This is a genomic window from Croceitalea sp. MTPC5, from assembly GCF_036985505.1.
Taxonomy (GTDB): Bacteria; Bacteroidota; Bacteroidia; order Flavobacteriales; family Flavobacteriaceae; genus Croceitalea.
In genome coordinates this window covers 461,372-519,042 of the sequence record NZ_BTGQ01000004.1, presented here as the reverse complement: position 1 = coordinate 519,042, position 57,671 = coordinate 461,372, and the positions used below count along the sequence as shown (strand labels likewise).

The 57,671-nt window shown below is 39.9% G+C and carries 57 protein-coding genes (2 of these 57 running past the window's edge); 30 read left to right on the top strand and 27 right to left on the bottom strand.

Features of this window, described 5'->3' with window-relative positions:
- Positions 1-260, bottom strand: partial view of a gliding motility lipoprotein GldJ gene (gene gldJ / locus AACM45_RS15120; protein ID WP_339143740.1) — the 5' end (the start) only. The gene continues 1,399 nt to the left of window position 1, outside the view; only the first 260 of its 1,659 coding nucleotides appear in the window; its start codon is at positions 258-260; its stop codon lies off the left edge, out of view.
- 362 nt (positions 261-622) lie between these two features.
- Here gldJ and porV point away from each other — a divergent pair, with 362 nt between their 5' ends.
- The 6 genes from porV (at position 623) to AACM45_RS15090 (ending at position 7,014) form a co-directional block, all read left to right on the top strand.
- Positions 623-1,765 carry a type IX secretion system outer membrane channel protein PorV gene (porV, locus tag AACM45_RS15115; protein WP_339143738.1) on the top strand — a complete coding sequence of 381 codons (1,143 nt, stop codon included), beginning with the start codon at positions 623-625 and terminating at the stop codon, positions 1,763-1,765.
- A gap of 143 nt (positions 1,766-1,908) precedes the next feature.
- Positions 1,909-2,415 (top strand): cytidine deaminase, encoded by a 507-nt coding sequence (gene cdd, locus AACM45_RS15110; protein ID WP_339143782.1) that lies wholly within the window; start codon positions 1,909-1,911, stop codon positions 2,413-2,415.
- Positions 2,416-2,495: 80 nt separating this feature from the next.
- Entirely contained in the window at positions 2,496-3,494 is a 999-nt protein-coding gene (gene pdhA / locus AACM45_RS15105) for a pyruvate dehydrogenase (acetyl-transferring) E1 component subunit alpha (RefSeq protein ID WP_339143736.1), read from the top strand.
- A 4-nt stretch (positions 3,495-3,498) separates the two neighbouring features.
- The gene (locus tag AACM45_RS15100) at positions 3,499-5,148 is read left to right on the top strand and encodes a pyruvate dehydrogenase complex dihydrolipoamide acetyltransferase (RefSeq protein WP_339143735.1); all 1,650 of its coding nucleotides are present in this window, start codon (positions 3,499-3,501) and stop codon (positions 5,146-5,148) included.
- 87 nt (positions 5,149-5,235) lie between these two features.
- Positions 5,236-6,252, top strand: a complete 1,017-nt coding sequence (locus tag AACM45_RS15095; protein WP_339143734.1) for a M28 family metallopeptidase — start codon at positions 5,236-5,238, stop codon at positions 6,250-6,252.
- Positions 6,253-6,336: 84 nt separating this feature from the next.
- Positions 6,337-7,014, top strand: a complete 678-nt coding sequence (locus tag AACM45_RS15090; protein ID WP_339143733.1) for an SDR family NAD(P)-dependent oxidoreductase — start codon at positions 6,337-6,339, stop codon at positions 7,012-7,014.
- Positions 7,015-7,059: 45 nt separating this feature from the next.
- Here AACM45_RS15090 and AACM45_RS15085 read toward each other — a convergent pair whose 3' ends face one another.
- From AACM45_RS15085 to AACM45_RS15065, 5 genes are all read right to left on the bottom strand, one after another.
- Positions 7,060-7,842, bottom strand: coding sequence for a hypothetical protein (locus AACM45_RS15085; protein ID WP_339143732.1), 783 nt, complete (start codon positions 7,840-7,842; stop codon positions 7,060-7,062).
- 145 nt (positions 7,843-7,987) lie between these two features.
- Positions 7,988-8,635 (bottom strand): hypothetical protein, encoded by a 648-nt coding sequence (locus tag AACM45_RS15080; RefSeq protein ID WP_339143731.1) that lies wholly within the window; start codon positions 8,633-8,635, stop codon positions 7,988-7,990.
- A 211-nt stretch (positions 8,636-8,846) separates the two neighbouring features.
- Positions 8,847-9,281, bottom strand: coding sequence for a hypothetical protein (locus AACM45_RS15075; protein WP_339143730.1), 435 nt, complete (start codon positions 9,279-9,281; stop codon positions 8,847-8,849).
- A gap of 98 nt (positions 9,282-9,379) precedes the next feature.
- Complete coding sequence (locus AACM45_RS15070; RefSeq protein WP_339143729.1) at positions 9,380-10,012, bottom strand: peptidylprolyl isomerase; 633 nt, start codon at positions 10,010-10,012, stop codon at positions 9,380-9,382.
- 12 nt (positions 10,013-10,024) lie between these two features.
- Entirely contained in the window at positions 10,025-12,403 is a 2,379-nt protein-coding gene (locus AACM45_RS15065) for an amylo-alpha-1,6-glucosidase (protein WP_339143728.1), read from the bottom strand.
- A gap of 66 nt (positions 12,404-12,469) precedes the next feature.
- On the opposite strand from AACM45_RS15065, the gene AACM45_RS15060 reads away from it, so the two are divergent.
- The 3 genes from AACM45_RS15060 to AACM45_RS15050 are packed head-to-tail and all read left to right on the top strand — an operon-like array spanning position 12,470 to position 15,619.
- On the top strand, positions 12,470-13,075 hold the full coding sequence (locus AACM45_RS15060; RefSeq protein WP_339143727.1) for a SprT-like domain-containing protein: 606 nt from the start codon (positions 12,470-12,472) through the stop codon (positions 13,073-13,075).
- A gap of 10 nt (positions 13,076-13,085) precedes the next feature.
- Entirely contained in the window at positions 13,086-14,165 is a 1,080-nt protein-coding gene (locus tag AACM45_RS15055) for a mannose-1-phosphate guanylyltransferase (RefSeq protein WP_339143726.1), read from the top strand.
- Positions 14,166-14,167: 2 nt separating this feature from the next.
- Positions 14,168-15,619, top strand: a complete 1,452-nt coding sequence (locus AACM45_RS15050; RefSeq protein ID WP_339143725.1) for a DUF389 domain-containing protein — start codon at positions 14,168-14,170, stop codon at positions 15,617-15,619.
- Positions 15,620-15,694: 75 nt separating this feature from the next.
- Here AACM45_RS15050 and AACM45_RS15045 read toward each other — a convergent pair whose 3' ends face one another.
- Together AACM45_RS15045 and AACM45_RS15040 are read right to left on the bottom strand one after the other, a co-directional pair.
- Entirely contained in the window at positions 15,695-16,462 is a 768-nt protein-coding gene (locus AACM45_RS15045; protein WP_339143724.1) for an ABC transporter ATP-binding protein, read from the bottom strand.
- Positions 16,459-17,199: an MlaE family ABC transporter permease gene (locus tag AACM45_RS15040; protein WP_339143723.1), complete on the bottom strand. Its 741-nt coding sequence runs from the start codon at positions 17,197-17,199 to the stop codon at positions 16,459-16,461. The genes AACM45_RS15045 and AACM45_RS15040 overlap by 4 nt, the downstream gene beginning before the upstream one ends.
- Before the next feature lie 116 nt (positions 17,200-17,315).
- Between AACM45_RS15040 and pafA the strand changes: the two genes are divergently transcribed.
- Positions 17,316-18,986, top strand: coding sequence for an alkaline phosphatase PafA (gene pafA / locus AACM45_RS15035; protein WP_339143722.1), 1,671 nt, complete (start codon positions 17,316-17,318; stop codon positions 18,984-18,986).
- Here pafA and AACM45_RS15030 read toward each other — a convergent pair.
- The 4 genes from AACM45_RS15030 to gcvP all read right to left on the bottom strand — a co-directional run bounded on the left by AACM45_RS15030 (position 18,983) and on the right by gcvP (position 24,626).
- Positions 18,983-19,831: a glycosyltransferase gene (locus AACM45_RS15030; RefSeq protein WP_339143721.1), complete on the bottom strand. Its 849-nt coding sequence runs from the start codon at positions 19,829-19,831 to the stop codon at positions 18,983-18,985. The genes pafA and AACM45_RS15030 overlap by 4 nt on opposite strands.
- Positions 19,832-19,877: 46 nt before the next feature.
- A complete protein-coding gene (locus AACM45_RS15025; protein ID WP_339143781.1) occupies positions 19,878-20,426 on the bottom strand; it encodes a methyltransferase in 549 nt (182 codons plus the stop codon).
- A gap of 111 nt (positions 20,427-20,537) precedes the next feature.
- Positions 20,538-21,596, bottom strand: coding sequence for a 3-oxoacyl-ACP synthase III family protein (locus tag AACM45_RS15020; RefSeq protein ID WP_339143720.1), 1,059 nt, complete (start codon positions 21,594-21,596; stop codon positions 20,538-20,540).
- Between the two features lie 177 nt (positions 21,597-21,773).
- The gene (gene gcvP / locus AACM45_RS15015; protein ID WP_339143719.1) at positions 21,774-24,626 is read right to left on the bottom strand and encodes an aminomethyl-transferring glycine dehydrogenase; all 2,853 of its coding nucleotides are present in this window, start codon (positions 24,624-24,626) and stop codon (positions 21,774-21,776) included.
- A 126-nt stretch (positions 24,627-24,752) separates the two neighbouring features.
- On the opposite strand from gcvP, the gene AACM45_RS15010 reads away from it, so the two are divergent.
- Complete coding sequence (locus AACM45_RS15010) at positions 24,753-25,577, top strand: hypothetical protein (protein WP_339143718.1); 825 nt, start codon at positions 24,753-24,755, stop codon at positions 25,575-25,577.
- 228 nt (positions 25,578-25,805) lie between these two features.
- Here AACM45_RS15010 and AACM45_RS15005 read toward each other — a convergent pair whose 3' ends face one another.
- Positions 25,806-26,360, bottom strand: a complete 555-nt coding sequence (locus AACM45_RS15005; protein ID WP_339143716.1) for a sigma-70 family RNA polymerase sigma factor — start codon at positions 26,358-26,360, stop codon at positions 25,806-25,808.
- 229 nt (positions 26,361-26,589) lie between these two features.
- Here AACM45_RS15005 and AACM45_RS15000 point away from each other — a divergent pair, with 229 nt between their 5' ends.
- Both AACM45_RS15000 and AACM45_RS14995 read left to right on the top strand, forming a co-directional pair.
- On the top strand, positions 26,590-27,732 hold the full coding sequence (locus tag AACM45_RS15000) for a sterol desaturase family protein (protein ID WP_339143714.1): 1,143 nt from the start codon (positions 26,590-26,592) through the stop codon (positions 27,730-27,732).
- Between the two features lie 185 nt (positions 27,733-27,917).
- The gene (locus tag AACM45_RS14995) at positions 27,918-30,476 is read left to right on the top strand and encodes a toxin-antitoxin system YwqK family antitoxin (RefSeq protein ID WP_339143712.1); all 2,559 of its coding nucleotides are present in this window, start codon (positions 27,918-27,920) and stop codon (positions 30,474-30,476) included.
- A gap of 83 nt (positions 30,477-30,559) precedes the next feature.
- Here AACM45_RS14995 and AACM45_RS14990 read toward each other — a convergent pair whose 3' ends face one another.
- Genes AACM45_RS14990 through AACM45_RS14970 form a run of 5 tightly spaced genes read right to left on the bottom strand, consistent with a single transcriptional unit; the run spans position 30,560 to position 35,213 of the window.
- A complete protein-coding gene (locus tag AACM45_RS14990; RefSeq protein ID WP_339143710.1) occupies positions 30,560-32,587 on the bottom strand; it encodes a M3 family metallopeptidase in 2,028 nt (675 codons plus the stop codon).
- 11 nt (positions 32,588-32,598) lie between these two features.
- A complete protein-coding gene (locus tag AACM45_RS14985; RefSeq protein ID WP_339143708.1) occupies positions 32,599-33,000 on the bottom strand; it encodes a hypothetical protein in 402 nt (133 codons plus the stop codon).
- Positions 32,997-33,482 (bottom strand): 5-(carboxyamino)imidazole ribonucleotide mutase, encoded by a 486-nt coding sequence (gene purE, locus AACM45_RS14980; protein WP_339143705.1) that lies wholly within the window; start codon positions 33,480-33,482, stop codon positions 32,997-32,999. The genes AACM45_RS14985 and purE overlap by 4 nt, the downstream gene beginning before the upstream one ends.
- Positions 33,483-33,492: 10 nt before the next feature.
- Entirely contained in the window at positions 33,493-34,005 is a 513-nt protein-coding gene (locus tag AACM45_RS14975; protein ID WP_339143703.1) for a hypothetical protein, read from the bottom strand.
- Between the two features lie 53 nt (positions 34,006-34,058).
- On the bottom strand, positions 34,059-35,213 hold the full coding sequence (locus AACM45_RS14970; protein ID WP_339143702.1) for a 5-(carboxyamino)imidazole ribonucleotide synthase: 1,155 nt from the start codon (positions 35,211-35,213) through the stop codon (positions 34,059-34,061).
- A 119-nt stretch (positions 35,214-35,332) separates the two neighbouring features.
- Here AACM45_RS14970 and AACM45_RS14965 point away from each other — a divergent pair, with 119 nt between their 5' ends.
- The 8 genes from AACM45_RS14965 (at position 35,333) to AACM45_RS14930 (ending at position 43,271) form a co-directional block, all read left to right on the top strand.
- Positions 35,333-36,442, top strand: a complete 1,110-nt coding sequence (locus tag AACM45_RS14965) for an adenylate kinase (RefSeq protein ID WP_339143700.1) — start codon at positions 35,333-35,335, stop codon at positions 36,440-36,442.
- A 215-nt stretch (positions 36,443-36,657) separates the two neighbouring features.
- Positions 36,658-37,656, top strand: a complete 999-nt coding sequence (obgE, locus tag AACM45_RS14960) for a GTPase ObgE (RefSeq protein WP_339143698.1) — start codon at positions 36,658-36,660, stop codon at positions 37,654-37,656.
- A gap of 57 nt (positions 37,657-37,713) precedes the next feature.
- The gene (locus AACM45_RS14955) at positions 37,714-38,235 is read left to right on the top strand and encodes a DUF4136 domain-containing protein (RefSeq protein ID WP_339143697.1); all 522 of its coding nucleotides are present in this window, start codon (positions 37,714-37,716) and stop codon (positions 38,233-38,235) included.
- Positions 38,236-38,398: 163 nt separating this feature from the next.
- Entirely contained in the window at positions 38,399-40,708 is a 2,310-nt protein-coding gene (locus AACM45_RS14950; RefSeq protein WP_445227731.1) for a prolyl oligopeptidase family serine peptidase, read from the top strand.
- 269 nt (positions 40,709-40,977) lie between these two features.
- Complete coding sequence (locus AACM45_RS14945) at positions 40,978-41,175, top strand: hypothetical protein (protein WP_339143696.1); 198 nt, start codon at positions 40,978-40,980, stop codon at positions 41,173-41,175.
- 12 nt (positions 41,176-41,187) lie between these two features.
- Positions 41,188-41,472, top strand: a complete 285-nt coding sequence (locus tag AACM45_RS14940) for a hypothetical protein (protein WP_339143695.1) — start codon at positions 41,188-41,190, stop codon at positions 41,470-41,472.
- Positions 41,473-41,490: 18 nt separating this feature from the next.
- A complete protein-coding gene (locus AACM45_RS14935; protein WP_339143693.1) occupies positions 41,491-42,549 on the top strand; it encodes a sensor histidine kinase in 1,059 nt (352 codons plus the stop codon).
- Positions 42,546-43,271 carry a LytR/AlgR family response regulator transcription factor gene (locus tag AACM45_RS14930; RefSeq protein WP_339143692.1) on the top strand — a complete coding sequence of 242 codons (726 nt, stop codon included), beginning with the start codon at positions 42,546-42,548 and terminating at the stop codon, positions 43,269-43,271. Before AACM45_RS14935 ends, AACM45_RS14930 begins: the two co-directional genes overlap by 4 nt.
- A gap of 48 nt (positions 43,272-43,319) precedes the next feature.
- Here the strand turns inward: AACM45_RS14930 and AACM45_RS14925 are convergent, their stop codons facing one another.
- The 4 genes from AACM45_RS14925 to AACM45_RS14910 all read right to left on the bottom strand — a co-directional run bounded on the left by AACM45_RS14925 (position 43,320) and on the right by AACM45_RS14910 (position 45,388).
- Positions 43,320-43,694 carry a DoxX family membrane protein gene (locus AACM45_RS14925; protein ID WP_339143691.1) on the bottom strand — a complete coding sequence of 125 codons (375 nt, stop codon included), beginning with the start codon at positions 43,692-43,694 and terminating at the stop codon, positions 43,320-43,322.
- A 73-nt stretch (positions 43,695-43,767) separates the two neighbouring features.
- Positions 43,768-44,553, bottom strand: a complete 786-nt coding sequence (locus tag AACM45_RS14920; protein ID WP_339143690.1) for an SDR family oxidoreductase — start codon at positions 44,551-44,553, stop codon at positions 43,768-43,770.
- Positions 44,554-44,576: 23 nt separating this feature from the next.
- On the bottom strand, positions 44,577-44,888 hold the full coding sequence (locus tag AACM45_RS14915; RefSeq protein WP_339143689.1) for a cupin domain-containing protein: 312 nt from the start codon (positions 44,886-44,888) through the stop codon (positions 44,577-44,579).
- A gap of 26 nt (positions 44,889-44,914) precedes the next feature.
- Positions 44,915-45,388: a cupin domain-containing protein gene (locus AACM45_RS14910; RefSeq protein ID WP_339143688.1), complete on the bottom strand. Its 474-nt coding sequence runs from the start codon at positions 45,386-45,388 to the stop codon at positions 44,915-44,917.
- A gap of 114 nt (positions 45,389-45,502) precedes the next feature.
- Here AACM45_RS14910 and AACM45_RS14905 point away from each other — a divergent pair, with 114 nt between their 5' ends.
- Together AACM45_RS14905 and AACM45_RS14900 are read left to right on the top strand one after the other, a co-directional pair.
- Positions 45,503-46,861: a UDP-N-acetylmuramate--L-alanine ligase gene (locus AACM45_RS14905; protein WP_339143687.1), complete on the top strand. Its 1,359-nt coding sequence runs from the start codon at positions 45,503-45,505 to the stop codon at positions 46,859-46,861.
- 69 nt (positions 46,862-46,930) lie between these two features.
- Complete coding sequence (locus tag AACM45_RS14900) at positions 46,931-47,119, top strand: hypothetical protein (protein ID WP_339143686.1); 189 nt, start codon at positions 46,931-46,933, stop codon at positions 47,117-47,119.
- A gap of 37 nt (positions 47,120-47,156) precedes the next feature.
- On the opposite strand, the gene AACM45_RS14895 is transcribed toward AACM45_RS14900, so the two are convergent.
- Positions 47,157-47,600, bottom strand: coding sequence for a DUF1569 domain-containing protein (locus tag AACM45_RS14895; RefSeq protein ID WP_339143685.1), 444 nt, complete (start codon positions 47,598-47,600; stop codon positions 47,157-47,159).
- A gap of 114 nt (positions 47,601-47,714) precedes the next feature.
- Here AACM45_RS14895 and radC point away from each other — a divergent pair, with 114 nt between their 5' ends.
- The 6 genes from radC to AACM45_RS14865 are packed head-to-tail and all read left to right on the top strand — an operon-like array spanning position 47,715 to position 53,258.
- Positions 47,715-48,413: a RadC family protein gene (gene radC / locus AACM45_RS14890; protein WP_339143684.1), complete on the top strand. Its 699-nt coding sequence runs from the start codon at positions 47,715-47,717 to the stop codon at positions 48,411-48,413.
- A gap of 47 nt (positions 48,414-48,460) precedes the next feature.
- Positions 48,461-49,708 carry a polysaccharide deacetylase family protein gene (locus AACM45_RS14885; RefSeq protein WP_339143683.1) on the top strand — a complete coding sequence of 416 codons (1,248 nt, stop codon included), beginning with the start codon at positions 48,461-48,463 and terminating at the stop codon, positions 49,706-49,708.
- Complete coding sequence (locus AACM45_RS14880; RefSeq protein WP_339143682.1) at positions 49,701-50,390, top strand: YjjG family noncanonical pyrimidine nucleotidase; 690 nt, start codon at positions 49,701-49,703, stop codon at positions 50,388-50,390. Before AACM45_RS14885 ends, AACM45_RS14880 begins: the two co-directional genes overlap by 8 nt.
- A 58-nt stretch (positions 50,391-50,448) precedes the next feature.
- Positions 50,449-50,997, top strand: a complete 549-nt coding sequence (locus AACM45_RS14875; RefSeq protein WP_339143681.1) for a hypothetical protein — start codon at positions 50,449-50,451, stop codon at positions 50,995-50,997.
- Between the two features lie 20 nt (positions 50,998-51,017).
- Complete coding sequence (locus AACM45_RS14870) at positions 51,018-52,445, top strand: DUF5723 family protein (protein ID WP_339143680.1); 1,428 nt, start codon at positions 51,018-51,020, stop codon at positions 52,443-52,445.
- 12 nt (positions 52,446-52,457) lie between these two features.
- Positions 52,458-53,258 (top strand): hypothetical protein, encoded by an 801-nt coding sequence (locus AACM45_RS14865; protein WP_339143679.1) that lies wholly within the window; start codon positions 52,458-52,460, stop codon positions 53,256-53,258.
- Here the strand turns inward: AACM45_RS14865 and AACM45_RS14860 are convergent.
- Positions 53,255-54,532, bottom strand: coding sequence for a replication-associated recombination protein A (locus tag AACM45_RS14860; protein ID WP_339143778.1), 1,278 nt, complete (start codon positions 54,530-54,532; stop codon positions 53,255-53,257). The genes AACM45_RS14865 and AACM45_RS14860 overlap by 4 nt on opposite strands.
- A 79-nt stretch (positions 54,533-54,611) precedes the next feature.
- On the opposite strand from AACM45_RS14860, the gene AACM45_RS14855 reads away from it, so the two are divergent.
- The gene (locus tag AACM45_RS14855) at positions 54,612-55,340 is read left to right on the top strand and encodes a rhomboid family intramembrane serine protease (protein WP_339143678.1); all 729 of its coding nucleotides are present in this window, start codon (positions 54,612-54,614) and stop codon (positions 55,338-55,340) included.
- Here AACM45_RS14855 and rlmB read toward each other — a convergent pair.
- The 3 genes from rlmB to AACM45_RS14840 form a co-directional block, all read right to left on the bottom strand.
- A complete protein-coding gene (gene rlmB, locus AACM45_RS14850) occupies positions 55,337-56,074 on the bottom strand; it encodes a 23S rRNA (guanosine(2251)-2'-O)-methyltransferase RlmB (protein WP_339143677.1) in 738 nt (245 codons plus the stop codon). The two genes, AACM45_RS14855 and rlmB, sit on opposite strands and share 4 nt — an antisense overlap.
- A 136-nt stretch (positions 56,075-56,210) precedes the next feature.
- Complete coding sequence (locus tag AACM45_RS14845; protein ID WP_339143676.1) at positions 56,211-56,948, bottom strand: hypothetical protein; 738 nt, start codon at positions 56,946-56,948, stop codon at positions 56,211-56,213.
- Positions 56,949-57,086: 138 nt separating this feature from the next.
- Positions 57,087-57,671: the 3' portion of a hypothetical protein gene (locus AACM45_RS14840; protein WP_339143674.1), read on the bottom strand. It continues 159 nt past the right edge of the window; only the last 585 of its 744 coding nucleotides appear in the window; the start codon falls outside the window, past its right edge; it ends in the stop codon at positions 57,087-57,089.

Here is a 57,671-nt window from a genome sequence, read left to right as displayed (position 1 = left end):
GGGGAGTTGTTCCAATCGTGCATGATATCATCTTGCACCTGACCTTTGGTAAAGGTACCCCCTTCAATGAATACGGTTCCTGGTGGGGTTTCCTGTTCTTTGAAATTGGAATTGTATTGAAAACCGCCTTCTTTGGCATTTATTTTCCATCCTGTTGCTCTCGAAACATTTTTAGATGACGAGGAAGAATTCTTGCAGCTCGAAAGTGTTCCGGCAACCACAAAACAAGAAAGTACAACTTTAAAAAAGCTTTTTTTCATAATTAGGACTTGAGTTCAATAACCGATATTCTATTACAATCGGTACTTTGGTTTCATTTGATTTAAATCGCTATCGGCATTAAAACGGAAAGAAGCCCATAATATTTTATCGATTAAAAATATTTATGTGCTATTTTTCGATTTGCCACACTATAATAAGGAACGAAACAATTTCGGTTATAGTATAGCTATTTAGGGAGTTTAACATGGTCGGGGTCAAAATAATTTTAACTTTTCATCGAAATAGCGCATTACGTATATAAGAATTCGCCAAAAAGCTCGTTTAATGGTAATACGTCTAAATATTTTGGTTTTTGTAGCCGTATTTTGGACTTTCGACCACTTTAATTTAAATGAAATAGATGAAAAAGTTATTTTCCTTGTTGGCACTCTTCTGTGTCTTCAATGTTTTTGCCCAACAAGAACGGGCAATTACTACTGCAGTTCCTTTTTTGAATATCGCTGCTGATGCCAGGGCTTCTGGTATGGGGGATATGGGAGTTGCAACCCCAGTAGATGCCTTCTCACAACAATGGAACCCTGCGAAGTTCGCATTTGCAGAACAAAAATTGGGAATAGGGGTCAGTTACACCCCCTACCTGGAAAGTATTGTTACTGACATTTCACTTTTAAGCGCGAGCGTATACAACAAATTAGACGACCAAAGTGCCTTTGCATTCAGTATAAGGTATTTTGGCCTCGGGGAGATAGAATTAAGACAGACCATAGATGAGACCCCAACTGTTGTTGAGCCCAATGAGTTTGCAATAGATGGTTCCTATTCCTTAAAATTGAGTCCGACGTTCTCGATGGCCGTAGGGGGTAGGTTCATAAGCTCTAACCTAAGATTTCAAGATGGGCAACAAGATTCACAGGCCGCGAATACTTTTGCGGTTGATATTGCCGGTTTTTATAGGTCACGTGAAATAGCCTACAATTCGTTTGATGGCCGATGGAGGGCAGGATTCAATGTTTCCAATCTTGGAGGAAAAATTCAATATGACGAAGGGGGGCAAGAGAACTTTTTACCTACCAACCTAAGGTTTGGTGGTGGATTTGATTTTATTTTTGACCAAGACAATGTTTTGGGTGTTTATTCAGAGTTCAATAAGTTGTTGGTGCCGACCCCAAGGGATTTTGATGGTGACGGTGATATCGATTCAGAGGATAATGACGAATACCAGAACATTAGTTTCTTTAATGGCGTATTTGAATCTTTTGGCGATGCCCCTGATGGCTTTAGTGAAGAATTACAAGAGGTTACATGGTCGCTTGGTGCCGAATACAGATATCAAGAGGCATTCATGCTGAGAACCGGTTATTTTAATGAGAATGAAGCAAAAGGAGCTAGACAGTTTTTTACCTTGGGTGCTGGATTCAAATTCAAGTCGGCCCAGATTGACTTATCTTATCTGTTCTCAACGTCACAGGTTAGAAACCCTTTGGAAAACACACTACGTTTTTCGCTTACCTTTAACTTTGGGCAAGAGTTTTACAACGATTAATCTAAAAGCTTTGATTTTTATGGAAAACCCCAACAATACGTTGGGGTTTTCTTATTTTTAAACAATGAATTCGTTTGAACTTTCTCAATTGGGTAAAAGATGTCTGATTTTCGCTTCAATCCAAAAAGTCTAAACCGAATTCAATACTTAAAAGTGTTTGTTTGAAAAAGAAAATAAGTTTTGAGTTAAGTATTTACGATGCTATCGACGAATTACCAAGGGAATATCAAAAACTCTTGGATTCGGCAGTCAAATCAAGGAAAAAAGCCTACGCCCCATATTCCAATTTTCAAGTAGGGGCCGCCGTGCTTTTAGGGAACGGAGAAATAATACTTGGCAATAACCAAGAAAATGCCTCGTATCCCTCTGGGCTGTGTGCAGAACGTGTAGCTATCTTCTGTGCTGGTGCCAACCATCCTAATGAAGTCGTCAAGGCCATTGCCATAAGTGCCAATTCAAAAGACTATGAGATGAAAATCCCTGCCGGACCTTGTGGAAATTGCAGGCAGGCGATGATGGAGTATGAGCATAGGCAAAAAAGTCCGATAGCAATTTTAATGAGGGGCAAAAAAGGACCGATTTATAAGTGCGATGCCGTGGTCGATTTATTGCCACTAACATTCAATAATTCTTTTTTAAGGGATTCTTAAGTCAAATTTTCCACAAAACAGATATATACGTATTTTTGTTTTTCCTTTAATCAGGGCATTAGTATTAAACATACCGATTGATGAAAAAAATTACAAAAGAGGTTTACCTTAAATGGTACGAAGACATGTTTTTTTGGCGCAAGTTTGAAGACAAACTGGCGGCTGTTTATATTCAGCAAAAAGTAAGGGGATTCCTCCATTTGTATAACGGTCAAGAGGCAGTGCTTGCCGGTTCTTTGCATGCTATGGACCTCACTAAGGACCGAATGATTACGGCATATCGTAACCATGTTCAGCCGATTGGAATGGGCGTTGACCCCAAAAGGGTAATGGCCGAGTTGTATGGCAAAGTAACCGGTACCTCTCAAGGTATGGGTGGATCTATGCATATATTCTCAAAAGAACATCGATTTTATGGCGGACATGGTATCGTAGGCGGCCAGATTCCCTTAGGTGCCGGATTGGCATTCGCCGATAAGTATTTTAAACGTGACAACGTTACCTTATGTTATATGGGTGATGGTGCCGTACGTCAAGGCTCATTGCATGAAGCATTTAACTTGGCCATGTTGTGGCAATTGCCCGTAGTTTTCATCTGTGAGAATAACGGTTATGCCATGGGTACTTCCGTGGCCAGAACATCATACTCTACGGATATTTACAAATTGGGCCTAGGCTATGAGATGCCCTGTGCTCCCGTAGATGGTATGGACCCCGTAACGGTTGCCAAAGAAGTTGATAAGGCCATAGAACGCGCAAGAACCGGGGGCGGCCCAACCTTTTTGGAAATGAAGACGTATCGCTATCGCGGACATTCCATGTCAGATGCACAGCATTACCGAACCAAGGACGAAGTGGAGGAATACAAAAAGATAGACCCCATAACCCAGGTTAAGGATGTCATTCTAGAAAAGGACTATGCGACCGAAGAAGAACTAAAGGCAATCGACAAGCGTGTCAAAGACTTGGTGGTTGAATGCGAGAAGTTTGCCGAGGAATCTGATTTTCCACCGGTACAGCAACTGTATGATATGGTTTACGAACAAGAAGATTATCCATTTTTAAAACATAAACTCTAGGTACATGGCAGAAGTTATTAATATGCCCCGATTGAGCGATACCATGGAAGAAGGTACCGTTGCAAAATGGCTGAAAAATGTGGGTGATAGAATAGAGGAGGGTGATATTTTGGCCGAAATCGAAACGGACAAGGCGACCATGGAGTTTGAGTCGTTCCATGAAGGTACCTTATTGCATATCGGTATTGCAGAAGGTGATGGGGCACCGGTCGACTCGCTATTGGCCATTATCGGTGAAGAGGGTGAGAATATCTCCAGTCTTTTGGATGGAGGGGGTACGGCTGCCCCTAAAGAAGAGCCTAGTGAGGCACCAACCGAAGATTCCAATTCAAGTGGGAGTGCCGATGATAGCGCCCCGGTTGAGATACCAGAAGGGGTCGAGATTATCAAAATGCCCCGTTTGAGTGATACCATGGAAGAGGGCACCGTTGCAAGCTGGTTAAAAGAGGTTGGTGATGCGGTAGAAGAGGGGGATATCTTGGCAGAAATCGAAACGGATAAGGCCACGATGGAATTCGAGTCCTTTTATTCGGGAACACTTTTGCATATTGGTATTGCTGAAGGTGAGGGAGCACCCGTCGATTCCCTATTGGCCGTTATAGGGCCAGAAGGTACTGATGTGGACGCCGTGCTAAAGGCGAAGCCCGGGTCGGAAGCTCAACAGCCCACTTCTGAAGAAAATACGAAAGTAGCTGCGGAACCTACCGAAAAAGAAACTTCCAATGATGCTACAACATCCTCTTCGGATGGAAATCGAATTTTTGCCTCGCCATTGGCCAAAAAGATAGCTGCCGATAAAGGGGTAAACCTTGCCGATGTTTCGGGCAGTGGTGACGGGGGGCGCATCATTAAGAGGGATATAGAGAATTATAAACCTTCCGCTGCCGCTACATCAGCTCCGGTCAAAGCAAGTTCAGATACTGTTTCTGCTGCTCCCGCAGCTGCCGCACCAATAAACCTTCCTGTGGGGGAAGAAGGTTCTGAAGAGGTCAAGAACTCGCAGATGCGCAAAGTGATCGCGCGACGTTTGAGTGAATCAAAATTCTCCGCACCACATTATTATTTGACCATTGAGGTCGATATGGACAATGCCAAGGCATCTCGTGCACAAATCAACGCACTTCCTGAAACCAAGGTCTCTTTTAATGATATGGTACTCAAAGCATGTGCCATGGCACTGAAAAAGCATCCCCAAGTCAATACGACATGGAATGATGATGTCACGAAGTACAACCATCATATTCATATTGGGGTGGCCGTCGCTGTTGATGATGGTCTTGTGGTGCCTGTCTTGAAATTTACAGATCAAATGAGTTTAACGCAAATAGGGGGCGCCGTAAAAGATATGGCAGGTCGGGCACGAAGCAAAAAACTGACCCCTGCAGAAATGGACGGAAGTACATTTACGGTTTCCAATTTGGGGATGTTCGGAATACTTGAATTTACCTCAATTATCAATCAACCCAACTCCGCAATTCTATCGGTCGGTGCCATTGTCGAAAAACCGGTGGTGAAAAATGGTGAAATAGTCGTGGGCAGCACCATGAAAGTGACATTGGCCTGTGATCATAGAACCGTTGATGGTGCTACCGGAGCACAGTTTTTACAAACCCTACGGGCGTATTTGGAAAACCCGGTAACGATGTTGGCGTAACTATTTTAAAACACGAGGTTTGAATAAAAAAGCATCCTGGATAATAGGATGCTTTTTTATCTTTAACACTAATATAATTTAGAACACATGAGAAATGTACTAGTACTTTGCACCATTGCCCTTATTTATGCTTGCGGAAGTACGCAAACAAAAAAAACAAAAACAAATGGGGCCAGTATTGGAGGTCCGGATGGCTTAAAGGCCAAAATAACCCAAGTTACTTCAAATGGTAATGGCGCATTTACCGATGCAACAAAAGTGGAAGCCATTATGAATTATTTGGCCTCTGATGAGCTTAAGGGGCGGGATTCTGGAAGCGAAGGTATTGAGATGGCCGCGGCATATATAGAAAAACGATTTTCAAATCAAGGGGTAGTACCTTATTTTACCGCTTTTAAGGATACCTTATCCAATTTTGAAAGACCCGCTTATAATATCGTAGGTTTGATTGAGGGTACGGATCCAAACCTAAGAAAAGAATATATCGTAATCGGGGCGCACTATGACCATATCGGTGTCATTAATGCTGAAAATGGTGATGCTATTGCCAATGGTGCCAATGACAATGCCTCAGGTACCACGACCGTTCTTGAGTTTGTACGCTATTTTTCTCAAAATAGGACGAATAAAAGAAGTTTGGTATTTGCCTTGTTCAGTGCTGAGGAGAAAGGATTGTTGGGGTCGAAACATCTTGCCAAAAAACTCAAGGAAGAAGAAATGAACCTGTATACTATGTTGAACTTTGAAATGACAGGTGTGCCTTTAAAGGGAAAGGATTATGAGATTTATATCACGGGCTATAACAAGTCAAATCTGGCAATGGTGAGTAATACATATGCAGAGGAAAAATTGGTAGGGTTTTTACCCACGGCCAAAGAATACAATCTGTTTCAACGGTCTGACAACTATCCGTTTCATCAAGAGTTTGCGGTGCCCTCGCACACCTATTGTACCTTTGATTTCACCAATTTTAACCATTATCATAAAGTGGGCGACGAAGTCGATATTATGGATTTTGACCATATGGCTACCATCATCAATAAAATGATTCCGGTTGTAGAGGGAATCGCCAATGCCGAAACGCAAGAGATTAAATTGAACTAAAAACCATCGGTCACTTTAAACGTAGTCCAAAAGAAAGCTTTTAGGATATGGGCTGCATTTTGGAGAAAGGCCTAACTATTTTTTATGGCTAACATAGTAATTTCAGGGACCAGTAGGGGAATAGGTTTTGAATTGGCGAAGCTATTTGCCGATGATGGACATAAAGTATTGGCGCTTTCAAGAAATCCTAGACCCATTCTCGACCTGAACCATGCGAATATCGCGACCTTCCCCTTTGATTTGGGCGAAGCTGATGACTATAACAAGGTGTCCGATTTTATTGAAGGTTGGAAAACGGTCGATATTTTGATCAATAATGCAGGTCGTCTTCTGAACAAGCCATTCTTAGAGACTGAAATGGATGAATTTGAAGCGGTTTATAAGGTGAATGTCTTTGGTGTTTCAGCATTGACCAAGACAATTTTACCCAAAATGTCAAAAGAAGGCCATGTAGTGACCATAAGTTCTATGGGAGGTGTTCAAGGTAGTCTAAAATTCCCAGGGCTTTCAGCGTATAGTTCCAGTAAAGCTGCGGTGATTACCTTAACGGAACTTTGGGCAGAGGAATTCAAGGAAGCCGGTCCCTCATTTAATGTATTGGCTATTGGTGCGGTACAGACCGAAATGTTGGCAGAAGCTTTTCCCGGTTATGAGGCTCCGGTGACTGCGTTGCAAATGGCCATATACATCAAAGACTTTGCATTGACCGGAAACAAGCTTTATAATGGCAAATTGCTTCAGGTCAGTAATAGTACGCCTTAGCATTGTGAACAAGCAATTGCTTGTAGCCATTGTTGTACATAGTATTTATTTCATTAACTCTATTTGGTATTTCGTAGCATCAAAAGCCACTTGTAAACCTCTTAAGTTTGGTTCTGATTTGTTTTGTTCGAACAATTCAGTCAAGTGTTCAGTTTGTTTGGTAACATTATCATTCTCTTTCTTAAAGATTAGATATTTTAAGAGAATTAAATTCACCGTAATTTTATCTAAAATATTTATGTCACTTTGATTAAGATATTCCGCTATTGTACTTTTTATCTTGGAATCGTTTTCGGATAGTTCATCGAATAAGTAAGCATTGGCCAAGTCAGATTTATTCATAGTTGAGTAATCGTTTTGGTCCGACATATCTTTTCGGTAAGTCATTTTGTTTCCATTTAGAGAATACCATCTAGTGTAGGAATCATTTTCCATTTTAATTTCTTTTTCGAATACTTTTTTCTTTACAGTCCAATTAGTAAAGGCTATTAAAAGTTCCGTTCCGTCATCTTTCTTTAGAATAGCAAAGCGAATCAAATAGTTTCGTTTTCCAGGTTTTTCAATTTCGATGTCCAATTTACTTTCTACTGAAACGTATTTTTTCAGTGCTTTTAGAATAGATGAAACGTCTTCAGGACTTGCTTCTGGAAACAGATTTTCTCTTAAAAACAGGTCTATATACAAGTAATGAGTTAAATAAAAATCATCTATTTTCAGATAATTCGCTTCTATCAAATTTTCGGTTTTGATATTGATTCTGTCAGATTGAGAATATCCAAAATTTGTAAATATTGCTAATAGTAAAAGTGTAATTAGTTTTCTGTTCATTCTTTTGGGTTATATCGTGTACGACGGTTCGTGTATGGCTTGTTGCGGAAAAAGTCCGCTGGACTTTTCCGCCCACAGACCCAAGTTAGCGAATCAGGCTAGATTTTCCAATCGGAAAATCTGCCGCAATGAGCTATACATAATGTTATGTGCCGTAATTTTTATGCTCGTGAATTTCGATACTTGTAGTTTTCCCCTTAGCCTCATTTGTCACTTTCTTTATATTTCCCTTGCCATCTCTTTCGAACTTACTGGTACTGATATAAGTACTTCTGTCTCGATTAAATACCAGTGATTTTACTAAAATCCTAAGATTGTTTTCGTCAAATTCCACCTCGGTTTGTAGCAATTCTGGTTTTTCTTTTATCCGCCATACTCTCGTGGTATTTCCGTTTTCGTCATATTCATATCTAAAGAGTCCATTATCACTAAATTCCTTTAAAGGTTCTTTTTCCCCTGATAGATCATATTCTTGGTCAATTCGTTCTATTTCTTTCCTTCGTTTGTCTAATGAAATCAATATTCTGTTCTTTGGACTGGGATGTTCAAATTTGTAATGAGTTTTTATTTTTCCATTGGGGAAATATCTTTTCGATTCCACAAGCCTACCATTACGATCATAAGAATTCCAGTCCCAAAGCCTTTTTTTACTTGGATTTTCAAGGTCCACTTGATAGATACTGGTTTCTTTGATTTTATTATTTTTTCTAACGTCCGCTAACTTTTTCCAGATACTTTGGGAAAATCCCGAACAAGAGATTAAAAATGTGATAAGTAAAATAACTTTTTTCATTTCGATTTATTGGTATTGTATATAACACAGTATCTATGAACAGTAGAGTAGCAAACTAAAGTTTACCTTCCATCATGCACATAGTGATTTTTTTATTTGTCCAGCTAAAAAGCAAAATCCAAAAGATTTTGCGAACTTCATAAAAATACACAAACCTTGCGACTAAGCCCGAAGCCCGTATTGTTTATAGGTTTTGTTGCACGCAGTTTTTTTATTCACCTTTTATTAAATCCTGTGCTTTTTTAATTCCGCAACCAATCACAAAAATTCTAGTCCGGTAATCATTAATTCCTCCGTATGGAATTTTGTCCGTCCAATATTCAATTCCACGGTTGTTGAGTTCCGATAATATTCGTTCAACGTCTTCGTCAGATTTATGCATTCCGATATAATTCCGATTTGCGTGTTCGTCCTCTTTAATTTTTTTTAGAGCGTATTCCACAGCTTCTTTTTCGGTCGCAAAATGTTTCAAAGTCTCTTTATCTCCACGTTCCGTATAGAACCATTGGAAAAGTCCGCCATTATTTTCCAAACCATGCCCTTCGTAAATAGCATTTCCATTAATGCTATAACTGTTCATTGGATAGCAATTTTCCTTTAGCCATTTTTCCAAATCAATGATAGTTTCTAATTCTGCTTCAGTCATTCTTAAATTGCGTACAACAAGTGTATATGATTATTGATTAAATCTCCATGATACGTTCTATAAAAATATAAAATTAAAGACTCTTGTTAACTAAGCCTTTATTCAATGAATCTAACCCTATATATCGTATCAAGCTTTGGGTATTTCTTGATAAAAGCATCCAAATCGTTATACATTAAATCTAAATTGGTCATGGTCGTATCCGCATAGCCATCGTACAGCGCTTCTAAAACATCCATGCCGCTGATGACTTTTCCAAAAGTTGGGAATCCGGTCACGCCAATATAATTCAAGGTATCTAAGCGATGGTTGTTGCGCAGGTTAATGAACAAATCCGTTCCACGGGATTCCTTGCCGCCACGTGCGAAACTCAAGGTGCCTTTGGCATTCCCTTGTAAAACAGGTTCATCGGGAATCTTATAACGATTCCAACCGTTGTATATCACGCTGTCATTGCCCCCGAACTGGGCCACAAACCCCGGGTTGACCCTATAAAATAGAATGTTGTCAAAATATCTGGTCTTAACCAATTGGTAAAAGCGGTCCACGGCTTTCGGGGATAATTTTCGTTCTACCTGTACCTCAAAATTCCCTTGTGAGGTTTCGAATCTAGTGAGAAAGGTTTCAGGAGCAGTAGTTTTGGGCCAACTTGATTTAAATTTTGAACCAGAGCAAGCCGCTATAAGGGTTAAGATTATGATGAATAAAAAAAGTGTTGCCCGGTTTCTCATGGGTTGGTTCAATTAATACGTAACGGAAATAGTACTGCCTTTACCGGTAACCAGAATTCCATCATCCAAATTTTCAAGTGTTCCAACCACAGCTACTGGTTTATTGGTATTCGGCAGGAGTAGTTTGAGGGTCCAATTGGTATTGGTTTGGTTTACCGTGACTGAAGGTTTGTTATTGGTCATTGAATAAAAAATCGATATTTCATTATCCCCAACCTTAACATTTTCCAATGAGGCCTCCTTCCATTTATCGGGCATTTGGGGGGCAATAACCACTTCTTTTGCTGCAGCATTGGGTTGCATGCCAAAAAACTGGTGTACGATGGGGTAGGCGTAGCTGTAGATATTCCATGCCTGGGCCATCATGCCAAAATCGGGCGATACTTCGTACATGCTGCCCGGTAAGGCATAGCTAAATGAACGGGTCATACGTTCTAAATAATCTAAAGCCTCGTTAGGTCGACCATAATTATTTTCAGCAATGGCCGATACACCTGTGGGTAAGGTCATTACCGCCCCGGTATATGTAAAGATAGGTGGGGCCTTATAGGCGTTTTCATTGGAGCCTGCCGATTCATCGCGATCAATCCCCGTAACGAAAACCCCGAACGGATTTACATAGTTTTTGACCGTTTCCAGTGCTTTTAGGGCTTTTTCGGTATCGGCGATACCCATTTCCATGGGGGTATTTACGACCCAGTTATGATGCAGCACGAAAGGTCTCGGTTTGTTTGACGGATTATCTAAGATAAATTGCCTGGTCTGCTCCATTTCTTTTACAGACCAAGGTTTTTCAAGGGTGTCGGCACGTACAATGGCATCTTCGATTAGATGTAAGGCCTGCTCATCGGTACCGATAAAATCCGCATAAGAGTTGAAATCCTCAGACCAGAATTCCGTGTTGATTTTTGTCTTAAGATTTGCTGCTATGGCCTCATAGGTGTTCGCTAGGGCTTTTTGGCCTAAAACATCGGCTATTCGTGCGGCATCGGTAAAAGCTTGTTGGGTGTATACGGCAACATCGATCATTTCGCTATCAAGACCGTGAATTTCCATCATCCCGAATCCTTCGGGGAACCCATTTTTATCTAAATCGTTTTCATTCATTAACCACTGTAGTCCTTTCTTGATTGTTGGAAAGTATCTTGCTAAAAAGGATTCATCACCGTTCCACTGGTAAATACGCCAAATTAAAGTGGCGAATTGCGGGGTTTCATTGATATTGCCAGAATTGAATACAGCCCCATTGGTAGACATTTCATGAATGATCTTGCCATTGCCATTGACCGCTGCCGAGACACTATCCAAAAGCTTGATGGTATTGTAAACGGCATCTTCTTGCCCAACTGCCATATAACCTTGTAAGGCATATTCACTATCGACCCCAAACCACCAAGGGTAATCTGGGATGCCCGCCGTGATACCCGTTCCAATTTCTGGAACCGTCCGTACCAGCCAATCACAGTTGTATTTTAACCATTCGAAAGTCTGTTCCAGTTTTTTATCCGGTATCGTGAGTTTGGTTTGATCGGCCAATTGCATATAGCGCAATCTCTTTTCTTCAAATAACCTTGGCAGATTATCTTGGATTTCCTTTAACGTCGAAGTCGCGGCTTCCCTTGATCGGTATGAGCCGGCAATCGCGAAGGTTATTGTTTTAGATTCATGGGGTTTCAGGCTCATAGGATATCCCAGTACATTTGACACGCCATTGCCCTGATATTTCTTTTCGGTACCGGCCTTTTTATCTGGGGCTATTTGTGCATTATAGCAAACAAACCAAGGATTTTTTTGATCCTTTACGACCCATCCGTTGATGTCATCGTTAAAAGTGGCAGAATCTTGCCCATCGATCATTTCAGTACGTTCGCCCAACCAAGTCGGCCTTAAATCAGCGTGGCCTACAAAATCCAATGAAAACGTTTGGGCCTCAGAACCTTCATTTGAAAGTAGCACTTGTATCGCAATACCTTCAATACCATCTGGCACAAATTGCCAGCGTTCTATCTTAAGGGATTTTTCGGGGATGCTGAATTTGTGTGTATTGGCAAATGGATAATTCACGAATGATTCGGCGTTTTCTAGGCTGTGGGTAAGGTCGGGCCAATTTAACCGAATATCAAAACCATCCATCAGTTTTATAGGATGATTCCAAATACCACCCATTTCACCTTTAATATGCCATCCCAATTCAGGGAAAGTCCCATCTTGATGCCCTACCATATATACCCTATTTCCAGCGGTCACATAAGGAGAGGGTAGGTATTCAGCCTTCCCTTTGATTCCGTTTTCATCGGTAAGCCCATCGGTAAAAGAAAATGGTGTTTGTTCACCACAACCAATAAGAACGATCCCCAAAAGAAATAGCGGAACATAAAGAAGATATTTCATATAAAATTGTTTGATTTATAAAGATACCTAATATCGAGAATAGATAGAATCGTTATTTTTACCGCCGTGAGCGACGTATTGCAAAAGTACCTTCCAGAGCGGGCCGTTGAACCTTGCTTTGATTTGATAAGAACCCATGGGGTCAATCTTAAGATTGTAGACCATAGGGTTACCAGACATGGTGATTACCGCAGATTGTCCAATGGGTTACATCAAATAACGGTAAACGCCTCATTGAATAAATATCGTTTTTTGATTACCTTAATACATGAGATCGCACACCTGGTAGCTTTTGAAGAGTTCGGAAAACGAATCAAGCCACATGGATTGGAGTGGAAACGTACTTTTCAGCGTCTAATGGTGCCATTTATAAGGCCAGAGATCTTTCCATCCAAATTGTTGCCCTTAATCGCGAAGCACTTTAGAAACCCAAAAGCGAGCAGTAGTACGGACGCCAATTTGTCCATTGCCTTAAAAGCGTATGACACGACGCAACAGAAAGATAATTCCTACGTTTTTGAATTACCCTTGGGTAGTACCTTTCGTTTGTACAACGGTAAGCTTTTCAAAAAGGGTAAAAAACGTGTTAAAAGGTACGAATGTATAGAATTGGCAACGGGTAGGTTGTATTTATTTCAGCCGAATGCCGAGGTCGAATTAATAAGAGACTAAATAATTGACCATGAATAAGAATTATTACGCCGTTTTAATGGCAGGTGGCGTTGGATCGCGATTTTGGCCTGTGAGCACTACGGATAATCCGAAGCAGTTCCATGATATGTTAGGTACAGGTGATACCTTGATCCAAAAGACTTTTGCACGACTAAATCGATTCGTGCCTACCGAAAATATTTTGATACTTACCAATGAACGTTATAATGATTTGGTCTTAAAACAATTACCCGAAGTTAAACAGGAACAGGTCGTTTTAGAACCGGCCATGAGAAATACGGCACCATGTATTTTATATGCCGCATTAAAGATTCAAAAAATGAACCCGAATGGCGTCATGATAGTAGCGCCGAGTGACCATTGGATAGAAGATGAACAAGCATTTGAAAATGATGTAAAAACTTGTTTTGAGAAATGTGAAAAAGAAGAGGTCTTATGTACTTTGGGTATTCAACCGACCTACCCGAATACAGGTTTTGGTTATATCGAATATCAGAAGGAGGGAGGGGCGCCGCTAAAAAAGGTAGCCCAATTCCGTGAAAAACCTGATTTGGAAACGGCCAAGGACTTTTTGGACCAAGGTAATTTTTTGTGGAACGCCGGTATTTTCATATGGAGCGTGCGTACCATTGTAAATGCCTTCAAAAAACATCAAGGATCACAGTTTGATTTGTTTGAGAGTGGGTTGTCTTGTTATAACACGAATGAAGAACAGGCTTTTATTGCCGAGAATTATCCAAAGGCGGAAAACGTTTCGATAGATTATGCTATCTTGGAGAATTCCAAATCCATTTATACCTTACCCGCAACTTTCGATTGGAATGATCTAGGCACTTGGGGGGCCCTTTATGAAAAATTGTATAAAGACGAAGCCGAAAACGCCGTGGTCAATGGTCAGCCCCTTCTAATTGATGCTAAAGGCAATATGATTCGTTCGGCAAAGAACAAGATCGTCGTTGTAGATGGTCTTGAAGACTATATTATCGTTGATAAAGATGATGTTTTATTGATATATCCAAAGTCGAAACAACAAGACATTAAAAAGGTGCGCGGTCAAGTACAAGAAAAATTCGGCGACCAATATGCTTAGCTATGGGAGAAAATTTATTTGAGGAAAAGCCTTCAGCTGCGGACAGCAGTGAAGAAATAAAAAAAGACTTTAAGGGTCTTTTGGGTAGTGCCCAAAAGTTTTTATTCGAACTTTTAGAGATTCGCAGCAATACGGACCCTGTTGCTACAAAAGAATCGATTATTGCCGATATCCCTTTCAAAGGACACACTTCTTGGATTCTTGTTTGTTCTATTTTTATTGCATCCATTGGTTTGAATGCCAACTCAACAGCCGTTGTCATAGGGGCAATGTTGATTTCTCCGTTGATGGGCCCTATATTGGGCATGGGCATGTCGTTGGCCATAAATGACATTGATATGTTACGCCGCTCCCTTAAAAACTTTGCCGTGATGGTGGTTTTAAGTGTGTTGACGGCGTTTTTGTTCTTTTACTTTTTTCCACTTCGGGATGAGTCTTCTGAGTTATTGGCACGCACCGCACCAGATATTCGAGATGTCTTGATTGCCTTTTTCGGTGGCTTGGCACTGGTGGTGGCCAGGGCCAAAAAGGGAACCATTGCCAGTGTGATTTTCGGGGTGGCCATTGCTACCGCTTTGATGCCACCTTTATGTACCGTAGGTTTTGGCTTGGCCATCGGCAAACCACTTTATGCTTTGGGTGCCATGTACCTGTTTACCATTAATACCATATTTATTGCCTTGGCCACCTTTTTGGTCATTAAGTACCTCCGTTTTCCAATGGTGCGCTATGCCAATTCAAAAAGGCGAAGATTGGTTGCCAGATTGGCTTCTGTGGTAGGCTTGGCTGTCATGATTCCCGCGGGGATAACTTTTTACAACGTTTTGCAGAAATCGTTGTTCTTAAAACAGGCCCAAGAATTTTTAGCGGACACTGTTGAGATCTATGAATTTAAAGACAATGGTCGTTATGAAAATGGTTTGACCGATATCCATTTTGACGAAAAGTTGGGATCTTACCTTGAAGTCGCCATTTTAGGTACGGAAGAAGTGCCAGAGAATATCGTTAACATGTGGCGCAATAAGAAGAATACCTATACCCGATTGAAAGATGCTGATCTAAGGGTCTTGCAGGGTGGGCGCGATGATTCAGAACAGAAATTCAACTATGTCAATGAGCTTTACGAATCAAAAAAAGCAGAGCTGTTGACGAAAGAAGAACGTATAAGGGTCTTAGAGGAAGAAGTGGCAAATCTGGGTAAATATGCAGCGCAGAGCATTCCTTTTCAAGAAATAAGCGCAGAAGCCAAGATCAATTATGAGAATGTGGTCGGATTAGGATTTTCAAACCGAATCCAAACTGATTTTAATAAATTGGATACCGTGGCATTGTTTGAGCTGCAGCTCAAAAAGGGACTAACATCGGATCAACGCCAAGGAGAACTAAAAAAAATGACCTCATGGCTTAGGGTGCGCCTAAAAGATAGTACGCTTCAAGTCAAAATAGTGGAATGATATTTACTGCTATCCCTAGAATTCAGTGAAGTTGTTTCAAGGATAATTGGAAGTATTAGAAGGTCGGGGTTTGGGTCAATTGCGTTCTTCAATATACATTTGCCGAACTTTTTTAAAAAGTTCTGAAGAATATACAAAGTCCGTAACGGCCTTGTTATCGGTTTTGAAAATTTCCTTATTGGTTCCTTCCCACTCTTTATAACCGTTTTTTAGGAATATGATTTTTTCCCCAATTTCCATTACGGAATTCATATCATGGGTGTTGATTATCGTAGTGATGTTATACTCTTGGGTTATCTCTTGAATCAGGTTGTCCATAAGGATGGCGGTCTTGGGGTCCAATCCGGAATTTGGTTCGTCACAAAATAGGTACTTCGGATTCATTACGATTGCCCGGGCGATGGCGACCCTTTTTTGCATACCCCCGGATATTTCAGATGGATATTTCTTATGGGCATCGATCAAGTTTACCCGTTGTAAGACCTCATCGACTCTATCCCTTAATTCGCCCTTGCTTTTTTTGGTAAACATATCCATCGGAAACATTACATTTTCCTCAACCGTCATCGAATCGAACAGGGCGCTTCCTTGAAAGACCATTCCCATCTCTTGTCGTAAATCACGACGCTCACCTGATGATAATTCTGAATATACCTGTCCACTATAGCAAATACTACCTTCTTCAAGTTCAAAAAGGCCCAATAGGCATTTTAGGAATACTGTTTTTCCAGATCCACTTTGTCCAATGATCAAGTTGGTCTTGCCTTGATCGAAACAAGTGGTTATACCCTTAAGAACATGGGTGTCACCGAACGATTTATGTACATTGCTTACCTCAATCATTGGCCTAATAAAAGTTGGGTTAATACGTAGTTCAAAATAATGATAACAACACTCGTCCAGACAAAGGCCGTCGTACTTGCCTTACCTACTTCTAAAGCCCCACCTTTCATATAAAAACCATGATATGACGGAACGGTAGCGATGATAAAGGCAAACACCAAGGTTTTGATAAAGGCATAGGTAACATGAAAAGGGATAAACTCCATTTGTAACCCTTTGATAAATTCACCGCTCGGGGCATAATCGCCAACTACTGCGGCCACCCATCCACCAAGTACACCCACGTACATAGCGATTGCAACGGCAAATGGAAACAATAGCATTGCTATAATTTTGGGGAAAACCAGATAATTCAGGGAGTTTACCCCCATAACTTCCAAAGCGTCAATCTGCTCGGTGACCCGCATAGTCCCAATACTTGAGGTAATGTAAGAACCTACCTTCCCTACCATGATAATGGAAGTAAAGGTCGGGGCAAATTCAAGAATCACCGATTGTCTGGTCGCAAAACCAATAAGGCTCTTCGGTAGAAACGGGCTGGTGAGGTTGAGCGCGGTCTGAATGGTGACGACACCACCGATAAAAAAAGCAATGAAAATGATGATGCCCATTGACCCAAAGACCAATTCATCGATTTCCTTTAAAATAAGCGATCTCATGATACGCCATTTGGTTGGTTTCCTAAAAACCTCCCATACCATAAGAAAGTACTTACCAATCGCCGCTATGTAACCCATGCATTCAAATTCTGCTTCGAACGTAAAAATACTAATATTGGTTTGTATTTAACCTTGATTTAATTTTTTAGCCAAAGTAATTCGATAGCTTTGTGCAGTTCATAATTTTATCCAAAATGAGAAAAACCACCCTTTTACTACTTGTTTCACTGGTAATGACCGCACATTGGACTATGGGACAACGTAGAAAAAAAAATAATACACCCCCTGAAGTAAGTACTGTTGAGGCTCCACCGAAGCTTATAGTGGGCATTGTGGTCGATCAAATGCGCTATGATTATCTGACCCGTTTTTGGAACCATTACGGTGAAGGTGGTTTCAAACGAATGGCGACCCAGGGCTTCAACTGCAAAAATAACCACTTCAATTATGCGCCTACCAGCACGGGGCCAGGGCATGCTTCCGTCTATACCGGCGCGACACCGTCAAGCCATGGTATTATCGGTAATAACTGGTTTGATAAGCAAACGGATAAAGATATCTATTGCGCTTCCGATGAAAATTATGAAACTGTGGGTACAAATTCCGAAGGCGGTAGAATGTCGCCCCGTAACCTATTGACCACAACCTTACCGGATCAATTGCGATTGCATACCCAAATGCGGGGGAAGACCATTGCGGTCGCCCTTAAAGATAGAGGTGCGGTCTTACCCGGTGGTCATACCGCAAATGCGGCCTATTGGTTTGAAGGGGGTAATACGGGAAAATGGATAACCAGTACTTATTACATGGATAAGCTTCCTGATTGGGTAACTACATTTAATGCCTCGGGAACGATAAAGGAGTATAAAAAGGATTGGAATACACTAAAAGATATTGACTTGTATGTTGAAAGTGGGACGGATAATAACACCTACGAAGGTCTTTTTGAAACCGAGTCAAGTCCGTCCTTGCCCCATAGTACTCCAAACCTATTGAGTAAGACCGAAGATTTCGAGATTATCAAGTACACCCCTTATGGGAATAGCCTTACCACCGATTTTGCCATTGCGGCCTTAGAGAACGAAGGTCTGGGTATCGACAATGTTACAGATTTTCTAGCCATAAGTTATTCCAGTACGGACTATATCGGGCATAAATTTGGGGTGAACTCAAAGGAGATACAAGATACCTACATTCGTCTTGATATGGATTTGGAGCGCCTGTTGAACACTTTGGATGCTGAGGTCGGAAAGGGTTCTTATACCCTATTTTTGACTGCTGACCATGGCGCGATAAATGTGCCTAGCTATCTAAAGGATGTCAAAATACCTGCTGGATATTTGGACTATGGCGAAATAAAGGAGGAGTTCACAAAATTTGTGGAATATCGTTTTGGCACTACCGATATCATTAAAAGTATCAGTAATTATCAAGTATTTCTAGACCATAAGGTGATTTCGAATCTTGATATGGATTTAGATGACGTTCAAGAAGAAATCGCTGCAGAACTACTGCGATACGATGACATGGATAAAGTGTTTACCGGGTATCAAATGTGGCAGAATGACTATACCCATGGTATTCCCTATATTTTACAAAATGGATGGCATCAAAAACGTTCCGGTGATGTCTTATTCGTTCCGAAACCTGCCCATATCTCTTATGGGAGTACAGGTTCTACCCACGGGTCACCAATGATCTATGATACCCATGTTCCATTGTTGTTTTATGGCAATGGTATCAAAAAGGGGGAGACCGTTTCAAGAACCGAAATACCCGATATTGCCCCTACCATTGCAATTATGTTGGGTGTCGCTTACCCAAATGGAACTACAGGAAAGCCAATTGTTGAGGTTTTGGATTAGGCTATCTTTTTTAAGATTCCTTTCCATCGGTAATTTCGTATAAATTTTCCCTCAGGTTTGGTTACAAAACGCGGACTGTTTCTAAAGAAGGCTTCGAGGTACCCGAACATGGTTTGAAGGTATAACCTTGCACTTCGGGCCTGCCAGGCCATCTTTAAGGCGGTGAGTTTCGCCAGAACTATGCCGTATCTCATCTTAAAAAGCGCTTTGCCCTTGGCACGATGATTTTTGGTGGTGTATCCATGACCGGTTGGTCGAAGGTGTTTTACTTTCAGGTTTTCATCTGTCAAGACCTCAAAATCGTGGTATTTTGCCAAAAGGGTATCTACAGTATCCCAACCGGTAGCGGGTCGTAATCCTCCAATCTTGTTAAAACAGGCTTTGTGATATAGTTTTATAGGTCCGCGTACATGATCTTTGTTTGCAATATTTTCATAGAGCCATTTGTCGTTTTTCTTTATAAATAGCAGTCCGGAGCATAGACCGAGTTTCCAATTGCCCTGAAAATGATTGCGCATTTGTTCAAAGTAATTTTTAGGCAGTACGATATCCGCATCGAATTTACCAAGCAAATCGTAATCCAAAACATGCTTTAACCCATAATTGAACGTGTCGACTACCTTCTTTCCTGGAATATGCCCATTACTTTCGCCCTGTCTCTTAAAGACCCGTATCCACAGATGTTTTGAGGCAAAATCTGAAGCAATCGTATAGGTGTTGTCCGTTGAGTTGTCGTCTATGATCAAGAGTTCGTCAGGCGGTTGGCTTTGTTCCACCATGGAAGTCAAACAATCCGCTAGGTATTGTTCTTCATTGTGTGCGGGAATAATAATGCTGATATGCATTCGCTAAAATTCCAAAAAAGAAATTACATATTCCAAAAAAGGCGACTTATTTGATGTTCGCTACCTCATGGGTGTCGTTTCGCTCGGCATATACCAAGTAGTACCTATTGGTGAAATAACGAAGTAAGGGTCTGAGACCAATCTTCTTTGTCGGATTTGTCCATTTTACGGAATCAACGATTTTCCAACCTGATTTTTCAAGTAACCAATCAAATTGCCAATCTTCAAATTCATGATAATGCCTATCCCAAGGGTCCGTCTTGCTTCTATAGGCCGAAGCGAACCACAACCGTAACGGTATGCTTGCGACGAGCTTGTCACCCTTAATTTCCCTTAATACATTGAACGGGGCGATGAGATGTTCGAAAATTTCGAACGCCGTCACGACCTGGGCATTTGAGTTCTTTATTGTGGAAAAATTTAAATCTAAATCCTCGCCTGCGGTATTGCTTACGGTATACCCTTCTTTTTTTAAGATTTCAGAAAATGGGTTTTCGACACCCAAATCTAAAATAGCAGTTTTTTTATCAATGTGCTTTTTTAAGAATTCTAAGGTTATTCGATAGCGCTTGTGCGGATATTTACCTTCGTACATGCTGTAAAAATCCAAAATTTAAACAAGAAAATCTAAGAAAATCCAAAAACCATAAGAAGTTAAGGGGCATCATCCATATAATCAAGGGGTGCAATGCAATATCTTAGGTCATTAGACCCGATAGACCACGGCATTGATGTTCATTCCTGCACCAACACTGGCAAAAATTACAACATCCCCTTTTTGAAGACCATGGTTTTCCACTTTTCCTTTTCTAACCCTATCAAATAAAATTGGGACGGTTGCTACCGAATTATTACCCATTTCTTGGATTATCATCGGCATGACGGTTTCGGGCGCTTGTTTTCCGTATAAACGGTAGAATCTTTTGATAATGGCCTCATCCATTTTTTCATTGGCCTGATGTATGAATACCTTCTTGACCCCTTCAATGGCGACCCCACTTTTATTTAGGCAATCAGCCATCGCCTGCGGAACATGATTACATGCAAACTCGTAGATTTTTCGTCCATTCATTTTTATGTACCGGGTATCAGAGCAGCCTTCCTGATCATTGGTTTTATCAAAATATAGATAATAGGCCTCACCATTGGCGTGGGTCTGGCTTGCATGGCTCAATATTTCCCCATAGTCGCCATCTGCTTCCAAGATACAGGCACCAGCTCCGTCAGCGAAAATCATACTGTCACGATCATGCGGATCAATAACCCTAGAAAGCGTTTCCCCTCCGATGACCAAACATTTTTTAGCCATTCCACATTGAATGTATGCCTTGGCCTGAATCAGGGCCTCTATCCAACCTGGGCAACCAAATAACATGTCATAAGCTACGCATGATGTATTTTTTATTTTGAGTAGGTGTTTTACCCTGGTAGCAAGTGAGGGTAACGTATCGCCTTGTATTTTGCCATTTTCAACGTCCCCAAAATTGTGTGCAAAAATGATATAGTCAAGGGTTTCTTTATCAATGCCTGCATCTTGGATCGCTTTTTCGGCGGCAAGAAAGCCCAGGTCTGAGGTTTTGAGCTCAGGTGGGGCATACCGCCTTTCTTCGATACCCGTAATGGCTTTGAACTTTTCAATGATGGTTTCATTCGAATGCTCAAATTGATTGCCATCGGTCCCTAAAAAACGATGTTCTAAAAAGTCTTCGTTTTTCGTAATGACCTCCGGTAAATAACTTCCGGTTCCGGTGATTCCTATTTTCATGTAATGGAGTGTTAGTGTGGCTTTAATTTGTTGAAAGTTAATACAATCAAGGTTAATTATTATGCATGCATAATAAATTTATATGATATCCAATCCAAAAAAAAATACTTTGTTAAAAGAAAAACCCACTCCATAAATTTAGGGAATGGGCTTTTTCGCTATATTCTAAAGGGTTTCTTATGCTTCTGCATAAGCTTCAATAGGAGTGCAAGTGCAGATAAGATTACGATCCCCAAAAGCTTCATCGGTCCGTCTTACCGTGGGCCAAAATTTATTTTCGCTAACGAAAGCCAATGGAAACGCTGCTTTCTCGCGACTATAGGGAAACTTCCAATCATCACTGGTAACCATCGCTAATGTATGGGGCGCATTTTTTAAAACGTTGTCGGGATTATCTGCATTCACCCCATCGATTTCTTGTCTTATCGAAAGCATTGCTTCGCAAAATCTATCCAGTTCAGCAAGGCTTTCGCTTTCGGTCGGTTCTATCATCATGGTTCCTGCAACCGGAAAGGACACCGTGGGGGCATGAAAGCCATAATCCATTAGACGTTTGGCAATATCGGTTACCTCAATGCCATGGGCTTTGAACGGTCTGCAATCAATGATCATTTCATGGGCAGCCCGACCCTGTTCACCGGTGTACAATACATCATACTTGCCGTTTAGGCGTTCTTTGATATAATTGGCATTAAGAATTGAGATTTTAGTCGCATCGGTAACACCTTTGCCCCCGAGCATTTTAATGTAACCATATGAAATTAGACAAACCAATGCGCTTCCCCATGGTGCTCCTGAAATTGCAGTGATGGCATGTTTACCACCTGTTTTAATGATTGGATTTGAGGGCAAAAAGGGTTTTAATTGTTCAGCCACACAAATGGGGCCTACGCCGGGCCCTCCACCTCCATGGGGTATCGAGAAGGTCTTATGAAGGTTAAGGTGGCATACATCGGCGCCAATGGTAGCCGGATTCGTTAGTCCGACTTGGGCATTCATGTTGGCACCATCCATATAGACTTGACCCCCATGATCATGAATCAATTTGGTGATATATCGTATTGATGACTCAAATACCCCATGTGTAGAAGGATAGGTCACCATTAAGGCGGCCAAATTGTTCGAATGGGCAATTACTTTTTCTTCTAGATCAACGACATCAATATTTCCTTTTTCATCGGTTTTAGTGACCACAACCTGCATCCCTGCCATGACCGCGGAAGCCGGATTGGTACCGTGTGCCGATGCCGGAATGATACAGATGTTACGATGGGCCTCACCCCGATCCTCATGATATGCACGAATGGTCATTAAGCCGGCATACTCTCCTTGGGCACCCGAATTCGGTTGTAAGGAAGTAGCGGCAAAGCCGGTGATAATATTCAACTGCTCTTCCAATTCTTTTAAGACCAGTTGGTAGCCTTTGGCTTGGTCAAGAGGCACAAAGGGGTGGATATTGCCCCAGTTCGCCCAACTTAAAGGTAGCATTTGCGTAGCTGCATTCAATTTCATGGTACAACTGCCCAATGCTATCATAGAATGGTTTAAGGCCAAATCTTTACGCTCTAATTTTTTAATATAGCGCATGAGCTCCGTTTCAGAGTGGTAACTGTTGAAAACGGGTTGTTGCATGAAAGTGGAAGCTCGCTTTATCTTGGAAGGAATAACATTTTTTAGTTCTTCAGGATAAGTCACTTCATCAGATAGCCCTTGTGATTCTGCAAAACAGGAAATCAAGGGTTTGATATCTTTTTCGAGAAAACCTTCGTTCAACGATATGGATACCACCTCATCATCTATATAATTGAAATTGATACCGCGCAGTTCGGCACTGGTCTTTAGTTGTTGGGTGCTCTTTACCCTTATTCTAATGGTATCAAAAAAGTGTGAGTTCAGTTGTTCAAAACCCATAGATTCTAGAAGCTGGGCGACCAGCTTAGCGTTATCATGTACTTTGTTGGCAATGAATTTTAGCCCTTCAGGGCCATGGTACACGGCATACATACCTGCCATTACGGCTAAAAGCACTTGTGCCGTGCAGATATTCGAAGTGGCTTTGTCCCTTTTGATATGTTGTTCTCGGGTTTGCAGGGCCATTCGAAGTGCAGGATTACCATCGGTATCTTTCGTTAATCCAATGATCCTACCGGGAATGTTTCGTTTGTACGCTTCTTTTGTTGCAAAAAAGGCCGCATGAGGGCCACCGTACCCCAGGGGGATTCCGAAACGTTGCGTGGTGCCCACGACAACATCGACACCCCACTCACCGGGTGGTGTCAATTTTACTAAACTTAAAATATCTGCCGCAACAGCTACTTTAATATCATTTTGTTGTGCTTTTGAAACGAATTCAGAGTAGTCGTGAACCTGGCCATATTTTTCTGGATATTGCAAGATCGCACCGTAAAAATCAGAAGGGAAATCAAAGTCTTGGGGGTCGCCCACAATCAACTCGATACCAAGGGGGGTCGATCTTGTTTGAAGTAAGCTCAGCGTTTGTGGTAAAATGGCTTCAGAAACAAAAAACTTTAAAACCCCATTTTTTTTCTGGGACCTGCTTCGAAGGTCATAGAGCATGGTCATGGCCTCTGCCGCTGCCGTACTCTCATCTAAAAGGGAAGCGTTTGCGAGTTCCATGCCGGTAAGATCGCAAACCATGGTTTGGTAATTTAATAATGCCTCTAATCGGCCTTGTGCAATCTCGGCTTGATACGGTGTGTAAGCGGTATACCACCCCGGATTTTCCAGAATGTTCCGTTTGATCACCGATGGGGTCAACCCCTCATGGTATCCTAACCCGATATATGATTTGAACACCTTATTTTCATTAGATAGGGTCTGAAGATGATGCAGAAACTCATGCTCACTCATCGCATCGGCCAAGTGTAGCTCTTCTTTCAAACGAATGTCATCTGGTATGGTCTGGTCAATAAGTTCATCTAGATGATTTACGCCAACGATTTCGTACATTTTACGTAAATCTTCCTCGTGAATGCCAATATGGCGTAATGCAAAGTTTTCTGTGTTCATAGCTTCAAAAAATAAAGTTTCCAAAATTAGGTATTAATTCTAGGAAAAAGGCAGGTTTTTTAGTGACCGAACCGAAAGTTTTTAACCAGAAATCAACCTTCGAAATAGAATAGCTAGTTTTGTTTAATGCGAGTGCTTCGACTGTTTTTCAACTTTTATTTGGATGCTAGTATTCATGTGGCTTTTTCGGTGGTAGCATTGTATTTTATAACAGTAGGGTTATTGGATGGTTCAACAAATTGGAGCTTGGTAGGTTTTCTTTTTTGTAGCACTATAGTCTGTTATAATTTTATTAAATATGGGGTCGAGGCGAAAAAATACATAATCGTTCGTAGCAGCTATCAAAAAGCAATTCAATTTTTTAGTTTTCTGGCCTTTTTCGCAACGTTGTTTTTTTTCTTTAAACTTGACACTAAGCTATGGTCGGCGATAGTTGTTTTCGCATTTTTATCTGCGTTGTATGCGGTGCCGTTTTTACCAAAGGCAAAAAACTTGAGAAGCCTTGATGGAACAAAAATCTATCTTGTGGCCCTAGTCTGGACGGGTTGTACGTTAATTCTGGAAGTATTGGATAGTGAATTGGGATTCACCTTGAATATCTTGGTGCTATCTTTTCAACGTTTTTTGTTGGTCATCGTCTTGATACTGCCTTTTGATATTCGAGATTTAGACCATGACAGCAAAGAATTAAAAACAATTCCCCAACGGCTGGGTATCGTTAAAACCAAGATGTTCGGTTACATACTTTTAATACTGTTTTTTAGCCTAACTTTTTTTAAGGATGGGTTTACGACACTAGAAGTGACCTACCGTTGTTTAGCTTCATTCTTACTCGGTGCAGGAATTTTCATGACCAAAAAAGAACAACCAAAATATTTTGCCTCCTTTTGGATAGAGGCAATTCCCATGGTTTTATTGCTTATTCTGAAATTGATTATACCCGTAGTTTAAAGCTGTTTTTCAAACTCTTTTTTCATCATCTCCTTATCCTCATTGGATATGGTATGTAAATTGGCCTGCTGGCACAACGAAGTGAGTTTTGTATTCTTTGAAGAAAATTTTGAACATGTTTTACAATACAAGATATGAAAGCGAAGTTTAAAAACTTGCCATTTAGAAGCTTCCTTATATTGCTTTTTATTACAAATGTTTGACGCCTCGTCACAAGAAATCATCATATTAAAACCAATTTTGATTCATACATCCCATAAGTGATGTGCGGGCTCTGTGTATCATCACCCATAGGTTTGACGCATTAATTCCTAATTCATTACAAATATCTTCCGTACTCATACCTTGAACTGTTTTCATGGTGAAAACAAGGGATTGCTTTTTTGGCAATTTAGCGATACAGTCATGGATTGCCAAACCTAATTCTTGGTTTTCAATGGTTTCATCACCTGATTTTCCATAAGGATCGGCTACCTTTTCTTCTAGCCAATCCCCCTCTTCGTCTGAATTTGAACTATAGCCCATTCGAACTTCTGCCTTACCTTTTTTAGAATTTATCTTTCGATAATGGTCAATAACCTTTCGTTTGAGAATGGCAATCAACCAGGTGCGTTCTGCGGCATCACCCTTATAGTTTTTGGCAGATTTCAAACCAGCGAAAAAAGTCTCTTGAACCAAATCCTTCGCAATTTCAGTATCACTCACCCTAGTGATGGCATAGTTGAAAAGATAATCGGCGTAATTATCGATCCATGTGTCTGGGCGCAATTCGTGTGATGACATAACGATTTTAGAGGTAAAATTAAAGGCTTAAGTTAGTGATATATCTTAACCTTGCAAACCTCTGGTATAAATATCACAAGAAGATCACGACAAATGGATAGGGTGTTGGCTTTGCGTTGATAAACATCAAAAAACACAGCTCTATTTTACGATTCTATTTTTATGGATAAGACAATTAAGTAGTAGTGTAAAACGTTGATATTCGTGGTTTCTCTCTAAAAGTAAGATAATGAAGACCCAAAACAAAAGAATGCAAATCGGGGAAGGAAAGATAAGTGGTGCCGTTTCCATTTTTCTCGGGGCACTTTCGGTAACAGGAATATTGTGTTTCAAATTTCCAGAGCAGTTGACCACACCTGAATTTAGGGAGGTCTACACCGCAGAAATAGTGGAAAACCTGATGTTGGGTGCCATAATCGCAACATTTCTTTTTGCTTTGGTAAGTATACTGCTTGCCAAAAACAAAAAACTTGCGGTCATTGGGGTAGGTTTAGGGGCCATGGCGATATTTCTTGGTGGATTGACAGTCGAGGGCCGAGCGGTAGAGAAGGTAAATTGGAGCCTGGGCCTTGATTGGTTGCTATTGGACCTTTTGGTCATGGTTTTGATTTTCGTACCCATTGAACTGGCATTTCCAAAAAATAAATTACAGTCTAAATTTCATGGCGAATGGCGTACCGATCTGATTTATTTTGGCATTAGTCATTTGGCAATCCAACTCTTTGGGGTTTTGACCAAAAAGCCGGCTGTGGCATTCTTTGGTTGGATGAACCTCGAAAGTGTGCATGAATGGGTCAACGGACTTCCTTTTATTGCAGAGCTTTTGTTGGCATTGGTCGTAACGGATCTCTTTCAATACTGGGCACATCGTATTTTCCATTCCCATTACTTTCTGTGGCGATTCCATTCCATTCATCACTCCACAGAAAACATGGATTGGCTGGCTGGTTCGCGAACCCATTTTATAGATATCTTTTTTACCAGGAGTATGTCATATATTCCACTATATGTATTGGGGTTCAGTACGCTGACTTTCAACGTGTATATTGTTTTTATAGCTATCCATGCCGTTTTGATCCATGCCAATACCAATATCAATTTTGGCTTCTTGAAATATATCATTACGACCCCACAATACCATCATTGGCACCATTGCAAAGAGCCAGAACATTATGGTAAGAACTTTGCGGTCGTGTTTCCGTTTATCGATAAAATTTTTGGAACGTATTATTTGCCTGGTAAAGAATGGCCTAGCGGGACAGGTTTGGTAGATGCCTCCTTTCCAAAGGGATTTTTAAGACAGTTTGCATTTCCATTTGTCAAAAATCCGTTCAAGAACGATTTGTTGCCCGAAGAAAAAAGTAATCGGTAGGTAAGATTTGTTGGAATCGGTTGGATCTGTTATATTAAAGGTTTACACCGTTACCATAGCTATCGTTTTTTTCTTGGTTCAAACTAACGACTACCCTGGTTTCAGGAAGTTAAATTAACTGAATTCAGGGGTGTGCCACCAGACCGCATTACCTATTTTTGTGTCGATAAAAAGTGTTGATTACCATGAAAATCAAAAGAAATACATTACAAATCGGTGTGCGCATGGCCATGTTCTTCATCGTAACCATCACGTGGGCCCAGAATGATACCTTATATTATGATTCAAAGTGGATCCCCACAGTGAAAGATAGTGCTGCTTTCTATCGCCCACCGGTGAAAGAGAGGGGAGGGGTCTATTTGGTCAAAGACTATTATGTTTCGGGCCAACTACAAATGACTGCCACCTCAACAAGTCGTGAAAAGGATATTTGGCAGGGGGTCGTTACTTGGTATAATGAAGATGGCAGTATTTTTCAGCAAGGTAATTATAAAGATAACCGTCTTGAAGGTGAGTTCGTCACTTATTTAAATGGTCAAAAGCTCATTTCAAAATATGCCAATGGTTATTTTGTGTCAGGTAAGAGAAACTCCCCAATGGGTACACTTCAAATGTACACAGAACGGGTTGAAGATTCGCTGGTAGAGATTAGTTATGAGAAGGATATCAATGGAATTCGTTATGAATATTACGGTACGAAAGAGCGACCAAGAGGTTTGTCGAAGTACTACGATAAGGGTGGAAAATTAATCGGTGAACGCGTGCTACTGCCCAATGGGTATTACAAGGGTGTTGAGGTGTTCTATTATTATAACCCCATGAGGATTAGGGAAATCAACTACTATCCATCTGGTCAGCTGTTGATATCATCTTCGTTTTACCCAAATGGCCAAGTTCGCGAAAAGGTCGAAAAAACACCACTATGGTCAAAAACCTACTTTACGAAAGCTGGTAAGCAGCTCGGTAAAATAACGTACGAACTAGAAGGTGACCGCTTAAAACAAAAAGACGGAACAGAGTTTTTCTTCAGTTATGGAAAGGGCGGGGAAAAGACTGGTGTCACTCAAAGTGCAAGAAGTTATGTAGACGGTATAATCAGTGAAGACAGGTTTTACCATGAAAACGGTCAGTTGAAAAGTATGACCACCTATGATAAGGGAACACGTCAACTACAGGTCAGCTACGATGAATCAGGTGAAGAAATGGCCAGAATGGTCTATAAGGATTATCGCCCCTATGATGGCACCGAGATCTTGTACGATAGAAAAGCGACATATGAAGGCGGAGAACTTATTGAAGAGGTTACGTTTTATCCTAAATCTGAGAAACCAAGATCGAAAAAGACCAAAGAGCGTGAGGTTTTTTATGATATGCAAGGCAAGGTGCTGGGGGAGTTGAAGTTGGAATATGGGAATGGATATGCCAAACCTGTATCTGGGCAACGGTATACCACGAGTTCTACGGACGGTGATATTTCAAGCATTGAAATCTTTAAAGACGGTGTCGTTGTGAACCGTATGAGTTTTAGAAAACGGTTGGTAGGTAAAGATTTGTATAGAACATTTAAAAGAATCGAAGAATACGGGACCGATGGCTATAAAAAAACCAGGGAAATCAAATTCTACAGCAACAACAAGAAACAGAGCGATATCTATTTCAAAGATTATAAAGAAACAGAAGGAACATTTTATAACGACCAAGGGGAGCAGATAGGTACCTATGATTTTGAAAAGAAAGAAGGAAAGTACTTCGAGTTTTTTGGCGATTCAGATCATCTGCGGCTTATGGAAGAGCGTAAGAATGGAAAAATCGTCGCATTAAAGCGATATGATTATGGAAAAAGTAATGGATATGGTAATATCAACCCCATACTCGTTGAAGAGATCGATGTTGATTGTTGCGGAACTTTCTATGATGCTAATGGAGCGGTCTTAGGCAAGGTCACCTATAAAGATAGTAGCCCTTGGGAAGGTACTTGGTACGATAAGGACAAAAGAAAACGATATACCTTGAAAGGAGGTAAACGCAATGGAAGGTATCAAAAATTGGATTATGACCAACGTATTCTAGAAGAAGGGCAATTCGTAGCTGATAAAGAAACGGGTACTTTCAACTATTACGATTACATGGGTAATCTAAAGAAAGCCGAAAATTATAGTGATGGAAAACTTAACGGTAAGACCTTGTATTACAATGAGCTAGGGAAGGTGTTTGCCGAGATTACTTATCGAGAAGGATTGCCTGTAGACGGTACCAGAATTTTAGATAGCTACTATGGCAAAAATCCTAATATGGAAACCTACAAGAATGGTCAGTTGATCAAACAAGTGAAATACGACGGCCAGGGCAAGACGATTACCTTGTATAGCGGTAATGGTGAAGTAAGATCCACTGCATATTATAAAGATTCCGATAAAAAAAGATTGGGCTACACCCTTTCAAATGCGAGTCTTGACGGTAAAGTGATTCGGTATGATAAAACGGGAAAACAACAATATGAAGCCATTTTCGAGAAGGGGAAGTTAATTTCGGGATCTGTGCTTTTGATGCCACGATATCAAGATAATAGGGTCAAAAATGTTTTGGTAAATAAAAAGGATAGTACTCTGGCCATTAAACTTTTTGATTTTGATGACAATGTGATATTGAGTGCTGAGGAACACTTGTTGGAAGGGGCCTCCATACGCTATTTGAACAAGTTTGACGTTGACCTGAATTATGTCACGGACACTAATCTCTATTAATGGTAAAGTTTCTATGAAGTCAATAGCTTCAACGAAGATAAAAATGCGATTTAATGCTTAGCGGTAAATCGCATTTATTGATTTTAAGAAGCCTGTAATAGCCCTGAACGTTCCAATAAGGCCTTGATATTGGGTGCTGAACCCCTAAAACGTTTGTACAATTCCATTGGATTTTCGGTGCCTCCCTTTGAAAGAACATGTTCTTTGAACTTATTGGCGATTTCTTTATTGAAAATCCCGTTTTCCTTAAAATAAGCAAAGGCATCCGCATCCAATACCTCGGCCCATTTATAACTATAATATCCAGAAGAATACCCACCTTGAAAAATATGGGCAAAAGCGGTACTCATGCAAGTTTCTGAAGTGTCTGGGTATAGCATAGTACCTTCAAACGCCTTGCTTTCATGCTCTTTTACATCGGTAATTTGAGTAGGGTTTAAACCATGCCAAGACATATCCAAAAGGCCAAAACTAAGTTGTCGTAAAGTTTGCATTCCCTCTTGAAAAGTGGCGGACGCTTTTATTTTGTCTATCAATTCCATTGGAATGGTCTCCCCGGTCTCATAATGTTTGGCAAAAAGTTCCAAGGCTTCTTTTTCGTAACACCAATTTTCTAAAATTTGACTGGGTAGTTCAACAAAATCCCAATAGACCGAAGTGCCAGAAAGGCTTGGATAACTGGTGTTTGCCAACATACCGTGCAGTGCATGCCCGAACTCATGAAATAAGGTGGTCACCTCATTAAAGGTCAACAATGATGGTTTGGTGTCAGTAGATGGGGTAAAGTTGCAGACGTTAGCGATATGGGGTCGCACATTTTTTCCATCTTTATGATATTGTGGTTTAAAAGAAGTCATCCAAGCACCGCCCCTTTTTCCTTTTCTTGGATGAAAATCGGCATAGAAAAAAGCGACCGGATTTTTATTCATATCGTGCACTTGATACGTTTTAACATCCTTATGGTAGGTGTCAACATCAAAAACTTCCTTAAACGTAAGGTCGAATAATTTTTCGGCTACTTTGAAGACCCCTTCAATTACATTTTCTAATTTAAAATAGGGTTTCAGCTTTTCATCATCCAAGCTGAAAAGGCGTTGTTTTAATTTTTCACCGTAGTAAGCGCTATCCCATTTTTGAAATGTGGTAATACCATCAAGGTCCTTGGCAAAATCAGCCATTTGTTTGAATTCCCTATCCGCAGCAGGTTTTGCTTTTTCTAAAAGTTCCCCCAAGAATTTGTGCACTTTTTCAGGTGTTTCTGCCATGCGTTCCTCTAAAACAAAATGCGCATGGGTGTCATAACCCAGTAAGTTGGCACGCTCATAGCGTAATTTTGCTATTTCGAGTACCTGTTCTTGGTTATCGAATTCGTTACCTTTAAATCCCTTGCTTCCGAATGCCAAGGAAAGTTCTTTACGTAAGTCACGGTTCTTGGCATATTTCATGAAGGGGATATAACTCGGATAGTCTAGGGTAATTACCCAGCCTTGTTTGTTTTTCGATTTCGCCAATTGTGCGGCAGCCTCCTTGGCGCCATCCGGTAGTCCTTCCAATTCTTGTTCATCCGTAAGGTGAAGCTCATAATTATTCGTTTCGGCTAAAACATTCTCTCCAAATTTGAGCTTAAGTTTAGCGAGTTCGGTGTCAATTTCTCGAAGCCTTTTTTTACTGTCTTCATCAAGATTGGCCCCATTACGGCTAAAACTTTTATATTTTTTTTCGAGCAGGGTCTGCTGCTCGGTATTCAAGTCCAATTTTTCCCTTTGCCCGTAAACCGTTTTAATTCTGAGGAACAAATCTTCATTAAGCGTAATATCATTGCTGAACTCTGAAAGAAGCGGGGATACTTCTTGCGCGATTTTTTGCATTTCATGGTTCGTCTCAGCCGAGTTTAGATTAAAAAAGACACTGGAAACCCTGTCTAATTGTTGTCCAGAAAACTCCAAGGCCTCAATAGTGTTTTCAAAATTGGCTGGTTCTTTGCTATTCGTAATCGCAGCGATTTCTGCCCTCGCCTCAGCAATGGCCTGTAAAAAAGCAGGTTTAAAGTGTTCGTTCTTTATTTTAGAAAAAGGGGCTAGATCAAATGATTCAAGAAGTGGGTTTTGCATGTATGATTTCGTTAATTATTCTTGAGAAGGTATTCTTTCATGGTATAGGCATCTTTTTCGATAAAGTCGTTACCATTGAAATAGATGTAATGCCATTTGTAGTCTAGGGTGTCCGTAGCTATTTTCCAGGTTTTTTCGCCGCCTATCAGTGAAATGTTTTTGCTTTCTGTGGTGATTTGGTCTATTTTCAAGGTATCTACTAGCATCATTAGTTCACTATGGTACCAAATAACATCGTCAATGGTCGCTTGAAAGTCTTCTTCGCCCCATTTTTGTACTAGCTGTTCGATTACCAAACTATCTGGTGCGATATGCACTAGGGTCGGGCTGGTGAGCTCGTATTCTTCCCAGGTCTTGGTTTGGCAAGAAAATAATACAACCGTCAATAAAATAATAGTACTTTTTAATTTCATTGGTTTACTTTTTTGGCCCCATCCATTACTTTCTGTTTTAGCCCCTCTTTATACACTAAAATTTTATCTAAAACGCACTTATCGGAAGCGCCTATAATTTGTGCGGCAAGAATACCTGCATTTTTAGCACCATTCAGGGCTACGGTAGCCACGGGTACGCCCCCGGGCATTTGTAAGATGGAAAGTACGGAATCCCACCCATCAATGGAATTGCTACTTTTTACGGGAACGCCGATGACCGGTAAGGGTGACATTGATGCAACCATGCCGGGTAAATGTGCCGCCCCTCCTGCACCTGCAATAATGACCGTATATCCATTGCTATGGGCATTTTTACTGAAATCAAATAATTTTTCAGGTGTTCTGTGCGCAGATACGATATCGACATCGACCTCAATGTCAAAACCTTTTAAAATATCAATGGCATCTTGCATCACCGGTAGGTCGCTGGTGCTCCCCATTACTACAGCTACTTTACTCATTTTTCATATTTTAAAGACTCATTTTTGTATTACATCTTTCTATAGAATCCATTGCCGCTTTCATGGTTTTATCATTCATTGTGGCTTTGGCAGCGTCCCTGTAATATTGGGAAGCCAATTTGTACTGTTCCAATTGCTCGTACATGATACCGTATTCATTATAAATGGTGAATTTATCCATGCCAGGTATCGTAATCGCCTTCTCGAGCAGTACTTTTAAATCATCGTATCTACCTATGGTCGATAAGAGTATGGCGTAATTTTTATATACAGCAGTGTAATTTGGGGTATACTTTAGGGCCAGTTTATAATTCTTTTCCGCATTTTCATAGTCCTTGAATTTTGTTTCATACACCCAACCCAAATGGTTATAGGCCTTGCCAAAGGTCTCATCTTCATCCAATATGGCCTCGAATTCTTCAACCGCCGCAGCAATCTTGCCTGCCTTGAGATTCTGGTCAGCCTTGACGAATTTTTCTTCTAAACGATATTTTTTTCCAATATTCATAAAATTGAATTTCATATTCGAAACTTGTTTTAATTACCGTTGAGTCAGCTAGCGCCGGAAAGGATCTTCTACTTGGCGACCACCCGTATGGTTTCTTTTACCTGTTGTGCGATTTCCCGAGCCCTTTCAATATTTTTATTTACAATGGTGACATGTCCCATTTTACGAAAAGGACGTGTTTGCTTTTTTCCGTAAATATGAGGGGTAACACCATGTTTCTTGATGATGGTATCCAGATTTTCATAGACCACATCCCCGGTATGCCCTTCTTCTCCAACAAGGTTCACCATGATACCGGCAACCTTACTATCCGTGATACCCAATGGTAAACCAAGTATTGCACGAATGTGCTGCTCAAATTGGTTCGTATAACTGGCTTCTATACTGTAGTGGCCGCTATTATGGGGTCTGGGCGCCACCTCATTGACCAAAATCGTATCATTTTGGGTCTGAAACAGTTCTATGGCCAACAAACCGACCTGTTGTATTTTTTCTGATACTTTCAATGCGATTTCTTGGGCTTTTTTTGCCACTTCATCATCGATTCTAGCCGGACATAGTACGTATTCGACCTGATTGGCCTCTGGATGAAATTCCATTTCCACAACGGGATACGTCTTGACTTCCCCAATTGCGCTTCGTGCTACGATAACGGCCAATTCATTTTTGAAATGTACCATCTCTTCAGCGATACATTCCCCGGCAGGTAATTCGTTCAAATCAGCTAAAGAGCGAACGACTTTTACACCTTGCCCGTCATATCCGAATTGTGCCGCTTTCCAAATAAAAGGAAACTGCAAGGCCCCATTGGTATAGCTGTCGGTAATTTCACTTTTGTAGGCGAATCGTTGAAAGTTGGCCGTGGGAATGTTGTTGTCTACATAAAACAATTTTTGATTGGCCTTATTCTGGATAATGCGGAGTGATTTCGTTGGTGGATATACCTTGATTCCTTCACTTTCCAATTTCTCAAGGGCATCGACGTTTACGTTTTCGATTTCAATGGTCAATACATCCACATCCTTCCCAAAATTATAAACGGCGTCAAAATCCAATAAGCTTCCCACCACAAAGTCATTACATGCAATTTTGCATGGGGCTTCTTCCGAAGCGTCTAAAACTTTGGTGTAGATATCCCATTTACGGGTTTCGTAGAGCAGCATTTTGCCCAATTGTCCACCGCCTAGGATACCGAGTTTAAAATCAGAGGAAAAATAGTGCATGTTGAATCAAATAGTATTGCCGACAAAAATACACTGAATTACCAAAAGGGGGAAGCAATGCCGCCAAAACCCCCATTAAATTATGCTATCTTTGCCAACTATTCAAGAACAAAAAGACTTTGATCAAGCTACACGACAAGCTGTTTAAACCATTTTTGGGCGAGACTCGTATTTTGAACGCTGTTCAAAAAATGGCGAGTGACATTGCCGAAGATTATAAAGATGATGTTCCTATTTTCGTAGGGGTCTTAAATGGCTCTTTTATGTTCGTATCCGATTTCTTGAAGGCCTACGAATATCCTTGCGAGGTGTCTTTTGTGAAATTAAGTTCGTATCAAGGCTTGACTTCAACGGGTATCGTAGAGACCTTATTGGACGTTTCAGAAAACATCGAGGGCCGTAGTGTGATTATCTTAGAAGATATCATTGATACCGGACGCACGTTGCAAAAACTGGTCAACTTATTTTCGGGCGCCAATGTCAAGGAATTTAAGATAGCCTCACTTTTTTATAAACCGGATGTTTATAACGGGGAATATGTGATTGACTACGTTGGCCTCGAAATTCCGGATAGTTTTATCGTAGGCTACGGATTGGATTACAAGGAGCTCGGACGCAATTTGAAAGAAGTCTATCAATTAAATCAAACCAATATGATCAACTTAGTGCTTTTCGGAAAACCCGGAGCAGGCAAAGGAACCCAAGCTGGATTTCTAAAAGAAAAATACGGTCTAAAACACATTTCAACTGGTGACGTTTTTCGATTTAATATGAAAAATGGTACCGAGCTTGGTAAGTTGGCCAAATCTTATATCGACAAAGGCGACCTAGTTCCCGATGAGGTAACCATCAACATGCTGAAAGACGAAGTGGAGAAAAACAGTGATGCGGCCGGTTTTATTTTTGATGGTTTTCCGAGAACGACCGCCCAGGCAGAAGCATTGGATAATTTTTTGGAGTCAAAAGACATGAAAATCGATGCTACCATTGCATTGGAGGCAGACGAAGACGTATTGGTCGCACGACTCTTGGAACGCGGTAGGGAAAGTGGAAGAAGTGATGATCAAGATGAAAGCAAGATTCGAAATCGTTTTGATGAGTACAATCAAAAAACGGCGCCCTTAAAAGACTATTATTCGAAACAGGGCAAGTTTCATTCGGTGAATGGTATTGGGCAGATTGCTGAAATTACAGAACGATTGGCCAAGGTCATAGCCCGTTTTTCTTAAAATGATGATGAAATGCCAGAAGAAGTTATACCTGCTAAGTACGCGTTTAAAGGTTGTTTTATTACCGGCTGTTCTGCGGTACTGTTGTTTTTGATTTCTGCGGCCGTATATTTCATTTATCTTTTTTATTTTGACGATTCGATACCAAGCGGTTGATACAGCGATTCTATCCTAATTGCTAAAAGTAGAAAACACGAATATTGTAAACTTAGAAAATGACCGAAGGTAATTTTGTTGATTATGTAAAGGCCTTTGTTGCCTCAGGTAATGGAGGTAAAGGTTCTGTGCATCTACATCGCGAAAAATATATTACCAAAGGAGGCCCCGACGGCGGCGATGGTGGTAGGGGAGGCCACGTGATCATTAGGGGCAATTCGAATCTCTGGACCTTGGTCACGTATAAATTCAAAAAACACTTTAAGGCGGGCCACGGGGCACATGGAAGTAAAAATCGAAGTACTGGGGCAGATGGTGAGGATATTTATATGGATGTGCCGTTAGGCACTGTCGTACGGGATACATTGACCAATGCCATTCTTTTTGAGATTACCGAAAATGGTGAAGAACGTATAGTTGCCCAAGGAGGTATGGGTGGTCGTGGTAATTGGCATTTTAAAACAGCTACGAATCAAACCCCACGTTATGCCCAACCGGGTATACCAGGTGAAGAACGACAGATTACCTTAGAATTGAAGGTTTTGGCCGATGTTGGCCTTGTAGGTTTTCCGAATGCGGGAAAGTCGACCCTACTCTCCGTAATGACCTCTGCAAAACCTAAGATTGCCGACTACGAGTTTACCACCTTAAAGCCCAATTTAGGCATTGTTGAATACCGCGATTACCAAAGCTTCGTAATGGCCGATATCCCCGGTATAATTGAAGGTGCGGCCGAAGGTAAAGGGCTCGGGCATTACTTTCTGCGTCATATTGAACGCAACGCAACGCTATTGTTCTTGATTCCTGCAGATAGTAATGATATCAGCAAAGAATACAAGATTTTATTGGATGAGCTTCGAAGGTATAATTCAGAGTTGTTGGATAAGAACCGTATCGTTGCTATTTCAAAATGTGATATGCTTGATGATGAACTGATGGGCGAAATGAAGGCGATATTGGATCATGACCTTGATGTTCCTTACCTGTTTATCTCATCGGTGGCCCAGAAAGGCATTCAGGATCTGAAGGATTTGCTATGGAAGCTATTGAACGAATAGTCTCCGTTTTTTTCGCTATGAGAAAACATAATTTGTAAATTCAGGATTATAACACTTATGAGAAGTCATATTTACATCGTTTTCTGCTTTCTTTTTTTATCGGCATGTAGTTCGGTGCGCGTGCAATATGACTACGATGGTACAACTGATTTTTCTAACTACACTACCTATAACTATTATGCTGACATGCAATCGGGCCTGAGCCAATTAGACGAGAAACGTTTGTTGCGCATACTGGATTCCACGCTTCATGCCAAAGGTTTATTGCTTGCAGAAGAACCAGAGTTCTTTATTGATATCATAAGTTCTGAATTTATCGAAAATAGCGGTAATAATGTTGGCTTGGGTATAGGGGGCACCGGTAGAAATGTTGGAGGTGGAGTATCCGTCGGCATTCCGTTGGGGAGCTCCAGTATTCAACGTTCCATTCAATTTGATTTTATCGACAGTCAAAAAAATTCACTTTTTTGGCAAGCGTCCAGTAAATCGGTGTATAAAGAAAATGATTCCCCCATTCTACGCGAAAAACGTCTGAGGGCCGTAATCGATAAGGTATTTGTGAAATATCCCCCTAAATAGAACATTGTAGTTTCCGTTCATGTTCTCCATTTTGCCGCTTATCATATTTCCATATCTATAGATTGAAGTGGTTTATATATTTGAAGGGTGTTACGATGTAACAAAACGGTTCATTTAAACACTCATTACAAACACTATACATAAACAAGTAAACCTATATTTTATGAAATCGAAAACGAAGTATGTACTACTATCACTGACCTTATTATTTGTGGGGGTTATAGGATATGCCCAGGATATTGCCGGCTCTTGGAAGGGAACCTTGGCAGTTCAAGGAATGGAAATGCCACTAATTTTCAATGTCACAAACGATAATGGGGAATTGAAGTCAACAATGGACAGCCCTTCTCAAGGCGCGACTGACATACCCATGGATGAAACCCTATTTGCCGAAAATGAATTGACCATTGTTTTCAAACAGGCAGGTATAAAATATGTAGGTAGCCTGAAGGATGAAACTATAACCGGTACGTTTTATCAAGGGGGAATGGAATTGCCCTTGAATTTAATGAAAACGATAAAGACCAAACCAGGAAATACCGAATTACCAAGCTCAGAAGAAGAATTAACTGCTTTGGCAAACCTAGATCAAGGTGATTATCGATATACGGTCGAAGATTACTTTGCCAAACCAAAAGCATCAACATTTAGGTTTTCACCCGATGGTACTTATATGTCTTACCGAGAAAAAGATGAAAACGGAAAACGACATATCTATGTAAAGAACATAAGCTCGAATACTACGACACGGGCCATTGAGGAAAAAGATGAACTGGTTCGTGGATATGGATGGATAAATAATGAACGCTTGGTTTATTTGATGGATAGTGGAGGTGATGAAAATTATCACGTTTATGCCGTCAACCTTGATGGAACCGAATTAAAAGATCTGACCCCATTTGATGGCGTACAGGCCCAATTTTCTGACTTATTGAAAGAAGATAAAGACCATATCATTGTTCAGATGAACAAAAACAATCCTCAGGTATTTGAACCCTTTAAAGTGAATGTGCGCACAGGGCAGTTAGAACAATTATACACCAATGAAGATGCCGCTAACCCAATTACCGCCTATAATTTTGACAAAGACGGCAATTTAAAGGGATTTACAAAAATAAGGGATGGTGTCGAGCAAGATTTGTATTACGAAGATGGTGAAGGTGGTTTTAAGGTCATCAAGAACCTTAATTGGAAGGATGCCTTTGGTATTTTGACCTTTGATTACGCTACAGACTACCCCCATGATGCCTATATGGTTTCAAACTTAAACAGTGACAAGGCCAAGATCATTCGTTACGATTTAAAAGAAAATAAACAGCTTGAAGAGATTTTTAGTAACGATAGTTTTGACGTTGCCGACATGTACCTTTCTAGAATGCGCGGGTATGAACTCGATTATGTCTCTTATGAGGGTGAGAAGAATGTAATAGTTCCAATCAGCGAATCTTATAAAAAATTACATGAGCGAATAGTGACCCAATTTCCAAACGAACAATATAGTATTGCTGACGCTACCGATGATGAGAATAACCTACTCATTTTTCTGCAAAGTGACCGATTGTATGGAGCGTACCATTCTTACGATGTCAAAAAAGATGAATTTAAGTTTTTATACAGTCTTATGCCACAACTTAAAGAAGAAGATATGTCGGAAATGCGACCTATCACCTTTACAAGCAGGGACGGACTTACTATTCACGGTTACATTACATTGCCAAAAGCAGCAATAGCTGGAGAGAAAGTTCCGGTAATCGTAAACCCCCATGGTGGCCCACAGGGTATTCGAGATTCTTGGGGCTTTAACCCAGAGGCGCAATTGTTCGCAAGTAGGGGTTATGCCACATTACAGGTTAATTTTAGGATTTCAGGAGGCTACGGAAAAGAGTTTTTAGAGTCGGGTTTCAAACAAATAGGCAGAAAGGCCATGGACGATGTTGAAGATGGTTTGCAATACGTGATCGATCAGGGTTGGGTAGATGCAAAAAAAGCGGCGATCTATGGTGGTAGCCACGGTGGTTATGCTGTTTTAAGAGGACTGACCAAAACTCCGGATCTATATGCCTGTGGGGTAGATTACGTTGGGGTTTCCAATCTTTTTACTTTTATGAAGACCATTCCACCGTATTGGAAACCTTATTTAAAGATTCTAAAAGAAATCTGGTATGATGAAGCAGTCGCTGAAGAAAAGAAGATTATGGAGGAAGTTTCACCGGTATATCAGATAGATAAAATCAAAAAACCCTTGTTCGTTGTGCAAGGCGCAAATGACCCAAGGGTGAATATCGATGAATCAGACCAGATTGTAAGTGCATTAAGGGACAAAGGCTTTGAGGTGCCCTATATGGTGAAATATGATGAAGGACATGGTTTTGCAAAAGAAGAAAATTCCATAGCCCTTTATAAAGCCATGATGGGCTTTTATGCCAAGCACTTGGGTAAAGATAATATTACGGAACAACCCCTCAAGGACTAAGCTATATCATATACATTACATATGAGAAGGGGACTAGTGTCCCCTTTTTTAATGCCCGAAAATCAGTTGGGTAAAGTTTCACTACCGTTCGGTAAGCTTGGTTTACCGTTGGTCATAAATAACTTTCCATGAATACGGTTCGCCAGTATATTTGCTTCATAATCAATTGAAAATCAAAAAATAGATAAATGATAGCACTGGTAAAATTAGTAGTATCACTTGTATTGAGCATTTTAATTTAAATAACACCAATCCTAAAAACAGTCAACATGAAAAATTTAGAAAACACCAAACAAATTGTATTCATCATCGGATTCATTGCCCTATTGGTAGGGGTATTTGGCGCAATTGCCAACAAAGACTTAATGAGTTATTTTTTCCCTATTTATACTGGGCTTACCCTAATGGGAACGGCTTTGCTTCATAAAGCGCCAAAAGGGATAGCTGAATTTAAAATAAATGCCTAAGCCTGCAGATTTATGAAACTAAGCAAAAGAAACGTGCTTTATGGTGCAGGGGGAATTTTATTGACCGCTGCATTGATTTCACAGTTTAAAGATGCTGATTTGATTTTGGCGACTCTGCTAGTCCTGTCGGCCGCAATACTATTGTTTCAGGGTTTTAGGGAAGATGCAAAAGATACCAAATGTGGTACTGGCTTTAACAGCAAGGCCAAGATACTAAAGGTTACTTTGGGGGTGGTAGTGGTATTCTTTGGTCTTGGGTTTTCAGTAGGCAAACTTATTTATCTTTGGTCGCATTAAAGAAAATCCTAAATTTCAATGAATCTTACCGTTAAAAGAAGAAACCTCATATTTTGGATACTTCAAATCTGTGGTTGGGGATTTTTGAATCTAACATCCATTCTTTTTCTGAAAAAGTTAGGATTACAATTCGTGATTTTTTCATTGGTAACCGGCCTTCTAATAGGTATTGGGTCATCAACACTTCTTAGGTATTACCTCAGGGCAAAAGTCAGTCTTGAGAATTTTGATTTAAGACAGTTTCTCAAAATTGTGTTAGCTACCATCGTGGCTTCGGCAATTTATGGTTTTCTAAGCTATTTTATTGGACGTGCCTATGGAAAGTTCGGACCTGAAATCTCAGAAACCGAAAAAGAAATACTGAAAGCCTTTGATAATATTTGGATATTGGTTTTCAACTCTATATTCATAATGATTTGCTGGGTTATTTGTTACCTGGTGATAAAACTACTACTAAAAGCAAATCAAAATAGAATAGAACGCTTAGAGCTGAATACGAGTTTAAAACAGGCCCAATTAAACACGTTGAAGGGGCAGATAAACCCTCATTTTATGTTCAATAGTCTGAACAATATCAGGGGACTCATGCTTGAAGATGTCAATCGCTCAAGGGAGATGTTGACCAAACTCTCAGAAATATTACGTTATTCATTGACCAAGAACAACGTGAATGCCATTGCAGTCGAAGAAGAGTTGGATATGGTGGATAACTACATTGCACTTTCAAAAATTCAGTTTGAAAACAGACTTCAATTTGAAAGAACGATAGAAGACAACTGTCTTTCGCTTCAGATTCCACCAATGATCATACAGCTGTTGGTTGAGAATGCAATGAAACACGGTATCTCAAATTTAAAGGAAGGTGGAAAAATAGTCTTGGAAATCAGAAAGAAAGAAGATAAACTTCAACTGTGCGTCACGAATACGGGAAAACTTCAGATTTCAAAAGATTCGACACAATTGGGGCTGAAGAATATTCGCCAAAGATTGCATTTACTTTACGGAGATAAAGCTGAGTTCACATTGAACGAGATAGAACATGAGGTCGTGGCTAATATCAAAATTCCGTTGACATGAAAATAAGGGCAGTTATTGTAGAAGATTCACGTTTGGCTCGCAACGAGTTGAAAGAATTGCTCAAGAACCATGATGATATCACGCTCATAGGGGAGGCTGAAAATGTGGATTTGGGTTTTAACCTCATTCAAAAAGAACAGCCGGATTTACTGTTTTTGGATATCAATATGCCCGAAAAAGATGGTTTTGAGCTTTTGGAAATGTTAGATGAAGTACCCATAACCATATTTACGACGGCATTTGACGAATATGCGATCAAATCGTTCGAGTATAATGCCTTAGATTATCTTTTAAAGCCTATCAATGCGAAACGTTTCGCGTTGGCCATCGATAAAGTAAAATCGAAACTGAATGAGGAAGAGACTACATCAGAAGTAAAAAATCAATTAACAGAAAAAAGTCAGATTTTCATCAAGGATGGAGAACAATGTTGGTTAGTGAAAATCGGGTCTATTTCCCATTTTGAGATTGTTGGTAATTATACCCGTGTGCATTTTGAAGATCATAAACCGTTGTTGTACAAATCACTGAATCAAATAGAGGAAAAGCTTCCTGAGCAATCGTTTTTTAGGGTAAACCGACAACAAATCGTCAATATTAACCATATACAGAATGTTGTTCCCTGGTTCAATGGTAAATTGAAACTGACTATGCTAAATGGCTGTGAGGTCGAGGTATCTCGAAGACAATCGTATTTGTTCAAAGATAGGATGAGTATTTAGGTAGCAAGGCCTTTTACGACCTTGTTACCTAAATCTTATATTTTTCCTTTAAGCCTTCAGCATACCTTCATACCTGCTTTTGTAGCCGACAAGCACAAGAATATTAAGTAATAAAAGACCAAGTGCGGGAGCAATGCCTTCAGGGGCCAAAGTGGCATGAAACAATACGGCATTTACCGAAACACTCATTAAAATAACCGACATTAAAGCACCGAACTTATTTGTGATCAGTGCAATTCCGGCAGCTATTTCAACTACTGCGACCATGGTCATGGTTTGAGTACTTGTTAAGGCCATAAAGTAATTTTGCCCTGCCTCATTAAGTTCAAACGGAGGTATAAACTGCAGAAACTTGTTAAGCCCAAAAACTAATACCATTAGTCCTAAAAGTATCCTAATGACAAAAAAAACTTTTGAATTCATAAGATTGTATTTTGTTGGTTTGCTAATTAAAGTAGCTGTAAAATAGAAAATTAACAGCTAAAAACATATTTTTCTACATAGATTTCAATAATCCGCCGTCTATAGGAATGTTTGTTCCTGTAATGTATGCGGCTTTTTCAGAAGCCAAAAAGGTAACTAAATAAGCGTATTCTTCCGGTTTTCCAATTCGTTTAGTGGGAACATTATTTTCCATAATGCTTCTAACTTCACTTGCCGTTACCCCTAATTTCTCAGCTTTCTTTGCATTCAGTTGTGCGATACGTTCGGTATCAAAATACCCGGTCAAAACATTGTTCACCGTGATACCGTCTTGGGCAACGTCAATTGATAGGCTTTTGGCCCAGGCGACTACGGCGGCCCTGATAGAATTGGACAGGGCCAAATAATTGAGTGGTTCTTTAACCGAAATAGAGGCTAAGTTTACAATTCGCCCCCAACCTTGTTGCCGCATATGTTTTAAGGCAAATTCCGTGGTTAATACTACCGACTTGAATAACAAGTCAAAGGCGGTTTGGTAGTCATCCACGTTTTTTTCGAGCGCGCCCCCAGCTTCGGGGCCTTGGGTGTTGTTGATTAAGATATCAATAGTATTCTTCTTGAAATAATTTAGAATAATAACCTTGTAGGCCTGATAATCTTTAAAATCGACAACTAGGTATTGATGCTCTTGACCTAGGTTTGTAGGTAAATTTTCAATAATGGAAATCATCTTGTCTTTACTACGGGACATCAGGGTAACACTGGCACCGCTTTCGGCCAATTGACGGGCGATTGCTTTCCCGATTCCACCACTACTGCCACCTACCAGGGCCTTTTTTCCTTTTAAGGATATATCCATAAACTTTTCTTTTTTCTTAACGCCTATTTATACGCTTCCCTGACCGGACTAAAAATGTCCATCAATTTGCAAGGTGTAATCGCCCTTCCACTATGGGGGGTATTTGAAGGTATTACAACAACATCCCCCGGCTCGTACATTTTGGTTTCACCATCAAGTGTAAACTCGAAAGTACCTGATACAACATGCATTATTTGTTCATGTATATGATGATGTTCGGGTACTTCCGCACCTACTTCAACATCCCAAAAAATCCAGCTCATTTGTTCGGCGTGTACCATTTTTCCGTGATAACCGGGCATTATTTCTTTTGATGGTATGTCTTTTAAATTCATAGATAATGGTAAGTAAGATTAAGATTTTAGTCGTCATTTAGCTTTTTCGCCACGCTATCGTAATATTCTTGGGTCAATTTTTCTGTCCAAACAGTTGGTGAATTGCCGTAAATCGCCAAATAAGAAACTTTGCTATCTTTTGAAGACGAATGCCAATGCTCCGTATCTTTTGCGCATTTGACGACGTCCCCTTTTTGAAGGAGAATAGGTTCCTTTTGTTTTTCTTGGTAATATCCCCTTCCCTCGATTACGATCAAGACTTGGGGCGTACTATGTTTATGCCAGTCTAAAGTGGCATTGGCGCCAAAGGTAGCTTGGGTTATATTATACCCTATGTCATCACCTTCTTGAATCAAAAAATTGAGCCATGCTTCGCCAATGTGGTGTGTGTTGGGCGCTTTAGTTCCCTCATCCATAAATGACTTTATGGAATATTCCCCATTTTGGGCAAAAGCTTTGATGGTCAAAACCAAAAGTAGAATTGTGGCCGTTTTTTTCATTTGAATAATTTAAACCGTATCCCCAAGAAATACATCCCTTATCTTTTACCAATATAGTAAGAATCGAAAAACAATTTTAATCCATTGGCTATCTTTGAAGGCAATTTTATAATTATGAATGTACACTTCATTTCCATTGGAGGTTCTGCTATGCACAATTTGGCATTAGCCCTAGCACATAAGGGGTATAAGATTACAGGAAGCGACGATGTTATCTTTGAACCCTCAAAAGGACGATTACAAGTAAAAGGGCTATTACCACTAGAATTTGGTTGGTTCCCTGAAAAAATACATGAGGGGTTAGACGCCATTATTCTCGGTATGCATGCAAAATCAGATAATCCTGAACTATTAAAAGCCCAAGAATTAGGATTGAGAATTTACTCCTATCCTGAGTTTCTTTATGAACAATCAAAGAACAAGACACGAGTAGTTATTGGAGGTAGCCATGGTAAGACTACCATTACCTCAATGATACTTCATGTTTTGAACTACAATGGTATTGAGGTTGATTACATGGTAGGGGCGCAGTTAGACGGTTTCGACCGTATGGTGCATTTAACCGAAGGTAACGATTTTATCGTTTTAGAAGGGGATGAATACCTTTCGTCGCCAATAGACAGAAGGCCAAAATTTCATTTATACCAGCCAAATATTGCGTTGTTAAGCGGTATTGCTTGGGACCATATCAATGTTTTTCCCACTTTTGAAAACTATGTAGAACAGTTTCAAATTTTTGTGGATAGCATTGTTAAAGGCGGAAGTATTACCTATAATGAAGAAGATGATGAGGTCAGAAGGGTAGTCGAAAAATCTGAGAACAGTATTCGAAAGTTCCCATACCGTACACCTGAATATTCAGTTGAAGAAGGGGTCACCTTGTTGGAAACCCCTGAAGGTCCAATGCCGATTGAGGTCTTCGGAAAACATAATTTGAATAATCTCGCAGGGGCCAAATGGGTCTGTCAAAACATGGGCGTAGATCAAGATGACTTTTATGAGGCCATAGCAACCTTCAAAGGAGCATCAAAAAGATTAGAGAAAATAGCCGAAAGTGAAACTAGTATCGCTTTTAAAGATTTCGCCCATTCCCCTAGCAAGGTAAGGGCTACTACAGCTGCTGTGAAAGAGCAATATCCAGATAAAAAATTAGTGGCATTTTTAGAATTACACACGTACAGTAGCTTTAATCCTGGGTTTTTACAAGAGTACAAGGGCGCACTTGCCGCTGCAGACCTAGCTGTGGTATTTTATTTGCCAGAGTCAGTGGCCATTAAAAAATTGGAGCCGGTAAGCACAGAACAGATTTCTTTGGCTTTTCAAAGAAATGATCTGGAAATCCATACAAACGCAAAAACATTTGAAGATTTTGTATTCGCTCAAAATTTTGATGATTCCGTTGCATTATTCATGAGTTCTGGTAATTATGGGGGATTGGACTTCAATGAGGTCTCCACATTATTTAATGGATAAACCGTAATAGTGGAACTGCGATTTTGGCAGATTTTTGTTTCTGGGTATAACTTTTGATCATTTGAAATCATGATGCGAAATAATTCAAGGGCAAGAAAATTGAAAGCAAGTACCTTAAAACAATGGTTGTCAATGGTACTTGTTGCTATAATGTTGGGTTTTTCTAATGTAATTCTTGAAGAAGATCGCAGTGTGAATGATACCAAAGTGAGAATCGAAATAGTGGAGGCCTTAAGTGAAGAAGGTGTTATTGATTAGATGTCTATACGTATCTCTTTGTTGCAGGGTTAGAAGTTTACACCCCGAACTGTCTTAAGTGGTGGTCTAAATGTTTGTATTCCATTTGTCCCCATTGTTCTTTTGTGAATGTGCCAAATGTTGGGTGAGGATACCACACATCGCGGTCATTTAAGGCATGAAACTCATCTACGAGCTCTTTCAATTTCTTACGTTCTTCAGTGAAGACTTTGGGCTCTTTTGCTTTTAACTGAGGGGCGGTCGGTAAGTTTTTACGCCATGGTTTGTCGTTATAGAGTGACTTCTTGAAAAAGGCTTTGATGAACCAATTACCTTTCGAGGCGTTCTTTTTGTTTTCTATGGCAAGCTTTAATGGATATTGACAGTGCCAGGCCATTTGACCAACGGTCATCTTACCCCATTGCCTTTCTGAATTCTCGTTAAGATTATCTAGCCTCGTTTTGACTTCTTGGTAGCAGCTATCATCCAATAATGATTTCATTATTCTGGGTTTTATTTGAAGTCATAAGTTACAAAGTATTAGGTGAAAAAATACGGGTAATAAAATCTAAAATGTGATATGTAAAGACTCAATAAATCAGATTATCTTTAGCAAATGCAAGAAAATTCAACCTCTTTTTCAATTAAAAATTGGTCTGATGACGATAAGCCTCGAGAAAAACTGGCCCAAAAGGGGCGTTCTGTACTTTCTGATGCAGAACTACTTGCGATTTTAATTGGCTCTGGTAATAAAGAAGAGAGTGCTGTTGAACTATCTAAGCGAATTTTAGCTACTACGGGCAACAATTTGAATGACTTGGGTAAACTTTCCGTAAAACAGTTGATGCGCTTCAAAGGAATAGGCCAAGCCAAAGCAGTTACAATTGCAGCGGCATTGGAGATGGGCAGGAGAAGAAGGAAGGAAGGAGCTATGGCGATAACCAAAATCACAAGTAGTACCGTTGCTTTTACCCTTCTACAGCCCATCATGGGTGACCTACCCCATGAAGAATTTTGGATTGTCTATTTGAACAATTCCAACAAGGTCTTACATAAAGAACAATTGAGCAAGGGCGGTATTACAGGTACTTTAGTCGATGTGAGGCTTGTATTGAAACATGCACTTGAACATGGTGCGGTTGGGTTATTATTGGCCCACAATCATCCATCGGGCACCTTGAAACCAAGTGTTGCCGACAAGCGGATTACACAGAAGTTGAAAGATGCTGCCGCTACTCTAGACATTAAGGTCTTAGACCACCTTATCATTACCGAAAAAGCTTATTTTAGTTTTGCCGACCGACAAATTCTTTGATGCTACTAATATATACCCATAAGATCTCGAATAGGCTTAGTTATGTCATGAAACATATCTTCACTAGAATTTTGGGGATAGAGGTGATTTTTACCACTAAAGTTGAAGACTTCATAAAACATTCAGGGCCAAAAATCACCTATACCAAACAACCCCTTCAAAATGAGTTCTTTATTAGGTCGAATGACCTTTTGTTTGAACAGGGGATAAACGATATTGAGATTAGGATGGGTGAATGGGATGGGGTTCCCTGTTTTTTTGAAAGTGGCGAGCGAAGTAGTATTCCATTTGATATTTTTTCAGCAAGCTTTTATTTATTGAGTAGGTATGAAGAGTATTTGCCCCACGTTAAGGATGACCTGGGTAGATTTCCCCCAAAATCAAGTATAGCCTTTCAATTTGGGTTTTTAAAACGACCCGTGGTTGATTTATGGGCGCAAAAACTTTTACAAATATTACGATTAAGGTTTCCAGAAATTGTGGTTCAGGGAAAAAAGTATAAGCTCACGCCTATTGTCAACGTAACCACATCGCATTGTTATGCCTTAAAAGGTCCTGCAAGGACGATAGCTGGTTTTTTTCTTGATTTGTTTCGTTTTAAATTAGCTAGGGTGGCAAAGAGAACAGCCGTTTTGGTCAATCCTAAAAAAGACCCCTATGATAATTTCGGTACTTTGATAGAGACCCATAAAAAATACAGTTTAAAAGCGATGTTCTTTTTTCAATTTGCCGATTATTCCGAACATGACAAAAATGTTTCAATACATAGAAATAAATTCAGGTGTTTGATAAAATCGGTAGCGGACTATAGCGTCGTTTCGCTAAGTGCATCAATGGCGTCATCACAAGATCTTGGTATTTTAAAAGAAGAGAAAAAGCGACTTTCCGACCTTATCAATAGACCGGTCGATTATTCAAGAATGCGATACAATAGGGTAGTGGTGCCCAATACCTATCGTAATTTGATTGAAGCGGAATTTACGGACGACTTCACCATGGGCTATACACATATTGTGGGTTTTCGGGCAGGTACCTGTACCCCGTTTCAATTTTACGATATTAACCTTGAAGTGCAGCAACCCATCAAGATACACCCCTTTGTGGTCTGTGACTATGCTTTTAATAAATATAAAAAGGCAGGGGAAATATTTAATGAAATGGACCTTATCTATAAAGAGATCAAAAATGTAAATGGAGATTTCAACGTCATTTTTTCTAATGAACTTCTGGGGGGCACACATCGTATAAACTGGTTAAAACTTTATAAGGATTTTTTAAATCGTTACTATGTATAAAAGTATTGTGACCGATATTTTTTTTGATTTAGATCATACCTTGTGGGATTTTGAAAAAAACTCGGCACTGACCTTTCAAGAAATCTTTAATACCAACCAAATTGACGTACCGCTGTCAGAATTTTTAGAAGTTTACGTGCCTACCAATTTGGCCTATTGGAAACTGTATAGGGAAGAACGTGTAACAAAATCAGAATTGTGTTACGAGCGGCTAAGAAAAACATTTGATACCATTAATATGTTGGTTTCAGATGAGCAAATTCACCTTTTATCAGAGGCATATATCAAGTGCCTATCTTCGTTCAATCATGTTTTTCCGGGTACGTTTGAGATATTGGATTATTTAAGGGATAATTATAGACTTCATATCATTACGAATGGCTTTGAAGAAGTACAAGAAAAGAAAATGATACAATCAAACATTCGACATTATTTCGATGTTATTGTGAATTCAGAGATGGCAGGGGTGAAGAAACCCAATCCGAAAATATTCAAAATGGCTTTGAATCAGGCTAGGGTGAGTCCAGATAAGGCGCTTATGATAGGTGATAGTCTTGAAGCGGACATTTTAGGGGCAAAGAATGTGGGCATTCATGTAATCCATTTCAATTCGCATCAGGAACCCAAGCATGAGATTTGTGAGATTATAGATCATCTTGACGAAATAAAAAGTTTTTTATAGAGTTATAATAGGGTAAACCATTTTTTGATTGTTTACCATGGAAATGATTCGCTATAAAATGAAAAACCATCTCTTGGGTCTTGCCCTTCTTTTCACTAATGTCGTTTTTCTTTCGTCATGTGCAGATGAGCAAGATTTTGACCAATTTGATGATTTGAGCGTTGAACCCTTGGTCGCCTCAAGTATTTTTTATTTTGAATCGGATGAGCAGACCATCAATCAGGCCGGCCCGGGTGCTTTTTACAATCAAAACTTCACATTCGAGGCGTTTAATCAACCATTCGTTTCTGAAAGGGTACTAGAGGGTACGATTGTTTATCAAGTTGAAAATACTACAAGCAAAGAGCTCAGTATCTCAATAGCGTTCTTAGATGCCAATGGAGCTGTATTGGATGTCGAATCTTTTATCGTGCCACCAGAACCTGCCCCATTGATAGAGCGTCAAATCGCTTATGGAACCGCGGGTCGTAGTCTTGATATACTTAGAAACACAACCGATATCAGGGTAAGTGGTGAAAATTTAGGTGATACCACTAGTACTTCTTCATTGAACGAACCTAAAATAATCTTAAGATCCAGCGCAGAATTTAGGTTAAGACTACAATGAGATGTGTTAGGTTGATTTTTTTGAGCGTTCTTTTGGGAATGTATGCTTCGCATGCCCAAAACAAACAATTGTTATATGATTTTTATGAGATTCCCCAATCTTTAATGCTCAACCCTGGGGTAAAAACACCCTATAAATGGCATGTGGGCCTACCCTTGTTATCAGGTACCTCGATACAAGCGGGAAGTAGTGGTATCAGTGTGAATGATATTTTTGCCAATGATGGAATTGACTTTACGACAAAGTTCAGGGAGCGGGTAATAAACGGTCTGACCAAACGGGATGTTTTTGGGGGTAGTGGTCAAATAGAGGTATTTTCCGTCGGATTTAGAAATGCCAATAGACCCAGTGATTACTATTCTTTTGGGGTTTACGGCGAAGGTTTTATCGCACAATACTGGCCAAGGGATTTAGCCATACTTGCTTTTGAGGGAAATGCGAACAATCTCAATAGAAGGTTCGACCTGAACCATTTTTCAACCCAAGGTGAAGCCGTAAATGTTTTTCATTTTGGTATTAATCGTAAACTTAATAAAAAGTGGATAGTCGGTGCAAGGGCCAAACTGTACTCCAGTGTTTTTGAATTTAAGTCGGTCAACAACGATGGTTATTTTGTAACTACACAAGGGGAAAACAATATTCTGAGAAACACGGTCGTAGCAGATGTAACAATGCGTACCTCTGGCGTCGAGAGTTTATTTGATATTCTATTGGATGATGACGTTGCCCAGAGTATTGAATTGCCAAAATGGCTTTTAGGCAGGTCTTTACTTGGGGGTAATTTAGGGCTCGGTCTTGATTTTGGGTTTACTTATAATGTTGGTAAAAACTCTTATATAACTGCCAGTATTATTGATGTTGGCTTCATTTATCATACAAACGATGTGAAAAACTATAGGTTAAGTGGTGCAGCCACAAATGAAGGGATTGAAATAGTTTTGCCCGATGATTTAAACGACCTAAATACTGATATTTGGCAAGATTTAGTAGATGACATTGAAAGACAGGTTCCATTTACTACAGACGATAATTCATTTTTTTCTTTGAGACCCACGAAACTGAATGCCTCCTTCCGTTATAATTTTGGTAGTTACAGAGCGCTGGGTAAAGATTGTGATTGTACTACGAGACCAAGTGTAAAAAGTGAGGATTTTGATTATAAAAATGCCGTTGGGGGACATCTTTTCATGATACATCGCCCCCGTGGCCCGCAAGCGGCCGTAACGGCTTTTTATCAAACACGATTCGGCAGATCGCTTGCTTTGAAAACAACATATACCGCCGATAAATACAGTTTTACGAATGTAGGTCTCGGATTGAATTTGCAAACCGGACCTGTCAATTTCTATATAATGGCAGATAATTTGTTGTCCTATCAAAACATACCCGCAAGCAATTATGCGTCTTTACAGTTCGGATTTAATATTATATCTTGGAACGATAATTGATTAATCCAAGGTATGAGACGAAATTTAGTATTGGCATTTTTAGTTTTTAGCTATGCCCTTGCCACCAATGCCCAATTAAATGACTATAAGTACATTATCGTACCTAAAAGATTCGATGTTTTTAGAACCGCAAATGAGTATCAGACCAGTGTGCTCATAAAACATCTTTTCGCCAATGAAGGCTTTACTGTTGTTTATGATGATGCCATACCAGAAGATGGCATAAGGGATCGGTGTTTAGGCCTTACTGTTGGCATCAATGACGAATCCGCATTGTTCGTAACAAGATTTACCTTGTCACTGAATGATTGCGAGGGTAATACGGTTTTTAACTCGGTTCAGGGTAAAAGTAAGGAAAAAGAGTACAAAAAGGCGTACAGGGAAACCATTACTGAAGCATTTGAGTCGTACAAGGGCTTGAATTATGCATACCAACCTAAAGAAGCCAACGAAACCAAAGAAAAGGAAGAAACTAAAGAAGAAAAAGCACTTACCATAAGTTTTGAAAATGATGTGAAATCATTGCAGGTGGATAACAATAAACCTGAGAAAACACCTATTAAAACAGACTTAAGGCCTAATACCGAAAACCTGACGGAGACTTTTAAAGCACAACCCATAGAAAATGGTTTTCAACTTGTGGATGAATCATCTAAGGTAAAGTTGAAAATGGTAAAGACGACCATTGACAATGTGTACTTGGTCAATGATTCTGAAATAAACGGAATGATCTATTTAAAAGACGGCAAATGGTATTTAGAGTCTACTACATCTGGAAACAAACAAGTAAAAGAACTGGACATTAAATTTTAGAATTCATATTTACCCTTCCATCTTTTGTTCAGAAAGTCTTTTATGGAATTTTCCTTGGAATTATTTCCTGGGTTATAAAAATTCGTGCCGCTAATTTCTTCCGGTAAGAATTCGTGTTCCACAAAATTGTTTTCGTAGTCATGTGCATATCCATAGCCATCGCCATAACCCAGATCTTTCATCAATTTGGTAGGGGCGTTTCTGATGGGTAAGGGAACCGGAAGATCCCCCGTTTCCTTAACCTTTTGCTGCGCTTTATTGATGGCCATGTAGCTAGCGTTGCTTTTTGCCGAACTGGCTAAGTATATGGCACATTGACTTAGAATAATCCTAGCTTCGGGATATCCAATAGTAGTAACGGCTTGAAAAGTGGAGTTGGCTAAAACCAATGCCGTCGGGTTGGCATTACCAATATCCTCAGAAGCCAGAATCAACATTCTTCTAGCAATGAACTTTACGTCTTCACCACCCTCTATCATTCGCGCCAGCCAATAAACCGCCGCGTTGGGGTCACTGCCTCTAATGGATTTTATGAATGCCGAGACGATATCATAATGCTGTTCCCCTGTTTTGTCATAGAGAACGGTATTTTTTTGGACTTTTTGAAGAACAAGATCGTTGGTTATGGAAATCGAACTACCTTTTTCTGAATTTACGACCAACTCAAAAATATTCAACAATTTTCTTGCATCACCACCCGATAGACGTATTAAGGCTTCGGTTTCTTGAAGGTCAATGTTTCTTGTTTTGAGTTCAGGGTCATTTTTTATTGCCCTTTTCAGCAAAACTTCTAGATCCTGTTTTGAAAAGTGATTTAAAATATAGACCTGACAGCGTGAAAGTAAGGCCGGAATAACTTCAAAACTTGGGTTTTCAGTAGTTGCTCCAATCAAAGTGACCCATCCCTTTTCAACGGCACCCAATAAAGAATCTTGTTGCGATTTACTAAATCGATGTATTTCATCAATAAATAAGATGGGATTTCTTGTGGTAAAAAGTCCTCCGCGTTGTTTTGCCTTGTCAATAACCTCGCGTACTTCTTTTACTCCGCTACTAATGGCGCTCAATGTATAAAACGGGCGATCACTCTCTGTAGCGATAATATTGGCTAGCGTTGTCTTACCGGTTCCAGGAGGGCCCCATAATAGTAGGGAGGGAATGGTACCAGAACTTATTTGATGCGTGAGCGATCCTTTTTCACCGACCAAATGGGTTTGACTAATATAGTCTGATAGGCTTTTGGGCCTCATTCTCTCTGCCAAGGGTTCATTCATACCGTAAAAATAGGCTAATAACAAAATGACAATTTAACCGTTTTTACAGTTTTGGCCAATAAGTTGTAGCTTGTTGTTTATGAACGAAAGTAATTATTTTAAATTTTCGCCGTCGCTATTGTTGGTGCCTTTGGTGGCAGTACTTTCCATATGGAGCGTATTTTGGGTCGAACTGCGATTTGGTGTCAATCTCAATCATTTCGGCGTTTATCCTAGAAGATTATCGGGTTTGATGGGTGTAATATGTAGTCCATTTATCCATGGCTCGCTAGAGCACCTTTATAACAATACGATTCCGTTGGCGGTACTGACATTGTCATTGAGCTATTTCTATAGAAAGAATGCATTACGGATTTTGGTTATGGGGGTGTTGCTCTCAGGGTTTTTAACTTGGCTTATTGGAAGGCCATCTTATCATATAGGTGCCAGTGGATTGATATATGTTCTGGCCAGTTTTATTTTTTTTAAAGGGGTATTTACCAAGTATTACCGGTTGATAGCACTTTCATTAGCCATAGTGTTCATATACGGTAGTATGTTGTGGTACATATTTCCTATAAAGGATGGGATATCTTGGGAAGGCCATCTAGCAGGATTCTTGGTTGGGTTGCTATTGGCTAAAGTAGTTCGAACAAAAACACCTGTCGTGAAAAAGTACCCATGGGAAAAAGATGATTTTAATGAGGAAGAGGATGCCTTCTTAAAACACTTTGATGAGGATGGCAACTTTATTGAACGTCCTGAAGAGGCCGATAAAGAAGGGATTCAAATAATTTATGACTATAAAAAAAGTGATAAGGAAGACTAGGTCGTACGCTGTCGTACGGCTTCATAAAGAAAAACGCCACAGGCGACCGATACATTTAAGGAGCCAATAGTACCTAGTTGGGGCAGTTTGGCCTGTATATCAGTACTATTTAAAATGGAAGTAGAGATACCCTTGTCCTCTGAACCCATTAATATTGCAGATGGCAAAGTGAGATCTGTTCCGTAAACTGGTTTTGCGGCCTTCTCTGTTGCGGCCAGAACCTGTATTCCAGATTGCTGTAGGTAGAAAATGGCATCTTTTAAATGGTTCACTTTGGCAATGGGCACTTTAAAGGCGGCACCCGCCGAAGTTTTTATAGTATCATCCGTAATTGGCGCAGAGCCACTTTTAGGTATAATTATACCATTGACGCCCGTACATTCAGCAGTTCTGATAATCGCTCCAAAATTACGTACATCCGTAATTTGATCTAAGAGCAAAAATAAGGGAGTGGTATCCCCCTTTAAAATGGTTTCTACGAGAACTTCGAAATCATGAAATGCCACTGGTGATATTTGGGCAATTGCCCCTTGATGGTTATTTCGGGTCAATCGATTTAGTTTTTCGACGGGAACGTAAGAGAAACCAATCCCGTTTTTTCGAAGCTTGTGTTCAAGTTCTTGAAATAACCCGCCTTTGAGTCCTCGCTGAATAAAAAGCTTGTTAATGGGTTTATTGGCCTCAATTGCTTCTATTATAGCACGTATGCCGTAGATAAGTTGTGCATTCTTCATATAGTTGGTAAAGTTAACTAAACCTTGGGGTTTACAATTGTAAAGGGGGCCATAAAAAATGCGCTCTTTTAAGAGCGCATTTTTTAAAATGGAAGAATAAAATGTTGTACGACTAAGACTGATATTGCTTCTGGTCTTAACTATTTAAAAAATCAATTACCTTATTGATTCCGTTTTCATCCTTTAGTTTGATTTTATTTTCTTTCATGAATTTTTTAAGGGCATCTTGTTTTTCGTTTCCGACCAATTTCATCAATTTTTTCGTGCTTAATTCGACATGGTCTATTCGGTTGGCCCCTTCTGTTTCAATATAATATTCCGTAAACTGTGTAAAACGTGCCGGCGTAGCTTTCACAAGGGAATTCGGGGCTTTTTTGGCCTCTTTAAATGTTACATTGGTTCGCTTATAGAGTTTAAACTTACCATCTTTCAGTAACGTAAGGTAACCATTTTTAGTATTCCCATTTTTATCAATGAATGTCTTGAAACTCATGGGTTTGCCATCAACCATAAGCTTTATTTTTTTATCGCGACCTAGTGCCCTTATAGGTTCACCTTCTAGATTTTGTTGTTTGATTTCAATCTCTTCATTATAAGCATTGTAACGATAGTACAGTTTTCCGGCCATTTCATCACCATAGTGTATGGAAGTATAATCGAAATCATTTGAAGTGTAAGGTGAGCCATCAATCTGATTATCAGTCGTAGGTTGTTTTGTCATAATCCCATCGATTGATCCTGTAGCATATTTATAAAAGGAATCGGATACGCCACCATCTGCATTAACGGTATAACTTGGCACTTGTCCTGTTGTTTGCGCGATTATAACGCTGAAGCAGGATAGAATTGAAAATAAACTTATTAACTTTTTCATCTCTCTGATTTTAAATTACTTAGTAAGTTAATAAAAATATTGATACAGGGATTAGGATTTCCACTAAAATTGGGTAAACAAAAAAAGGTGGCTATCTCTTGATAGCCACCTTTTTGTATACAGGATGAAATGCAAATATCAGTCTTGGTTCAAAAATTCCAAAACTTTTAGAACACTTGCCTCGTCATTGATTTTTATTTTATTCTCTTTTAAGAAAGCTTTTGTTGCTTCCTTTTTGTCATTTGGTAAAAGTTTTATGAATTTACGATTGCTCAATTCAAGCTCATCTATTCTATTGGCCCCATCAATTTCCAAATAGTACTCCGTGAATTGTGAAAAACGTGCAGGAATAGCCTGAACGAATGAGTTCTGGGCCTTCTGACCTTCCGTATATTTTACATCGGTTCTCTTATAGAAAGAATATTTTCCGTCCACAAGTTGGGTCAAATATCCATTTTGGGTTTTCCCCCTTTTATCAATGAATGTCTCAAAAGCCATAGGTTTACCATTGACTACAATGGCTATCTTTTTATCTCTGCCCAATGCCCTGATACCCTCTGTTTCTAAATTCGTCTGCTTAATTTCAATTTCCTCATTATAGGCATTGTAGCGGTAGAACAAGTCACCAAGGTTTTCGTCGCCATAGTACAATTTTGTTGGTAAAAAAGTATCGGTAGTGTAAGGCGACCCTTGAAATTCTTCTGTTGAGAATGATAATTTTTG

Bases quoted from the DNA above. Each gene is read 5' to 3' on its own strand.
- AACM45_RS15045 (WP_339143724.1), bottom strand. From the start codon at position 16,462: ATGATTGAGGTAAGCAATGTACATAAATCGTTCGGTGACACCCATGTT.
- AACM45_RS14875 (WP_339143681.1), top strand. From the start codon at position 50,449: ATGAAAAACCATCTCTTGGGTCTTGCCCTTCTTTTCACTAATGTCGTT.
- AACM45_RS14930 (WP_339143692.1), top strand. From the start codon at position 42,546: ATGAAAATAAGGGCAGTTATTGTAGAAGATTCACGTTTGGCTCGCAAC.
- AACM45_RS14945 (WP_339143696.1), top strand. From the start codon at position 40,978: ATGAAAAATTTAGAAAACACCAAACAAATTGTATTCATCATCGGATTC.
- AACM45_RS15090 (WP_339143733.1), top strand. From the start codon at position 6,337: ATGGCTAACATAGTAATTTCAGGGACCAGTAGGGGAATAGGTTTTGAA.
- AACM45_RS14865 (WP_339143679.1), top strand. From the start codon at position 52,458: ATGAGACGAAATTTAGTATTGGCATTTTTAGTTTTTAGCTATGCCCTT.
- AACM45_RS14940 (WP_339143695.1), top strand. From the start codon at position 41,188: ATGAAACTAAGCAAAAGAAACGTGCTTTATGGTGCAGGGGGAATTTTA.
- AACM45_RS15040 (WP_339143723.1), bottom strand. From the start codon at position 17,199: ATGGGTTACATAGCGGCGATTGGTAAGTACTTTCTTATGGTATGGGAG.
- AACM45_RS14915 (WP_339143689.1), bottom strand. From the start codon at position 44,888: ATGAATTTAAAAGACATACCATCAAAAGAAATAATGCCCGGTTATCAC.
- AACM45_RS14920 (WP_339143690.1), bottom strand. From the start codon at position 44,553: ATGGATATATCCTTAAAAGGAAAAAAGGCCCTGGTAGGTGGCAGTAGT.
- AACM45_RS14990 (WP_339143710.1), bottom strand. From the start codon at position 32,587: ATGCAAAACCCACTTCTTGAATCATTTGATCTAGCCCCTTTTTCTAAA.
- AACM45_RS15055 (WP_339143726.1), top strand. From the start codon at position 13,086: ATGAATAAGAATTATTACGCCGTTTTAATGGCAGGTGGCGTTGGATCG.
- AACM45_RS14855 (WP_339143678.1), top strand. From the start codon at position 54,612: ATGAACGAAAGTAATTATTTTAAATTTTCGCCGTCGCTATTGTTGGTG.
- AACM45_RS14900 (WP_339143686.1), top strand. From the start codon at position 46,931: ATGATGCGAAATAATTCAAGGGCAAGAAAATTGAAAGCAAGTACCTTA.
- AACM45_RS15005 (WP_339143716.1), bottom strand. From the start codon at position 26,360: ATGTCATCACACGAATTGCGCCCAGACACATGGATCGATAATTACGCC.
- AACM45_RS14995 (WP_339143712.1), top strand. From the start codon at position 27,918: ATGAAAATCAAAAGAAATACATTACAAATCGGTGTGCGCATGGCCATG.
- pafA (WP_339143722.1), top strand. From the start codon at position 17,316: ATGAGAAAAACCACCCTTTTACTACTTGTTTCACTGGTAATGACCGCA.
- AACM45_RS14970 (WP_339143702.1), bottom strand. From the start codon at position 35,213: ATGCACTATTTTTCCTCTGATTTTAAACTCGGTATCCTAGGCGGTGGA.
- radC (WP_339143684.1), top strand. From the start codon at position 47,715: ATGCAAGAAAATTCAACCTCTTTTTCAATTAAAAATTGGTCTGATGAC.
- AACM45_RS14905 (WP_339143687.1), top strand. From the start codon at position 45,503: ATGAATGTACACTTCATTTCCATTGGAGGTTCTGCTATGCACAATTTG.
- AACM45_RS15095 (WP_339143734.1), top strand. From the start codon at position 5,236: ATGAGAAATGTACTAGTACTTTGCACCATTGCCCTTATTTATGCTTGC.
- AACM45_RS15030 (WP_339143721.1), bottom strand. From the start codon at position 19,831: ATGCATATCAGCATTATTATTCCCGCACACAATGAAGAACAATACCTA.
- AACM45_RS14935 (WP_339143693.1), top strand. From the start codon at position 41,491: ATGAATCTTACCGTTAAAAGAAGAAACCTCATATTTTGGATACTTCAA.
- AACM45_RS14985 (WP_339143708.1), bottom strand. From the start codon at position 33,000: ATGAAATTAAAAAGTACTATTATTTTATTGACGGTTGTATTATTTTCT.
- AACM45_RS14950 (WP_445227731.1), top strand. From the start codon at position 38,399: ATGAAATCGAAAACGAAGTATGTACTACTATCACTGACCTTATTATTT.
- AACM45_RS15075 (WP_339143730.1), bottom strand. From the start codon at position 9,281: ATGACTGAAGCAGAATTAGAAACTATCATTGATTTGGAAAAATGGCTA.
- AACM45_RS14975 (WP_339143703.1), bottom strand. From the start codon at position 34,005: ATGAAATTCAATTTTATGAATATTGGAAAAAAATATCGTTTAGAAGAA.
- rlmB (WP_339143677.1), bottom strand. From the start codon at position 56,074: ATGAAGAATGCACAACTTATCTACGGCATACGTGCTATAATAGAAGCA.
- AACM45_RS15020 (WP_339143720.1), bottom strand. From the start codon at position 21,596: ATGAAAATAGGAATCACCGGAACCGGAAGTTATTTACCGGAGGTCATT.
- pdhA (WP_339143736.1), top strand. From the start codon at position 2,496: ATGAAAAAAATTACAAAAGAGGTTTACCTTAAATGGTACGAAGACATG.
- AACM45_RS15010 (WP_339143718.1), top strand. From the start codon at position 24,753: ATGCGAGTGCTTCGACTGTTTTTCAACTTTTATTTGGATGCTAGTATT.
- AACM45_RS15000 (WP_339143714.1), top strand. From the start codon at position 26,590: ATGAAGACCCAAAACAAAAGAATGCAAATCGGGGAAGGAAAGATAAGT.
- AACM45_RS15065 (WP_339143728.1), bottom strand. From the start codon at position 12,403: ATGAAATATCTTCTTTATGTTCCGCTATTTCTTTTGGGGATCGTTCTT.
- AACM45_RS15085 (WP_339143732.1), bottom strand. From the start codon at position 7,842: ATGAACAGAAAACTAATTACACTTTTACTATTAGCAATATTTACAAAT.
- AACM45_RS14880 (WP_339143682.1), top strand. From the start codon at position 49,701: ATGTATAAAAGTATTGTGACCGATATTTTTTTTGATTTAGATCATACC.
- AACM45_RS14955 (WP_339143697.1), top strand. From the start codon at position 37,714: ATGAGAAGTCATATTTACATCGTTTTCTGCTTTCTTTTTTTATCGGCA.
- AACM45_RS14845 (WP_339143676.1), bottom strand. From the start codon at position 56,948: ATGAAAAAGTTAATAAGTTTATTTTCAATTCTATCCTGCTTCAGCGTT.
- purE (WP_339143705.1), bottom strand. From the start codon at position 33,482: ATGAGTAAAGTAGCTGTAGTAATGGGGAGCACCAGCGACCTACCGGTG.
- porV (WP_339143738.1), top strand. From the start codon at position 623: ATGAAAAAGTTATTTTCCTTGTTGGCACTCTTCTGTGTCTTCAATGTT.
- AACM45_RS14895 (WP_339143685.1), bottom strand. From the start codon at position 47,600: ATGAAATCATTATTGGATGATAGCTGCTACCAAGAAGTCAAAACGAGG.
- AACM45_RS15080 (WP_339143731.1), bottom strand. From the start codon at position 8,635: ATGAAAAAAGTTATTTTACTTATCACATTTTTAATCTCTTGTTCGGGA.
- AACM45_RS14885 (WP_339143683.1), top strand. From the start codon at position 48,461: ATGAAACATATCTTCACTAGAATTTTGGGGATAGAGGTGATTTTTACC.
- AACM45_RS15050 (WP_339143725.1), top strand. From the start codon at position 14,168: ATGGGAGAAAATTTATTTGAGGAAAAGCCTTCAGCTGCGGACAGCAGT.
- AACM45_RS14860 (WP_339143778.1), bottom strand. From the start codon at position 54,532: ATGAATGAACCCTTGGCAGAGAGAATGAGGCCCAAAAGCCTATCAGAC.
- AACM45_RS15100 (WP_339143735.1), top strand. From the start codon at position 3,499: ATGGCAGAAGTTATTAATATGCCCCGATTGAGCGATACCATGGAAGAA.
- obgE (WP_339143698.1), top strand. From the start codon at position 36,658: ATGACCGAAGGTAATTTTGTTGATTATGTAAAGGCCTTTGTTGCCTCA.
- AACM45_RS14910 (WP_339143688.1), bottom strand. From the start codon at position 45,388: ATGAAAAAAACGGCCACAATTCTACTTTTGGTTTTGACCATCAAAGCT.
- gcvP (WP_339143719.1), bottom strand. From the start codon at position 24,626: ATGAACACAGAAAACTTTGCATTACGCCATATTGGCATTCACGAGGAA.
- AACM45_RS15025 (WP_339143781.1), bottom strand. From the start codon at position 20,426: ATGTACGAAGGTAAATATCCGCACAAGCGCTATCGAATAACCTTAGAA.
- AACM45_RS15070 (WP_339143729.1), bottom strand. From the start codon at position 10,012: ATGAGAAACCGGGCAACACTTTTTTTATTCATCATAATCTTAACCCTT.
- AACM45_RS14925 (WP_339143691.1), bottom strand. From the start codon at position 43,694: ATGAATTCAAAAGTTTTTTTTGTCATTAGGATACTTTTAGGACTAATG.